Below are 43625 nucleotides of genomic sequence, written 5' to 3' on the forward strand. Positions count from 1 at the left end.
CGCCCCCCACTTCTGTGTCACGCGACGGGTCAGCGGCAGCCGTACGCAGCGTCGATGTAGGACTGCGGCGGGTAGCCGTAGGCCCAGACGCCGTTGGCATCGTCGGTGAAGCCCATGCTGATCGCCCACGCCGTCGCCCACTTCTCGATGCTGTCCTGCGTCGACGAGTCGTACATGTCCTCGCACTTCACGCTGATCGCGTGGCCGACCTCGTGCGCGATCAGGGCCTTGCTGCGTTCGGCCGGCCACTGCTCGGCGACGGAGTTCGACAGCTCTATCGACGCTCGGTCGGGATCGTCCCACCACCAGCGCGTGAGGCCGCCCATGCTTCCGTTGTACCCGGCGTTGTTGACGATCGGGTTCCAGTCGAACTCCAACAGCACGCCGGGAGCCAACGACCGCGCGAACGCCTCGATCTCGAGGCGTGCGCCCTGCAACGGGCCGGCCTTCTCGGCCAGCTCTGCCTGTTCCGTCGCCACGACCTGGGCAGCAGCATCCTGCATCGCCACCAGCACCTCGACCGCCGACCCATCGAGGATCGTCATGTCGGACGCTCGCGATGCCGCGTCTCGCAGGGCGATCACGGCGTCGTTCTTGGCCGAGAGATGCGCCGACTCGAATGCGGGCGCTACCGCGGACGCTGAACGGAGCAGAGCTACACCTGCGTCGGTCACTTCGGTTTCGGCGGTGGTCATCGGAGGAGTCGCGGCGTCGAGGTGGGCGGCCAGGTGATCGAGATCGCGTGCATCGGCGGCGAGTTGGTCGGATGCTGCGAGCAGTTCCCAGAGCACCGAAGGCTTGGACGCCGCCGGTGGCGGAGAAACGGCCAGCAGACGCTCGGCGGGGCCTGCGGCCTCATCGGCATTCATCGTCGCCGCGGCGAGAGCGTCCCTCGCATCGGGAGCGGTGAAAACGCCGGAATCCGCACTCTTCAGCAGCTCGGCGGCATCGACGGTGGAGCGGAGCGACTCCAGCTCCTGCTGGACCGTCGCCGCGCTGATCCGTGCTGCGGACGCCGCTGCATCGAATTCATCGCGCGCCCCGTCGTAGCCGACGTTGGCCACGACATGGAGCACGCCGACCGCTGCGGCCGCGACGAGAACCGTGACGGTAGTCACTGCGATACCTCGATGACTCCTGCGACGCTTCGGTGCTGCGTCGACGGCGCTCGAGAAGCGCGGTGGGACGGTGTGGCCTCCGGCGGCGGAGGTGGCCACGTCGACAGGTGCAGTCATGCGGTGGGAACCTCCGTGGGAAACCTGCGTACCCAGACTCTAGTCCCTGCGGATCAGCGGGGACGCAGTCTGCGTGTTCGGGGCGCGCTGCCCTACGACTGCTGAACCGACGGTGCTTTATATTGCCCGCACTGTCTGCGCGGGACTACTGTCCAATCAAAGTCGGTCGATGCCTGAGGAATATCCAATGAGGGTCTATCGAAACGCAGCAAGGACCTTTGCGCTGATTCGGTTGACCACGAGTATGGTCCTAGTCGGATGGTGGTTAATCCTTCGTGGAAGGGGATCAATCTGGCCGCCTGCTTCGCAGATGATGCGAACATGGATTACTGCACCCCGCAAGGCTATCCGAGCGGGTGGGGAAACCAGTTCGGCGCAGCCATGAACTATCTCGGATCATCCGTGGGATCGCACTCTGTACAAAGCCCCTTGGTGGATGGGGAACGGGTGTGTGCGACCAAGGATCGCTCGTTGCGAAATCCTCGCTGGGCACGGGAGGCGAGTTTCGGAAAACTATGTGTCACGAGATTGGACACTTTACCGGGCTGTATCATTACGATGCGCCGGGTGCAATTGCCGCCAGCTGTCTGGTCAGCGGATCGTCGACGGTTTCGATCTACTCGACTACTGAAAGAGGGTTGATCAATGGTCGGTATTAAGGCCAAGCACTTCGGTGTCGCCGCAACTATTGCCCTTAGCTTAGGAGCCGGAGTCGGCATCACAGGCTGTTCGATTGAGCGCAGTACCATAACGCCGCTTGAAACGCAGTCGGATAGTGGAGCCAGTACGGGTGAGAGTGCTCCGTCCGGCGTGATTCCCGGATTCGCGGGTGCGGATGCCGACCGGGTCGAGACCACCGACGAACTCGTCGCGGTGTCCGAGATCGGTTTCCTCGGCGTCGTCGAATCGTTCTCGCAAGGAGTGATGGCTGTCGACGGTCAGTCGTTCGACTTTCGGCCCGTCGTAGCGCGTGTCACGTCAGTAGACGTCTTCCATGGTGCAGTGCCAACGGGGGATGAGGGCACTGTGTACCTCGCGCTTCCCGGGACTGCGACACCGGACGACTACGCGCGAAGCATCCCGGTGGGAACCCGGCTCATCGCGTACGCGAACAGTCTGCCGATCGGCTCCGATCTCACACTGAAGAGCGGTGTGCCGGACGGCGCGCCCCTGTTCAACATCGTCCATCCAGCGGGCTTCGCGCTCGAGACAGAGCAGTCGGGCCGCACGATCGCGACGTTCCCACTCGACGGCGCGGCGGTCATCGAGATGTCGCTCGAGCAGCTGCTGCCGGGCAACGACGCGCCGCGGCTGGAGCAGACGTACGAGGAGCTGTACCCGACGCCGGCGCCGTGAGAAGAGGTTCCTGACTCCGGCAACGAAAAAGGCCCCCGCATCGCGGGGGCCTTTTCTGGAGTGGAGGGGCTGACGAGAATCGAACTCGCATCATCTGTTTGGAAGACAGAGGCTTTACCACTAAGCTACAGCCCCACTGCGGCGCTGCTCCGTGAGGAACTGTGCCGACTCATCGATCATAGCGGACTCTCGGACGTGCTCATGTCCGTTAGACTCGGTGGGGCTGAATCTGCGTGCGGATTCCCCGGGGCGTAGCTCAGTTTGGTAGAGCGCCCGCTTTGGGAGCGGGAGGTCGCAGGTTCAACTCCTGTCGCCCCGACACGGCTCGAACGGCCTGACAGCCGCGATTCAGCGCGGAAACCACAAGGAGAACACACCAGCATGGCGAACAGCACCGTCGAGAAGCTCACCCCGACCCGGGTCAAGCTCAGCATCACGGTCACCCCTGACGACCTCAAGCCCAGCATCGCGCACGCCTATGAGCACATCGCTCAGGACGTCCAGATCCCCGGCTTCCGCAAGGGCAAGGTCCCTGCCCCGATCATCGATCAGCGCATCGGACGCGGCGCGGTCATCGAGCACGCGGTCAACGAAGGCCTCGACAAGTTCTTCCGCGAGGCGTCGGCCGAGCACAAGCTGCGCATCGTCGGCCGGCCTGCCGCCGAGATCACGCAGTGGCCGAACGAGAAGGACTTCTCCGGCGACCTGCTCGTCGACATCGAGGTGGACGTCCGCCCCGAGATCGAGATCCCCGCATACGACGGAATCACTCTGACGGTCGACGCCGTCGAGGCCGACGACGCCGCACTCGACGAAGAGATCGAGAAGCTCCGCGCCCGCTTCGGCACGCTGGTCCCCGTCGACCGTCCGGCCGCCAAGGGCGACTTCGTCGAGCTCGACCTCGTCGCCACGATCGACGGCGCTGAGATCGACCGTGCCGAGGGCGTCTCGTACGAGGTCGGCTCAGGCGAGCTGCTCGAGGGCATCGACGATGCGATCGAGTCGCTCACCGCGGGCGAGGACACCACGTTCCGCTCCGCGCTCGTGGGCGGCGACCACGCCGGCTCCGAGGCCGAGGTCTCGGTGAGCGTCAAGGCCGTCAAGGAGCGCGAGCTTCCCGAGGCCGACGACGACTTCGCCCAGATCGCGAGCGAGTTCGACACGATCGCCGAGCTCCGTGAGAGTCTCGCCGAGCGGGTCGCTCAGCAGGGCGTCTTCACGCAGGGCTCCGCCGCGCGCGACAAGCTCGTCGAGACGCTGCTCGAGCAGATCGAGATCCCCGTCCCGCCGCAGCTCATCGAAGACGAGGTGCACAACCACCTCGAGGGGGAGAACCGCCTCGAGGACGACGTGCACCGCGCCGAGGTGACCGAGGCCAGCGAGAAGCAGTTCCGCACGCAGGTCCTCCTCGACACGATCGCCGAGCAGGCCGACGTGCAGGTCTCGCAGGAGGAGCTCTCGCAGTACCTCATCCAGTCCGCGTCGCAGTACGGCATGGCGCCCCAGGAGTTCGTCGAGGCGCTGCAGTCCTCGAACCAGCTCCCCGCGCTCGTCGGCGAGGTCGCGCGCAACAAGGCGCTCGCGATCGCGCTCGGCAAGGTCAAGGTCGTCGACACCAACGGCAAGACCGTGGACCTGTCGGACTTCGTCGTCACGGATGACGAGGCCGAGGCAGCCGACACCGCCGAGACCGCGGCGGACGAGAAGCCCGCCAAGAAGGCTCCGGCCAAGAAGGCAGCGGCCAAGAAGGCTGATGACGCCGACGCCGCCGAGAAGCCCGCTGCGAAGAAGCCTGCTGCGAAGAAGGCTCCGGCGAAGAAGGCCGATGACGCCGACGCCGCCGAGAAGCCGGCCGCGAAGAAGCCCGCTGCCAAGAAGGCTCCGGCCAAGAAGGCAGCCGACAAGGCCGAGTGATCGAACACGATCTGTGGAAAGGGGTGGATGCTGCGGCATCCGCCCCTTTCTCGTGAACTGGCAGAGCGAGGAACGAGGACATGACGAAGACCTGGGACGAGCGGATCGACGAAGTGTGGGCAGACGCATCGGGCGAGGAGGTCGGAGAATCCACGATCGCCCGCATCGACGCCCTCGCTGCCGAACGCGGAGCGGATGACGCGCGCGCCGAGTTCGAGCGAGCCGGGGCACGGGATTCTGCGGGGCTGCCCGCGGAAGCAGTCGCGCTCTACCGGCGAGCACTGTCGCTCGGCCTCGACGACGAGCATCGTCCGCAGTGCGTGATCCAACTCGCGAGTTCGCTTCGCAATCTCGGCGAGTACGACGAGGCGCTCGCCGTCATCCGCGCCGAGGAGGAGCTCTCGCACGACGGCCCCTACCGTGACGCGGTGGCGACCGTCCATGCGCTGATCCTCGCGAGCGCGGGCAGGCCCGGCCACGCACTGTCCGTCGCTCTGCTCGCACTCGTGCCGCATCTCCCTCGCTACCACCGTTCCATGACTGCGTACGCGCACGAGATCGCGGAGATCGACGACTGATATGCCGACGGCGAACACGGCCTGAGCGCTGCGTTGACGCCGGTAGATTCGAATCACTGAAACACGGAATCAGGAGCTGACATGGCTGCAGAACCCCTCCTCGCTACGAGCGTCTTCGACCGACTGTTGAAGGACCGCATCATCTGGCTGGGATCGGAGGTGCGCGACGACAATGCGAACGAGATCTGCGCGAAGATCCTCCTTCTCGCCGCAGAGGACTCCGAGAAGGACATCTACCTCTACATCAACTCGCCCGGCGGATCGATCACCGCGGGAATGGCGATCTACGACACGATGCAGTTCGTCCCGAACGACATCGTCACCGTGGGAATCGGCATGGCCGCGTCGATGGGTCAGCTGCTGCTGACCGCCGGCACGAAGGGCAAGCGGTACATCACGCCCAACGCGCGCGTGCTGCTCCACCAGCCTCACGGCGGCTTCGGCGGAACGTCGAGCGACATCCAGACGCAGGCGCAGCTCATCACGTCGATGAAGAATCGCCTCGCCGAGATCACCGCTGCGCAGACCGGCAAGTCTGTCGAGCAGATCAACGCCGACGGTGACCGCGACCGCTGGTTCACCGCTGACGAGGCCCTCGAGTACGGCTTCGTCGATCACATCCGCGACTCGGCCACCGACGTCATCGGTGGCGGCGGAACCGACCAGGACATCAAGTAACGGAAAGCGAAAGGACTCTCATGTACGCACCCACCTTCCGCTCTGCCGGCGATCTGCCCTCCAGCCGATACGTGCTTCCTCAGTTCGAGGAGCGCACGGCATACGGTTTCAAGCGCCAGGACCCCTACAACAAGCTGTTCGAAGATCGCGTGATCTTCCTCGGCGTCCAGGTCGACGACGCGTCGGCCGACGACGTGATGGCCCAGCTCCTCGTGCTCGAGAGCCAGGATTCCGAGCGCGACATCACGATGTACATCAACTCGCCCGGTGGTTCGTTCACCGCGATGACGGCGATCTACGACACGATGCAGTACGTCGCGCCGCAGATCCAGACGGTGGTGCTCGGACAGGCTGCGTCGGCCGCCTCGGTGCTGCTGGCCGGAGGTCACCCCGGCAAGCGTCTCGCTCTGCCCAACGCCCGCGTGCTCATGCACCAGCCGGCGATGGGCGAGGCGGGTCACGGTCAGGCATCCGACATCGAGATCCAGGCCGCGGAGATCCTCCGCATGCGCACCTGGCTCGAGGAGACGATGGCACGCCACACCGGCAAGTCCGTCGAGCAGGTCAACCGCGACATCGACCGCGACAAGATCCTGTCGGCCGCAGAGGCCCTGGAGTACGGCATCGTCGACCAGGTGCTCACCTCGCGCAAGCGCGCTTAAGCATCCCCCTCAGAGAGGACGTCGCCCTGCGGGGCGACGTCCTCTCTGCATTCCCGGCAGATGTGCGGATCGCTCGGCACCATTGCTCATATGAGCGCACGGGTGCGCGAAAGGCGGAATCGGCGTATCCTCGAGCATGAGGAGGATTCTGTGGACGATGAGCTGACGATGGTCCGCGTCGCCGAGTTGTACTACGACGAGGGGAAGACGCAGGACGAGATCGGCGCACTCCTGGGACTCTCGCGCTGGAAGGTGGGACGACTGCTGATCCAGGCGCGCGAGCGGGGCATCGTCCGTATCGAGATCATCCATCCGCGCGCTCGTCGACTCGGTCTCGAACGCCAACTCGTGGATCGGCACGGGCTCACCGCCGCGGTGGTCGTGCCTGCACCCGAGGGCGACGACGGCACCCTCGAGCGCGTCGCGCAGGCTGCCGCCGACCACCTCACCGCCATGCGCCCCGTGCCGCGGACTCTCGGTGTCAGCTGGGGTCGTACTCTGCGTGCGGTGGCGGAGGCCCTGCCCGACGGGTGGGCGACAGGCGTCACGGTCGTGCAGCTCAACGGGGGAGTGAGCCTGAATCGGCGGTCGGGCGGGGCTGCCGGACTCGCCGTGACGATCGCGCAGCGGGCCTCGGGTCAGGTGTCGCTCCTGCCGAGTCCCGCGATCCTCGAACGCGTCGAGACCAAACAGGCGATCGAGGCCGACCGCACCGTCGCGGCCGTGCTCGAAGAGGCCGCCGAGGCCCAGGCCTTCCTCTTCACCGCCGGACCGTGCGACGCGAGTTCCGCGCACGTCGAGAACGGCTACCTGTCGGCGTCCGATGTGGAGGAGCTCGCTCGCCGTGGCGCCGTCGGCGACGTCCTCGGACGCTACATCGACGCCGACGGCAACATCGTCGACCCGCAACTCGACGCGCGGACGGTCGGAGTGGATCTCGGACGCCTCCGAGCAGCGAGCCGAGCCGTCTTCGTGACAGCGGGCGAGGCGAAGCATGACATCGCGCGCACGGTCGTGACCAGCGGCCTGTGCAGCGTCCTGGTGACAGATGAGAACACAGCACGAGCATTGTTGGAGGAACGATGACGACCCAAGAACTCAGCCGCAGAACGGCGGTGGACGTTCTCGGCGGTGAGCCGGATGACGCCACGCTCCGCCGCTTCCTGCACGGACTCCCCGGCGTCGACGCCGTGGGACTCGAGCAGCGTGCCGCCGCACTCGGCACGCGCTCGATCAAGACGACTTCGAAGGCTTGGGCCCTCGACACGATCATCAGACTGATCGACCTCACGACGCTGGAAGGCTCGGACACACCCGGCAAGGTGCGGTCGCTCGTCGCCAAGGCGAAGAACCCGGATGCCGCGGACCCGTCGACCCCGAGGGTCGCCGCTGTCTGCGTCTACGGCGACATGGTCGGCGATGCGGTGGAAGCCCTCGGTGCGCTGCACGGAGACCCCGACGACGGTCTGATCTCGGTCGCGGCGGTCGCGACGGCGTTCCCGAGCGGTCGCTCATCGCTGGCGATCAAGCTCGCCGACACCGCCGAGGCGGTCGCAGCCGGAGCCGATGAGATCGACATGGTCATCGACCGCGGGGCGTTCCTCTCGGGGCGCTACGGACTCGTCTACGACCAGATCGCCCAGGTCAAGGAGGCGTGCCGTCGCTCGGACGGTTCGTACGCCTCGCTCAAGGTGATCCTCGAGACCGGCGAACTCAACACCTACGACAACATCAAGCGCGCCTCGTGGCTCGGCATCCTCGCGGGCGGAGACTTCATCAAGACGTCGACGGGGAAGGTCCAGCCCGCCGCCACGCTGCCGACGACACTGCTCATGCTCGAGACGGTGCGTGACTGGCACCGCGGCACGGGGGAGCGCATCGGCGTGAAGCCGGCGGGCGGAATCCGCTCATCGAAGGACGCCGTGAAGTACCTCGTCACCGTCGCGGAGACGGTGGGTGAGGAATGGCTTCAGCCGCACCTCTTCCGTTTCGGAGCCTCGAGCCTGCTGAACGATGTGCTCCTGCAGCGTCAGAAGCTCACCACCGGCCACTACTCCGGCCCCGACTACGTCACGATCGACTAGGAGTCCTGCATATGTCATTCCTGGATTACGCTCCGGCGCCGGAGTCGAAGGCCGTGCTGCACCTCAAGGACAGCTACGGGCTGTTCATCGACGGAGAGTTCGTCGACGGCACCGGATCGAGTTTCACGACGATCTCGCCCTCGGACGAATCCCACATCGCCGAGATCGCCTCGGCGAGCGATCAGGACGTCGACCGCGCGGTCGCCGCCGCGAGACGCGCGTATGAGAAGACCTGGTCGCGGATGAGCGGTCGCGACAGGGGCAAGTACCTGTTCCGCATCGCCCGCCTCGTGCAGGAGCGGGCACGCGAGCTCGCCGTCGCCGAGAGCCTCGACAACGGGAAGCCGATCAAGGAGAGTCGCGACGTCGACGTTCCGCTGGTCGCCTCCTGGTTCTTCTACTACGCGGGGTGGGCCGACAAGCTCGACTACGCGGGACTCGGCGCGAACCCGCGTGCGCTCGGCGTCGCCGGGCAGATCATCCCGTGGAACTTCCCGCTGCTCATGCTCGCCTGGAAGCTCGCTCCCGCTCTCGCCGCCGGGAACACGGTCGTGCTGAAGCCTGCGGAGACGACGCCGCTCACGGCGTTGATCTTCGCCGAGATCCTGCAGCAGGCCGACCTGCCTGCCGGTGTCGTGAACATCATCACGGGCGCCGGTTCCACGGGGGCCACCCTCGTGCGCCACCCCGACGTCGACAAGGTCGCCTTCACGGGTTCGACCGGCGTCGGACGCGATATCGCCCGTGCCGTCGCGGGGACCGACAAGAAGGTCACGCTCGAGCTCGGGGGCAAGGCCGCGAACATCGTGTTCGACGACGCGCCCATCGATCAGGCCGTCGAAGGCATCGTGAACGGGATCTTCTTCAACCAGGGTCACGTGTGCTGCGCCGGAAGCCGGCTGCTCGTGCAGGAGTCGATCCACGACGAGGTCGTCGATCGACTCAAGAACCGCCTGTCGACGCTGCGCCTCGGCGACCCGCTCGACAAGAACACCGACATCGGCGCGATCAACTCCGCCGCTCAGCTCGCCCGCATCCGCGAGCTCAGCGACATCGGCGAGGCCGAGGGCGCGGAGCGCTGGACCGCGGACTGCGCGATCCCCGACAAGGGCTTCTGGTTCGCTCCGACGATCTTCACCGGCGTCGAGGCATCGCACCGCATCGCCCGCGACGAGGTGTTCGGTCCCGTCCTGTCGGTGCTGACGTTCCGCACGCCGGCCGAGGCGATCGCCAAGGCGAACAACACGCCCTACGGCCTGTCGGCCGGCATCTGGTCCGACAAGGGATCGCGCATCCTCGCCGTCGCCGACCGACTTCGCGCAGGAGTGATCTGGGCGAACACGTTCAACCGTTTTGACCCGTCGAGTCCGTTCGGCGGCTACAAGGAATCCGGATACGGCCGCGAGGGCGGACGACAGGGTCTCACCGCCTACCTGAAGGGGGCTTCCGCATGAGCAAGCGACTGACCGTTCCGAAGACGTACAAGCTCGCCATCGGCGGCGCCTTCCCGCGCAGCGAGTCGGGACGCACGTACGAGGTGCTCTCCGCCAAGGGTGCGTTCCTGGCGAACGCCGCGCAGGCGTCGCGCAAAGATGCCCGGGATGCCGTGGTCGCGGCCCGCGCCGCGGTGAAGGGCTGGTCGGGAGCGACGGCCTACAACCGCGGCCAGGTCCTCTACCGCGTCGCGGAGGTGCTCGAAGGGCGTCGTGCGCAGTTCATCGACGAGATCGCCGCCCAGGAGGGCCTCTCGTCGTCCGCCGCGGCCGCTCAGGTCGACGAGGCGATCGATCTCTGGGTCTGGTACGCCGGGTGGTGCGACAAGTACGCGCAGGTCGCGGGCAACGCGAACCCGGTCTCTGGCCCGTACTTCAACATCTCGGTGCCGGAGCCGACCGGCGTCGTCGCGATCGTCGCCCCCCAGGACTCCGCGCTCCTGGGACTGGTGTCGGTCGTCGCTCCGGCCCTGGTGGCAGGCAACACGGTCGTCGTGATCGCGAGCCAGCGGTACCCGCTGTCGGCCATCAGCCTCGCCGAGGTGCTCGCCACGAGCGATGTGCCGGGGGGAGTGGTCAACGTGCTCACCGGGTCTCCGGCGGAGATGGCGCCATGGCTCGCGTCGCATCAGGACGTCAATGCACTCGATCTGGCCGGCGCAGGCGACCTCGAGTGGATCGACATGCAGATCGCCGCGGCCGAGACGCTCAAGCGCGTGCTGGCTCCGGGCGCCGTCACCGCATCTCCCGAGCGCATCGGCGCTTTCACCGAGGTCAAGACCGTCTGGCACACCAAGAGCATGATCTGACGCGCGTGACCCTCACGCGAGGCCCGTCTGCTGCGAGAACAGCGGACGGGCCTCGTCGCGTCCTGGCCGATACGGACTCGAGACCGACGACCCCGCGCCAATGCGTCCCGGTGTCGGATGCAGAGGTTAGGCTCAGTAGACGATCTCTGGATCCCCCCTAGGAGGACGCGCATGGCCCGTATCGGTGAAAGCGCTGACCTGTTCAAGTGCTCGTTCTGCGGAAAGAGCCAGAAGCAGGTGCAGCAGCTCATCGCTGGCCCCGGTGTATACATCTGCGACGAGTGCGTCGAGCTGTGCAACGAGATCATCGAGGAGCGCATGGCCGAGTCCTCGGCGGAGGGCGGCGCCGACTTCGAACTGCCCAAGCCGCGCGAGATCTTCTCCTTCCTCGAGGAGTACGTCGTCGGCCAGGAGCCCGCCAAGAAGGCGCTGTCCGTCGCGGTGTACAACCACTACAAGCGCATCCGCGCCCACGGCACGCTCCAGACCGCCGAGCAGAAGGCCGAGAGCGTCGAGATCGCCAAGAGCAACATCCTGCTCATCGGTCCGACGGGATGCGGCAAGACCTACCTGGCGCAGACTCTCGCGAAGCGTCTGAACGTGCCGTTCGCGGTCGCCGACGCGACCGCCCTCACCGAGGCCGGCTATGTGGGTGAAGATGTCGAGAACATCCTGCTCAAATTGATCCAGGCCGCCGACTACGACGTCAAGCGCGCGGAGCAGGGCATCATCTACATCGACGAGGTCGACAAGATCGCGCGCAAGGCCGAGAACCCGTCGATCACCCGAGACGTCTCGGGCGAGGGTGTGCAGCAGGCGCTCCTCAAGATCATCGAGGGCACCGTCGCCTCCGTGCCGCCGCAGGGCGGACGCAAGCACCCGCATCAGGAGTTCCTGCAGATCGACACCTCCAACGTGCTGTTCATCGTCGCGGGCGCCTTCGCGGGCCTCGAGGACATCGTCTCCGCGCGCGTGGGCAAGCACGGCATCGGCTTCGGCGCCCCGCTGCACGACAAGGGCAAGGACCTCGATCTGTTCAGCGAGGTTCTGCCGGAAGACCTGCACAAGTTCGGTCTCATCCCCGAGTTCATCGGGCGCCTCCCGGTGGTCACGAATGTCTCGCCCCTCGACCAGGATGCTCTCATCGACATCCTCACCGGTCCTCGCAATGCGCTCGTCAAGCAGTATCAGCGCATGTTCGAGCTCGATGGCGTGCAGCTCGAGTTCGAGGAAGACGCTCTGCGGTCCATCGCCGACCTCGCGGTCGAGCGCAAGACGGGTGCCCGCGGCCTCCGCGCGATCCTCGAAGACGTGCTCGGGCCGATCATGTTCGAGATCCCCTCGGCCGAAGACGTCGCGAAGGTCGTCGTCACCCGCGCGGCCGTCGACGAGGGCGCACCTCCCACGATCGTGATGGAGCGCAAGCGCAAGAGCGCCTGAGCTCCATCCCGATTCAGTTCTCGAGGCCGCGCCGCCTCAGCAGCGGAGCGATGTCGGCATCGCGGCCGCGGAAGTCGCGATACGCCTCGAGCGGATCCTTCGACCCTCCGACACCGAGGAGCCGTGAACGGAACCGCTCTCCGTTCGCGCGGCTGAGTCCGCCGTTCTCCCGGAACCACTCGACCGTGTCGGCGTCGAGGACCTCGCTCCAGACGTAGGAGTAGTAGCCGGCACTGTACCCGCCCGAGAAGACGTGCGCGAAATACGTCGACGAGTACCGCGTCGGCACCACAGGGTCATCGAGGCCGATGTCGGCGAGAGCTGCGGCTTCGAACGCGGCGACGTCGGCGATCTCGGCATCCTCTCCCAGCCGGTGCCAGGCCTGGTCCAGCCAGGACGCGGCGAGGTACTCGCTGGTGTCGTGTCCCTGGTTGAAGGTCTCGGTCGCGCGCAGCCGATCGACGATCGCGGGGTCGAGCGCATCACCGGTCTCATGGTGTCGCGCGTAGTTGTCGAGAACCTCCGGCCAGAGGATCCACATCTCGTTCACCTGGCTCGGGAACTCCACGAAGTCGCGGAAGACGTTCGTTCCGGCGAAGTGCGGGTAGGTGACGACGGCGAAGAGCCCGTGCAGAGCGTGTCCGAACTCGTGGAAGAGAGTCGTGACCTCGTCGAGCGTGAGCAGCGTGGGCTCGCCGTCTCCCGGTCTCGCGACGTTGAGGTTGTTCACCACGACGGGTGACGTTCCGCGTAGTCGTGACTGGCTGACGATCGGGTTCATCCACGCACCGCCGCGCTTCGAATCGCGCGTGTACAGGTCGAGCAGGTAGAGCCCCAGTGCCGTCCCGTCGGCGTTGTGCACCTCGAACACCCGCGCGCCGGGGTGGTAGGCGACGAGATCGGTGCGCTCGGTGAAGGTGATGCCGTACAGCGTGGTCGCGGCGAAGAACACGCCGTCATGCAGCACCCGCTCGGCCTCGAACCAGGGGCGCAGTGCGGCCGTGTCGATCGCGTATCGAGCCGTCCGCTCCTTCTCGGTGTAGAACGCCCAGTCGTGTGCTTCGACGGGGAAGGGCGTCGTCTCGGTCTCATCGACGATCTTCTGCAGAGCTTCGCGCTCCGCTCGGGCGTTGCGGGCCGACGGGGCAGCCAGCTCGCGGAGCATCCGCTCGACGGCCTCCGGGGTGCCCGCCGTCTCGTCCGCCGTCACATATGCGGCGTGCGAGTCGTAGCCGAGGAGCGCGGCGCGCTCGGCGCGGAGGCGCACGATCTCGGTGAGGACGGGGCGATTGTCGTTCGCGTTGTCGCGAGAGGCGCGAGATCGGGAGGCGGCCATGATGCGACGACGGGACTCGCGATCGCTCAGCTGCGCGAGGTACGGGTGACCGGTGAACAGGGGGAGAGAGATGACGAAGCGACCGTCGAGACCTCGATCGGTGGCAGCGCGTGCCGCAGCCGAGAGCTCGCCGCTGCTGAGGCCTGCGAGCTCGTCGGCCGAGTCGAACACGACGGCGAGGTCGTTGGTGTCGTTCAGGAGATTGCGCTCGAACGTGTTGCTCAGCGTCGACAGGCGCTGGTTCAGAGCGGTGAGCGTGCTCTTCGCCGCATCGTCGAGGCCTGCCCCCGCATGCGTCATCTCGCGATGGTGTCGCTGCACGAGGTAGCGCTGCTCGTCGTCGAGGTCGAGCTCGTCGAGACGATCGTGCACCTGCTGGACGCGCCAGTACAGCGCGCTGTCGAGAGTGACCGCGTCGTTGTGGGCTGCCATGAGCGGCGCGAGCTTCTCATCGACGGCCTGGATCTCGGGGGTCGCGTCGGCGGAACTCACGGTGTAGAAGGCGTGAGCCACCCGGTCGAGCAGTTCCCCCGAGCGCTCCAGGGCTTCGATCGTGTTCTCGAATGTGGGCATCGAGCGCACCATCGTGATCCTCGCGATCTCGCGCAGATGCTCGGCGAAGGCCGCCTCGAAGGCGGGGAGATAGTGCTCCGGCCTGATCGAGCCGTAGTCGGGGAGCCCGTACGGCAGGGGAGACGGCTGGAGCAGCGGGTTCGAGGCGTCGGTCATGGGTCGAGCCTAACCATCGAGGGCGCACGACGACCGAGACCCTCCGTGCAGAAGGCGACGGAGGGTCTCGGGTGGTGCGAGCGTCGGGCGAGGTCGATTCAGTCCTGGAAGGGACGGGTGAGCACGTCGCCGGTCGCGGTCTGCAGGACCTCCCACCCGGCGTCCAGTTCCGCGATCGCGCGGCCCTCGAGCCAGGTCAGCGTCCAATGCCCGCCGAGACCGCGCGCCTCCACCTCGGCGATGCCGGCGCGCAGGGATTCCGGGACGGACGCCGGGGGCTGCGCTCCGGCTGCCCATCGCGTGCCGAGCTGCATCACGCGCCCTCTGCTGGAGCGAGTTCGATCGCGGTGACCGCGAACTCCTCCGCCTCGGTGAACTCGAGCTCGGCGATCCGCCCGACGGCCTTCAGGTCTTCGGCGGCGGCGCGGAGCGCGTCGAGCTTGGCCGCAGGAGCGGAGATCGCGGCACGGGAGACCGGCGTCTTCTGCGAGGCCTTCGCCTCGGTCTTGGCGCGGCGGATGCCGATCAGCGCTTCGCTCGCGGCCGACAGCACCGCCGTGTCGCCGTCGATGCCGAGAGGCTCCGGCCATGCCGCAGTGTGCACCGAGCCTTCCTCGAACCAGGACCACACCTCTTCGGTCGCGAACGAGATGATCGGTGCGAGAAGACGCAGCAGGGTCGAGAGCGCCAGACGCAGAGCGAGCGCGGCGGATGCCTGGCCCACGTCGTTCTGGTTGTATGCGCGCTCCTTGACGAGTTCGAGGTAGTCGTCGCAGAAGGTCCAGAAGAACGCCTCGGTGACCTCGAGCGCCTTGGCCTGGTCGTAGTTCTCGAAGGCCGCCGTCGCCTCGGCGATGACGGCGTCGAGCCCGGTCAGCATCGAGGCGTCGAGCGCGTGCGTCACCTGTGCTCCCTCGGGCACCGGGAACGACAGCACGAACTTCGCCGCGTTCAGCACCTTGATCGAGAGTCGACGGCCGATCTTGACCTGCGTGGGGTTCTGCGGGTCGAAGGCGGCGTCCATGCCCAGACGGCTCGATGCGGCCCAGTAGCGCACGGCATCCGATCCGTGGGTCTCGAGGATGTCCGCGGGGGTCACGACGTTGCCCTTCGACTTCGACATCTTCTTGCGGTCGGGGTCGACGATGAAGCCCGAGATCGCGGCGTTGCGCCACGGAGCGCGTCCGTCTTCGAGGGTCGAGCGCAGCATGGTCGAGAAGAGCCAGGTGCGGATGATGTCCTGGCCCTGCGGACGCAGGTCGAACGGAGCCGTGAGCTGCCACAGCTCCTCGTCGCGCTGCCATCCGCCGGCGAGCTGCGGCGTCAGCGACGAGGTCGCCCAGGTGTCGAGGATGTCGGCCTCGGCCTCGAAGCCGCCGGCGACGCCGCGCTGCTCCTCGGTGTATCCCGCGGGCACATCGGTCGTCGGGTCGATCGGGAGAGACGCGTGGTCCGGCGCGATCACACGGTCGTAGTCGCGCTCGCCGTTCTCGTCGAGCCCGTACCAGAGGGGGATCGGCACACCGAAGAAGCGCTGGCGGGACACGAGCCAGTCGCCGGTGAGTCCGCCGACCCAGTTCTCGTAGCGCACGCGCATGAAGTCCGGGTGCCAGGCCACCTGCGTGCCCCGCTCGAGCAGTTCATCGCGCAGCTTCTCGTCGCGCGCGCCGTTGCGGATGTACCACTGACGCGTCGAGACGATCTCGAGAGGGCGGTCGCCCTTCTCGAAGAACTTCACCGCGTGGGTGAACGGCTTGCCGACCGCGGTCATGTCTCCGGTCTCCTGCAGCTTCTCGACGATCGCCTTGCGCGCCGAGAACACGGTCTTGCCGGCCAGTTCGGCCGCGTACCAGTCGACGGCCTCGGGCTCGGTGACGATCGACGGGGCCGTCGGGAGGAAGCGTCCGTCGAGACCGATCGTCGTCATGTTGGGGAGGTGGTCGCCCGCGGCCGTGCGCAGCTCGCGCCACCAGATGATGTCGGTCACATCGCCGAAGGTGCAGACCATGGCGGCGCCCGTGCCCTTGTCGGGCTGAGCGAGGTGGTGGCCGTGGATCTCGATCTCGGCGCCGAAGAACGGGGTGCGCACCTTCGTGCCGATCAGGTGCTTGTGCGGGCCCTCGGGGTGCGTCACGATCGCGATGCACGCGGGCAGCAGCTCGGGGCGGGTGGTCTCGATCGTGATCGAGCCGGATCCGTCGGCGAAGGGGAAATCGATCGTGTGGTACGCCGCCTGCTGGTCGCGGTCCTCGAGCTCGGCCTGCGCGATCGCGGACCGGAAGTCGATGTCCCACAGGGTCGGTGCGAGCGACTGGTAGGCCTCGCCCCGTTCGAGGTTGCGCAGGAACGCGAGCTGGCTCTGACGGATCGTGTCGTCGGAGATCGTGCGGTAGGTCTGCGACCAGTCGACCGAGAGGCCGAGCTGGCGGAACAGGGCCTCGAACTGCTTCTCGTCCTCGATCGTCAGGCGCTCGCACAGCTCGATGAAGTTCCGGCGACTGATCGGCACCTGGTCGGCGGCGCGGCTCGACTTGTTGTCGCCGCCTTCGAACGGCGGGGTGAAGTCGGGCTGGTAGGGAAGAGAGGGGTCGCAGCGCACACCGTAGTAGTTCTGGACGCGGCGTTCGGTGGGCAGGCCGTTGTCGTCCCACCCCATCGGATAGAACACGTTCTTGCCGCGCATGCGCTCGAAGCGCGCCTTGACGTCGGTGTGGGTGTACGAGAACACGTGGCCGATGTGCAGGCTCCCGGATGCCGTGGGCGGGGGAGTGTCGATCGAGTAGACGCCGTCACGTCCGGACTCGGCGGCGCGGATGCGGTCGAACAGGTACGTTCCCCGCTCGGACCAGGCCTCACCCCACTTCGCTTCGAGACCTTCGAGTACGGGCTTGTCGGGAATGGCGGACATGGAGGTCTCCTCGAGCGATGTATGCGGCACTGTGTGAGCGTGCCTGAGTGTGGGTTGTGCCACCCAGTCTAGTCGGCCCGGCCGTCTCGACGATCGCGGTGGTCTGGCTCGTCTCGGCGGGGAGCCGAGTCGGGGAGGCCGCGGGCGAGCGGCTCCGAGGCTCGTCCCTCGCGGCGCCCCGGCCCGCGGGAGGTTCTACACTTGGATGGAGTCCAAGAACTGGCGTGCCCGCGCCCCCTCTCCGTCCCCTCCGAGGATCATCATGACTGTGCCCCTTCGTCGCCGCGCCCTGTCGATCGGCGCTGTCGCAGCCGCCTCCGCGCTGCTGCTCAGCTCTTGCGCTGCACCCTCCTCAGAGTCCGAGGGCGGCGAGCTCGTGTGGTCGATCGAGGGCGCGAACCTCTCTGCCGGGCACATGGATCCGCAGGTGAGCCAGCTGGATGTCTCGGGCATGGTGCAGCGAGCTGTGCTCGACTCGCTCGTCTTCCAGGAGGACGACGGCTCGTTCACCCCGTGGCTGGCGAAGGAGTGGAGCGTCTCGCCGGACAGCACCGAGTACACCTTCGTTCTCCGCGACGACGTCACGTTCACCGACGGCGAGGCCTTCGATGCCGAAGCGGTCAAGGTCAACTTCGATCGCATCGTCGATCCCGAAACCGAGTCCGCGCAGGCGGCGGCCATGCTCGGCGCCGACTTCTACGAGGGCACCGAGGTCGTCGACGACTACACGGTGAAGGTGAGCTTCACACAGCCGTACGCGCCGTTCCTGCAGGCGGCGAGCACTCCGCAGCTCGGCTTCTATTCGCCCGCAGTGCTGGCGGAGTCCGCCGACCAGCTCAAGGCCGGAGGCCCCGACGTCACTGTCGGCACCGGTCCGTTCGTACTCAGCGAGTACACACCCGACCAGGAGCTGGTGTACACGCGCAACGACGACTACGCGTGGGGCCCGCACAGCGACGACGCTCCGGAGGTCGCGACGCTGCGCGTCGAGATCCAGCCGGAGGCCTCCGTGCGCACCGGTGTGGTGCAGAGCGGCGAGGCCGACCTCGCGAGCAACATCCCGCCGAACCTCGCGGGTGACCTCGGCGACGGCATCACGGTCGACTCGATCGAGTACCCGGGTCTGCCGTACTCGCTCTACCTCAACGAGAAGTACGGCGTCTTCGCCGATGAGAAGGTGCGCCAGGCGTTCGCGCGCGGCATCGACATCGACGCCGCGGTGGAGGAGATCTTCTTCGACCAGTTCCCCCGCGCGTGGAGCGTGCTCGGATCGACGACTCCCGGCTACGACGCGTCTCTCGAGGGCACGTGGGCCTTCGACCAGGACGCGGCGAACGCATTGCTCGATGAGGCCGGCTGGACGCAGCGCGACAGCGACGGCATCCGCATGAAAGACGGACAGCGTCTCTCGGCGCGCTGGATCGCCTGGACCCCTGTGCCCGATGATCGCGCGGCTCTCGCGAACGCCATCCAGTCCGACCTCACGGGCATCGGCTTCGAGGTCGTCCGTGAGGTGCTGGAACCCGGAGCGTACAACGAGCAGTACGGCCCGAAGACCTTCGACCTCACCGACTGGGGCTTCTCCGGCGTCGATCCGGACTTCCTCCGTGCGCATCTGCACACCGAGGGATTCCAGAACGCCTCGCAGGTCACGGATCCCGAGATCGACGCGCTGCTCGATCAGGCCGTCGCCTCGAGCGACCAGGCTCAGCGCGATGACATCTACACGCAGCTGCAGGAGTGGAACGCCGAGTACACCGCGATCGTCCCGCTCTACAGCCCCTCGGCGATCACGGCTGTGGGTGAGCGCGTCAGCGGTCTCGACTACGACCTGTACGGTCGCCCGCTCTTCTACGACGTGAGCGTCGACTGAGGCGGCGGTCGCCGAGCGCTTCGGAAGGTCGCGCTGCGGTATCGTTCGTGAGCGAGCGCCGTCCGCACAGGGGCGCCCGGGAACTGTCGGGAGGGCGCGAACGGTGAAGGTGGCGCTCATGCGCACGGCGGGTCTCGCGGCATCCGTCGTGATCGTGCTCTGGGGCGCGGCGACTTTGGTCTTCGTGGCGTTCCGCGTCATCCCCGGTGACCCGGTGTCGGTCATGCTCGGACCTCAGGCGCAGGTCAGCGATGCCGTGAAAGACGGCATCCGCGCCGAGCTAGGCCTCGATCGCCCCCCGTTCGAGCAGTATCTGGGCTTCATCGGACAGCTCGCCCGGGGCGACCTCGGCGAGTCCTACCAGTTGCGGATGCCCGTGACGGAGGTCATCGGTCGCCAACTCGGCGCGACGCTGCAGCTCTCGGCGCTGGCGCTGACGATAGCCGTGCTGCTCGCGCTGTCCGTCGCCCTGCTGGTGCGCGGTCAGGCGGGACGAGCCGTCGCCGCGGGCGTCGAGCTGATCATCCTGTCGTCGCCGGTGTTCTGGATCGGTCTGGTCCTGCTGAGCGTGTTCGCGTTCGGTCTCGGATGGTTCCCCGTGTCCGGTGCGAGGAACCCGGCGACCATCGTGCTGCCCGCGGTCACCCTCGCTCTGCCGGTGGCGGCGCTGCTCAGCCAGGTGCTGCGCGACGGACTCGTGCAGGCCGAGCGGATGCCGTTCGCGGAGACCGTCCGAGCCCGAGGTGCGGGTCCGTCGTGGTTCACGCTGCGCCACGGCCTGCGTCACGGAGCAGCGAACGCGGTCACTCTGGCGGCGTACCTGACGGGATCGGTGCTCGGGGGAGCGGTGCTCGTCGAGACCGTGTTCGCGCGGGCGGGCCTCGGACGCGTGACCCTGGCGGCGATCACCAACCGCGATCTCCCGGTCATCACCGGGATCATCCTGCTCAGCGCCGTCGTCTTCGTGACCGTGAACCTCGTGATCGAGCTTCTGCATCCGGTCATCGACCCTCGGCTGCGCAGCGAGCGCGGGGGCGTGCGATGAAGCGTGCGCAGATCGCGCTGCTCTGGTGCGCGGCGGCCGTCCTGGTGGTGTTCGCGTTCGCGGCGGCGTTCCCCGGCGTCCTCGCCACCCATGACCCGCTCCAGACGGATGTGCGCGCATCGCTGCTCCCGCCCAGTGCCGAGCACCTGTTCGGCACCGACCAGAGCGGCCGTGACGTCTACTCGCGGGTGGTCCACGGCGCCGGGCGCTCCATCGGGATCGGTGTGCTCGCCACCGGCATCGCGCTGGCCGTGGGACTTCTCATCGGTGCACTCGGCGGGCTCGCCCCGCGCGGAGTGGATGCCGCCCTCATGCGCGTGAACGATGTGCTCATGGCCTTCCCCGAGTTCCTGGTGGCCCTCGTGGTCGTCGCGATCCTCGGGCCGGGACCCGTGAACATCGCGATCGCGGTGACCCTCGCGGCGGTTCCGGTGTACATCCGTCTCGCGAGAGTGCAGACGCGCACGTTGCGACGTGCCGAGCACGTCGAGGCCGCCCGCATTCTCGGGGTGCCTCCGGCCACGGCCTTCGTCCGGCATGTGGTACCCGGTGTGATCGGCTCGCTGAGCGTGCTCGCGACCATCGGCATCGGGTCGAGCATCCTGGCCGCTGCGGGCCTCAGCTTCCTCGGGCTGGGCCCGTCGGAACCGACTCCCGAGTGGGGGCTCATGCTCGCGGGAGGCCGCAACGTGCTGGGCCAGGCATGGTGGATCGCTGTCTTCCCGGGGGTCGCGATCACGGTCACGGTGATCGCCGCCACCGTCGTCGGGCGCACGCTGCGGGCCAGGGCGGAGGGACGGACATCATGACAGGCGCGCTCGAACTCGACGGACTGCGCATCGACTTCGGCGGCACCCCGGTCGTCGACGGCGTGTCGTTGTCGGTGGCGCGCGGTGAGTGCGTCGCGATCGTCGGAGAATCCGGTGCGGGAAAGTCGCTCACGGCCAGAGCGCTGCTGGGGCTCACACCCGTGGGGGCGCGTGTTCGTGCCGACCGCCTGCTCATCGACGGCACCGACGTCGCGAGATTCGGCGAGCGTCGCTGGCGCGCGCTGCGCGGCTCCGGCATCGCGCTCGTGTCGCAGGACGCGCTCGTCTCGCTGGACCCGCTGCGTCGCATCGGCTCCGAGGTCGCCGAGCCCCTGCTCCTGCACGGAGTCGTGTCGGGCAGAGCGGCAGTGCGCGAGCGCGTGCACGATCTGCTGCGGCGGGTCTGGATGCCGGACGCCGCCCGCCGCGCGCGGCACTACCCCCACCAGCTCTCGGGGGGACTGCGACAGCGCGCGCTCATCGCCTCGGCGATCGCGGCGGAACCCGCTGTCCTCGTCGCGGATGAGCCGACCACGGCGCTGGATGCGACCGTGCAGGCTCGAATACTCGGGCTTCTCCGTGACATCGCCGACGCCGGCACGGCCGTCGTGTTCATCAGTCACGACTTCGCCGCCGTGCGTCGCATCGCCGACCGTGTGCTGGTCATGCGCCACGGTGCGGCGGTCGAGTCGGGGCCGGTCGACGAGGTGCTCGGATCTCCCCGGCACGAGTACACGCGTCAGCTGATCGCGGCGACCATCCATGAGCCGAGGACTGCTCCGCACGAGCCGTCGTCGCCGGTGCTCGTCGCCACGGGGTTGACCAAGAGCTTCGGCGGGTTCGTCGCGGTGCGCGAGGCGTCCTTCGTCGTCGGACGCGGGCGCACGCTCGGCATCGTGGGCGAGTCGGGATCGGGCAAGACCACACTGGCGCGGATGATCGTGGGTGTCGAGCGCCCGGACGAGGGCGACCTGCGCTGGACGGCAGCGCAACGGGTGCAGCTCGTGCACCAGAACCCCCTCGGCGCCTTCGATCCGCGGTGGACGATCGGGCGCTCGCTGAGAGAGGCGCTCGCCGCCGGCGGAGTGCCTCGCGGACGCAGAGCGGCCAGGGTCGACGACCTGCTCGCCGAAGTGGATCTCGACCCCGAGCTTGCGACGCGCCGTCCGGGTGCGCTGTCGGGAGGCCAGCGTCAGCGAGCTGCGATAGCGCGGGCACTGGCGGCCGACCCCCAGGTGCTGGTGCTCGATGAGCCCGTGTCCGCGCTCGATCCCTCGGTGCGCGAACGCGTGCTGCGGCTGCTGCTCAGGCTGCAGCGCGACCGCAGCCTGACGATGGTCTTCGTGTCGCACGACCTCGACGTGGTGGGTGCAGTCGCCGACGAGGTCGTCGTGATGCAGGACGGCGCGATCGTCGAGCAGGGGGCGGTCTCCGAGGTGTTCGCCTCGCCGCAGCATCCGTTCACGCGGGAGCTGCTCGAAGCGAGTCGGCCCGTCAGTCCTTGACCTGGATTCCCAGACCCGCCGCGAACAGGGGAGCGAGCTGCTGCACCTGGAATCCGCTGAGCGTCGTTCCTCGCAGACTGTTGGCGTCGAGATAGCTGCGTGCGTCGAGACCGCGCAGGTCGACGTCCTTCGCCCGGATGCCGCGGGGATCGACCTCATCCGACGTGCTCTCCGAGAATCGCACCCGCGTGAGCTCGGCCTGCGGCATGTCGAGAGTGCGGATGCCGCAGTCGGAGACCTCGACGTCGACGGCGCGAGCGCCTCCCAGGTTCAGGTAGTCGATCCGGACCCCGTGGATCGCGAGTTCATCGATGCGAGCACCGCTCAGATCGAGTGTTCCGAGCCGTCCCCCCGCGATCCTGAGACGTCGGATGCTCGCATCGCGGAGCCGGATCGACGCGATGCGGGCGTCGACGATCTCGACGTCGATCAACGTCGCTCCCGAGAGGTCTACCGAATCGGCGTCCGCGGAGATGCGGCACTGCTCGAGAGAGGCGTGGGCGAGGTCCACCTTCTCCGAGAGGCTCAGCTGCGCGGCGAGCAGATCGACCCCGCGAGCCGGGGCCTCGCCATGGAACACCGCGGGAAGATCGGGCGGTGAGACACGAGGCGGAGCGGGGGATGCGGAGGGACGGGCCATGCTCGGAGGCTATCGTTCTCGCCGCTCGGAGCGGAATTCCAGAATGCACGCTCCGATTCGGTCGATATCGCCCGATCGACGCCCTGACGCCCGGGTAGTGTTGCTGACCAATCTGGGGATGTGAGGGAGCGGCAGCGGGGACGTGCTGCTCCGGTCGTCCGTGCACACCGCCGCTTGTCGGATGCACGAGACGAGAAGACGGCGAGCGCATCGAGCGTGCGCGGAGACGAAGGCTCACACCCCTCGACCGGCTGGGGGACATCATGAGGCGCGAGACCTGGGTGCGGATTCTTCCGCACGAGATCCGCATCGCCGCGAAGCGGTCGTTCGCGACGCGGCGCGTGCCGCTCGACGCGATGCGCACTCTCGTCGGCGGTGCGATCCGCCCTCGATCCGGTGACGTCGTCGTCGCGCGGGTCGAGAGACTGGGGCATCATCGCCATATCGAGCAGCCGCACGGTCGGCGGAGTCTCCTGCATGTCGACGACCTCGTCATCGTGGCGTACGCCGACCGGTACGCGACCGATCAGTTCGAGTCCTACGTGCCACGGCATCTCGGCCCCGTCAACCTCGTCGCCAGCGGTGGCATCGCGTCGGCGGCGGTCTCGCGCAGCCGGTCGGTGAGGACTGCGACGGACATCGTGCCGATCGGGCTGATCGGAGACGAGGCAGGCCGTCCGCTCAACGTCGCGGACTTCAGGCTGCCCACGCTCACGCCTCCCGCAGAGCGTCCACGAACGATCGGCGTGCTCGGCACCTCGATGAACGCCGGGAAGACCACCACGATCCACCACATGGCGCACGGTCTGTCGAAGGTCGGCATGCGTCCGGGTGTCACCAAGGCGACCGGCACGGGATCAGGCAACGACTACTGGGTCATGCTCGACGCCGGCGCGCACATGATGCTCGATTTCACGGACGCGGGGCTCGCGTCGTCGTTCCGCCAGCCCACCTCGGTGCTCGAGGAGGTGATGACGCAACTGGTGGCCAATCTGTCGCTCGGAGGCAGCCGGGTGAACTTCGTCGAGATCGCCGACGGGGTGTTCCAACGGGACAATCGGAGCCTGCTGGAGTCCGCGGTCGTGCACGATCTCATCGACTGCGTCGTCCTGGCGGCCTCCGATGCGATGGGAGCGGCCCAGGGGCTTCGGTCGTTGACCGATCACGGGTTCGAGGTCGTCGCGGTGTCGGGCACGCTGACGAAGTCGCCGCTCGCGGTCCACGAGGCCGAAGACGAGCTGGGGCTGCCGATCTGGGGGCTCACGGAACTCGGAGCGCCGGAGATCATCGCACCGGTGCTCGGCATCGACTCCGCGCTGTTGGCGCCGCCGGCTCCGCCGCAGCCGGCGGCGTGGCCCATCGACCTCGCGGGACTCGAGAACGCGTCTGCGACGGCACACGGCATCCCGTCGCCCGACCCGAGCGGACGCCGCGGCGGATTCGTCGATTCTCGCGAACTGATCGAGCATGTGCGGGCGTCGTCCATGGTGCTGTCGTGACGCTCGAGATCGATGACCTCGACGTCGCCCGCGACGATCCCCCCGCAGCGGACCTGCGCCGACTCTTCCGGGTGCGGCGTCGGGACTTCCTCGTCGTCGGTCTGCTCGGCGTCGTGCAGGCGGCGCTGCTCGTCGACTTCATCCTGATCGCGCGACTGGTGATCGACCAGCTGGTGCCGCAGGGTGTGGGCGATGCCGCCGAGGCGGCGTACCAGCAGGCGCTGTGGTTCTGCATGCTGCTGGGTGCGTCGGCCGTGCTGGTGGGCATCGCTCGATCATGGGAATTCACGTGGGCGGAGCGTGCGGGGTACAAGGTGGTGAGGGCGCTGCGGCTGGAGATGTACGCGCACCTCCAGCGCATGCGTCCCGAGCATCTGCGGCATCGAGCGCGGGGCGGGCTGCTGCTGCGCCTCACCGGCGATCTCTCGATGCTGCGCATGTGGCTGAGCCGAGGTCTTCTGGAGGGGCTCTCGGCCGCGATCGTCCTCGTGGTCGCTCTGGGAGTCCTCACCGCTCTCGATGTCTGGCTCGCGCTCGCGGTGGTCAGTGTGCTCGCGTCGGGGGCGGCTGTGTCGCTGTGTCTCGGTCGACCGATGCGCGACGCGACGCGCTCGATGCGTCGCCGCAGATCGTCGCTCATGAGCAACATCGACGAGCAGATCACCGCGATCCGTGTCAGCCAGGTCTCCGGACGCGTGCGAGGAGAGTTCCGGCGGCTGTCGCGACAGAACGACGCCCTCAACGTCTCGCTCTTGCGGGTCGCCGGGCTCCGTGGAGCGCTGCGCGGGATCTCGGCGGCCACCTCGCTGGTGAGCGTGGTGGGCGTTCTCGCGGTCGGTCTCGTGCAGGTGCACCGCGGAGCGTCGAGCGTGGGAGCCGTCGTCGTCGCCGCCCTGCTGACTCGCTATCTCGCGCGACCCGTACGGACACTGGGCCTCGCTCACGACTACTGGCACCGCGGTCTCGTCTCGCGCCAGAAGGTGGTGGATTTCCTCCGCAGCTCGAGCCGCGGCGTCGAGGACGAGCAGCTGACACCGCTGGAGGTCAGGGGCGGACGCATCGAGTTCATCGGCGTGACGGTGCCCGGAGCGCTCGACGGTTTCACGGCCGTGGCGGATCGCGGAGAGTTCGTCGCGATCACGGGCCCGTCCGGGAGTGGCAAGACCGCCGTCCTCGACGTGCTCACGAGGATGGTCGAACCGGCCTCGGGCACCGTCGCTGTCGATGGCCAGGTGCTCTCGGAGACCTCGCCGTCGTCTGTCGGCGCGATGATGGGGGTCGCCGGCCCCGATCTGCCCCTGCTGCGCGGCACCGTGCTGCGCAACCTGACGTACGCGGACCGCAGGGTGGGCCCGGGAGAGGTGCAGCGCGTGGTCAGGTCGCTCGGGCTCGACGACGTGCTCAGGCGCCATGACGACCGAGGTGTCATGGGATGGATCATGGAGGGCGGCGCGAACCTGACGATCGGGGACCGTCAGCTCCTCGCACTCGCCAGGGCGATGATGGGCACCCCGCGGATCCTCTTGCTCGACGAGCCGCTGGCCGGGATGGATGCCGAGGCGCGGTCGCGTGCCCGAGAAGCCATCCTGCGTCATCGCGGCACAGTGCTCATGATCACGCAGGACCCCGATGCGCTCTCGCTGGCCGACTCGGTCTGGGTGATGTCGGAGGACGGCACGGCGGAGACGCTCACCGGCGAGGAGTATCGCGCCCACCTGTGGCGGAACCGGAACTCGAGGAGCAGGCGATGGACGGCAGCCGGATGATGACAGCGACCGACAGGGGGCGTCGGCGACGCCCAGGACGCAATGTGCGGCGGGACCGGCGACTGATCGCCGCGAGCCTCTGTGTCGCGCTCGGTTCGGCGGCGCTGCTCGGCGGCCAGCTGGCGTTCGCCGGACCCGCTCCGGCGCCGGTCGTCGAGGCCGCGGCACCGACGCTGACCGACGGCGTGCTCGATCTGGGATTCGCAGGCGACACGATGTTCGGCGACGGAGCGGCCGAAAAGCTCGCGGTGTCGGGGGCACAGCCGCTCCTCGCCGACGTCGCGCCGCTGCTCGAGGGCTTCGACTACACGATCGTGAACGCGGAGGTGCCCTTCACGACGATCCAGACGCCGGCGAATCCAGGGGCGAAGTACGTGTATGCCAGCGACCCGGTCCATCTGGCCGCACTCCGTGACGTCGGCGTGGACGCCCTGAGTCTCGGCAACAACCATGCGATGGACCGCGGGGCCGAGGGCCTCGCCGACACGATCCTCCACGCCCGACGGGGTGGACTCGCCACCTTCGGAGCAGGAGCGTCGCGCGCAACCGCCGCCATGCCGCTGCTCGTGCGCTCGGAGCAGCTGGATGTGGCGGTCGTGTCATTCGGCGAGGACTTCGGAGCCCTCCACCGCAGCACCGACACGTCGCCGGGAATGCTGCCTCTCCGCCTCGACCGCATCGAGCAGGCCGTGCGGACGTCGCGCGACAACGGCGCAGACAAGGTGGTCGCATTCGTGCACTGGGGCAACAACTACGAAGACGTCAATTCACAGCAGCGGTACTGGGCGAGCGTGTTCGCCGACGCGGGCTACGACGCGGTGATCGGCAGCGGATCGCACACCCTCCAGTCGGTCGAGCTGCTCGACGGCATGCCGGTCGTGTACGGGATCGGGAACTTCGTGTTCGGGGCTCCGGGGCGCTTCGAGAGCTACGGCAAGCCGGGGCTCGGAGCCGTGGTGGGGCTGCGCTGGAACCAGAGCGACGTGGGCGCCGTCTCGCTGCGCGTCATCCGCACGGACAACAAGGTCGTCGACTATGTCGCACGCCCCGCGCTTCCGGACGAGCTCGCGACGGCCAAGGCCATCGTCGGGGACGCCGTGACGTGGCACGCCGACGTCGCGACGCTGCGCTTCTGATGCGCCGCGGATGGGGGATCCTGATCGCGATGGCGCTGATACTGACGGGAGCGCTCGCCGCGTGCACGCCGATCGCACCCGAATCCGGGCTGCTGGGCACCGGCAGGTTCGAGCTGCGCATCGACGGACGCGAGCCGATCCCGGTGTACTACGTCACGGGCGCGCATGCGACGTCGCAGGCGACGATCATCGTGGTGATGCACGGCGTCGAACGCAATGCCGCGGAGTACCGCGACTCGTGGAGCGACCTCGTGCGGGACCGCGACATCGTGGTCGTCGCGCCGCAGTTCGGCGATGACGATTTCCCCGACGCGGAGAACTACAACCTGGGCGGGCTCACCGACGCAGACGGCGACGACCAGGACGCCTCGCGCGTGCTCGACGGCGCGTACGGCTACATCGAGCCGCTGTTCGAGCATGTACGCGGTCGGATCGGTGGCGATCAGACCGGGTTCTCGATGTTCGGCCACTCCGCGGGCGCCCAGTTCGTGCACCGCTACATCGAGTTCGTGCCGCACGCGCCCGTCGACGTCGCGGTCGCGGCCAATGCGGGGTGGTACACGATGCCCGACGAGTCGGCACGGTTCCCGTACGGACTCGACGGCGACGACGCCCCGGCCTTCGACGCCGCGGCCGCGTTCGGGCGCCACCTCGTCGTCCTTCTGGGCACCGACGACGTCGGCACGAAGAACCTCCGCCGCGACGACGACGCCGGCGCTCAGGGGCACACGAGACTCGACAGGGGCAGAGAGTTCTTCGAGCGGGCGGTGCGCGCAGCGGAGAGGCAGAACCTGCCGTTCCGCTGGGAGATGCACGAGGTGCCCGGGGTCGACCACGACCAGGTCGCGATGGCGGCCGCAGCGGTGCCGTTCCTGACGGCAAGCGGGGATCCCGCCGGCGGATGAGAGACCGCGGTGCGTCGGTGGGCGCGTACAATGGTGTCCACGAGCACGGATCCGGCCATCACCGGGGAGCTCTCGGAAGAACGGACCTCCCTCACGGGTGGACTCAGTAGAACCGAGCGGGGCAGGCCCGTCACAGCCGCAGTGAGAGTGGCTCCGCCGTGAGGCGCGGCACGCGAGGTGGTACCGCGGTCCCGGGATGACATTCCCGCCGGATCGTCCTCGCAGCAGCATCCGCCACGACTCCTGCGAGACGACATGACCTACCCGCGTTCCTCCTTCGGCCCCGCCGCCGACCAGGCTGCCTCCGTCGCACCGAGCCCTCGGTTCCCCCAGATCGAGCGCGAGGTGCTCGACTTCTGGGAGGCCGACCAGACCTTCCGCGCCTCGATCGAGCAGCGCGAGGGAAGCGACGAGTGGGTCTTCTACGACGGCCCGCCGTTCGCCAACGGCCTGCCGCACTACGGGCATCTGCTGACCGGCTACGCCAAGGACGTGTTCCCGCGCTTCCAGACCATGATCGGCAAGAAGGTCGATCGCGTCTTCGGCTGGGACACGCACGGTCTGCCCGCCGAGCTCGAGGCCATGAAGCAGCTCGGCATCACCGAGAAGAGCCAGATCGAGGAGATGGGCATCGACGTCTTCAACGCGAAGGCGAGGGAGTCCGTGCTCAAGTACACCCACGAGTGGCAGGACTACGTCACGCGTCAGGCCCGCTGGGTCGACTTCGAGCGCGGGTACAAGACACTCGACCTGGGGTACATGGAGAGCGTGCTGTGGGCCTTCAAGACCCTGTACGACAAAGGCCTCGCCTACGAGGGCTACCGCGTGCTGCCGTACTGCTGGCGCGACGAGACCCCGCTGTCCGCGCACGAACTGCGCATGGACGACGACGTGTACCAGAACCGTCAGGATCCGTCCGTCACCGTCACGTTCCCCCTGACCGGTGCGAAGGCCGAGGCCCTCGGGCTCACAGCGGTGCGGGCGCTCGCCTGGACGACCACACCCTGGACCCTGCCCACCAACCTCGCGCTCGCCGTGGGACCCGACATCGACTACGTCGTGCTCCCTGCCGGACCCGGCGGCGCCGCCGACGTGCACCAGATCGCCGGGACGACGGACGCCGCGGTGGAGGCGTCCGCACACCGCTACCTCCTCGCGCGCGAGCTGCTCGGCGGCTACGTGAAGGACCTCGGCTACGAGAGCCTCGATGACGCGCTCGCCGCGGTCGACCAGGTCGTGCGCGGCGCGGACCTCGCCGACGTGACGTACGACCGGCTCTTCGACTACTACGCGGATGCCGAGACCTACGGCACCGAGAACGCCTGGCGCATCCTCGTCGACGACTACGTCACGGTCAGCGACGGCACGGGCATCGTCCACCAGGCTCCGGCCTACGGCGAGGACGACCAGCGCGTGGCGGGCGCCGCCGGCATCCCCACGATCCTGTCGCTCGACGACGGCGGGCGCTTCCTGCCGAGCGCGACCGACGTCGCCGGACAGCTCTGGATGGACGCGAACACTCCGCTCATCCGCCTCCTGCGCGGGCAGGGGCGTCTGCTGCGCGAGCAGAGCTACGTGCACTCCTACCCGCACTGCTGGCGCTGCCGGAATCCCCTGATCTACAAGGCCGTGTCGAGCTGGTTCATCCGCGTCACCGACATCAAGGACGATCTGCTCGCGAACAACGAGCAGATCACCTGGGTCCCCGAGAACGTCAAGCACGGCCAGTTCGGCAAGTGGCTCGAGGGTGCGCGCGATTGGTCGATCAGCCGCAACCGCTACTGGGGTTCGCCCATCCCGGTCTGGAAGAGCGACGACCCGGAGTACCCGCGTGTCGACACTTACGGATCGCTGGAGGAGCTCGAGAGGGACTTCGGCGCGCTGCCGCGCAACCCCGAGGGCGAGATCGACCTGCATCGTCCCTACATCGACGAACTCACGCGTCCGAACCCCGACGACCCCACCGGCAAGAGCACGATGCGTCGCATCGAGGACGTCTTCGACGTGTGGTTCGACTCGGGATCGATGCCGTACGCGCAGGTGCACTATCCCTTCGAGAACCAGGAGTGGTTCGACACCCACGCGCCCGCCGACTTCATCGTCGAGTACATCGGTCAGACGCGCGGCTGGTTCTACGTCATGCACGTGCTGTCGACCGCGCTGTTCGATCGACCGGCGTTCACGGGCGTGAGCTGCCACGGGATCGTCCTGGGCAACGACGGCTACAAGATGTCGAAGTCGCTGCGCAACTACCCGGATGTGTCCGAGGTGCTCGACCGCGACGGCTCGGACGCGATGCGCTGGTTCCTCATGTCGAGCTCCGTGCTGCGCGGCGGCAACCTCGCGGTGACCGAAGAGGGCATCCGTGCGGGGGTGCGCGAGTTCCTGCTTCCGCTGTGGAGTTCGTGGTACTTCTTCGCCACGTACGCGAACGCCGCGAGCCCTGAGGTGCAGCGGTCGTTGAGCGGGCGGAGCGAGTCGAACCGCAGCACCGACTCGACCGATGTGCTCGACCGCTACATCCTCGCCCGTCTCGGCGATCTGGTGAGGGAGGTCCGCGCGGACCTCGAGGGTCTCGATTCCACCATGGCGTCCGCGCGTCTGCGCGACTTCGCCGAGGTGCTCACCAACTGGTACATCCGCCGCTCCCGCGACCGTTTCTGGGAGGGCACGAACACCGAGGCGTTCGACACGCTGTACACGGTGCTCGAGACGCTGACGCGCGTCGCCGCTCCGCTCGTGCCGCTCATCAGCGAGCGCGTGTGGCAGGGGCTCACGGGCGGGCGCAGCGTGCACCTGCAGGACTGGCCGGACGCCGACGCGTTCCCCGCGGCGGATGACATCCGCGATGCGATGGATGCCGTGCGAGAGCTGTCGAGCGTCGGCAACGCACTGCGCAAGAAGGAGAAGCTCCGCGTGCGGCTGCCTCTCGCCCGGCTCACCGTGGTGTCGCCCGTGGCTGCGACTCTCGGTCAGTTCGAGGAGATCCTCCGCGACGAGCTCAACGTCAAGTCGGTCGAGCTCGTGCAGCAGTCGGACGAGACCGCGGCGGAGTACGGCATCAGCCACCGGCTGAGCGTCAACGCCCGCGCCGCGGGGCCCCGTCTCGGCAAGAACGTGCAGACCGTGATCAAGGCCGCCAAGGCGGGGGACTGGTCGCAGGACGACGGCATCGTGACGGCCGGCGGCGTGGCCCTCGAGCCCAGCGAGTACGACCTCGTGCTCGAGACCGCAGGACGCCCCGACGGCGAGGCTCTCGCCATCGTCCCGTCCGGGGGATTCGTGCTGCTCGACACGCAGACGACTCCCGAGCTCGAGGCGGAGGGGCTCGCCCGCGATGCGATCCGGGTCGTGCAGGAGGCGCGCAAGAACGCAGGACTCGACGTGAGCGACCGCATCGTGCTCGCGCTGAACGCGGCTCCGGAGGACGCCGCCGCTCTGACCGCGCATGCCGAGCTGATCGCACGTGAGACCCTCGCGATCGCCTTCGCCGCGCAGCCCACCGAAGGGCTCGAGGACGTGGTCGACGATGTCACGAGCCCCGGCGACGGCGTCTTCCGCTCCGGTGCTCGCGCACTGGGCTCGTCGAAGTCCCCGATCCTCGTCACGATCGACGCCACGGCCACGGTGAAGGAGGGAGCGTCCGCATGAGCGCACGCGACAGGGCGGATGCCGTCTACCAGACCCTGCTGAGTCGGGCAGGGGAGCGGTGGGTTCAGCCGCGGAAGGAGCGGACAGCGCGCATCCTCGCCTTCCTCGACGATCCCCAGCGCACCTATCGCGTGGTGCACATCACGGGGACCAACGGCAAGACGTCGACGGCACGCATGATCGAGAGCCTGCTGCGAGCCCACGGGCTGCGTACAGGGCTCTTCACCAGCCCCCACCTCGAGCGGTTCACCGAGCGGATCATGATCGACGGCGAGCCGATCGAGGACGCCGCGGTCGCGGATGCCTGGGCCGAGATCGAACCGTTCGTCGAGATCGTCGACGCCGAGCTCCAGGCCGGCGGCGAGGAGCCGCTCACGTTCTTCGAGCTGCTCACGGTGCTCGCCTTCGTGGCGGTGGCCGATGCACCGGTGGACGTGCTGGTGCTCGAGGTCGGCATGGGCGGCGAGTGGGACTCGACGAACACCGCCGACGGCGACGTCGCGGTGTTCACGCCGATCGACATCGACCATGCGGATCGTCTCGGGAGCACCATCTCGGCGATCGCGAAGGTCAAGGCGGGCATCATCAAGGAAGGTGCAGCTGTCGTCTCGGCTCAGCAGCCCGACGAGGCCGCGGACGTGCTCCGCAGAGTCGCCGCGGAGAGGAACGCCACGATCTCCTTCGAGGGCGATGAGTTCGGCCTGACGGAGCAGAAGCTCGCCGTCGGCGGCCAGCTCATCTCGATCCGCGGACTCGCGGGGGAGTACGTCGAGGAGTACCTGCCGCAGTACGGCGCCCACCAGGGCCACAACGCCGCGCTGGCGGTGGCGGCGGTGGAATCCCTCATCGGAGGCGGACAGCAGTCGATCGCCGCCGACATCATCTCCGAGGGCCTGCAGGGTGCGACCTCGCCCGGTCGGCTCCAGCTGCTCGGCATCTCGCCGACGGTGATCGTCGACGCCGCGCACAACCCGCACGGCGCAGCCGCTCTCGCGCAGGCTATGGACGACAGCTTCGACTTCGACGAGTGGGGGATCGTCCTCGGAGTGCTCGCCGACAAGGACGCCGCGGGGATCGTGGCGAAGCTGGCGCCGGCGGCCGCCCACGTGTTCGCGACGGCGCCGGACTCCGACCGTGCGAGCGACGCCGACTCCCTCGCCGACCTCGTCGAGGCTGCGGGGCAGCGTGCGACCGTGCACGCGACGCTCGCCGACGCGGCCGACGCCGCACGCGAATGGGCGGCATCGTCGGATCGCCGTGCCGTCGTCATCGCGGGATCCGTCGTGCTGGCCGGAGAGGCCATCGCCCTCTCGGAGGAAGAGGACTGGAAGTCCGGGTGGCGCGCATGAGCGCAGCATCCGCCCGGGACGATGCTCCTCGCCGAGCGCGCGCGCCCCGTGCTCCGCGCACACTCGTGCAGAAGCTCGCCCCGATCGTGCTCGGATTCGAGTCGATCGTGGTGTTCCTCGCCGGACTCACCGTGTTCGGGCTGAAGGCCCTGCCCTCGGGCGTCCCGCAGTGGTGGGGGATAGCCGGAGGCGCGATAGTGGGGCTCGCCTGCATCGTCGTCGCTGGGATGATCACCCGGCCGTGGGCCATCACGGCAGGGTGGGTGCTCCAGGCGATCATCGCGGTGTCCGCCATCCTCGTGCCGGCGATTCTGCTCGTCGTCGTGATTTTCGGTGGCATGTGGGCGTATGCGACGATCATGGGGGCTCGATTGGACGCTCGGCGTCCTGCCGGGCCCGCGACCGAGACTCAGACAGAGAGTGAATGACATGGCCACCGAAGAAACCCTCGTCCTCGTCAAGCCCGATGGTGTCGCCCGCGGCCTCACCGGAGCGATTCTGGCGCGCATCGAGTCGAAGGGCTATGCGCTCGTCGACATCCGCCTCGTGGAGCCCGACCGCGATGTGCTCGCCGCGCACTACGCCGAGCATGAAGGCAAGCCCTTCTACGAGCCCCTCATCGAGTTCATGCTCTCGGGTCCCTCCGTCGCCATCCGGCTCGCAGGCAACCGCGTCATCGAGGGCTTCCGTTCGCTCGCCGGCACCACCGACCCGACGACCGCGGCTCCCGGGACCATCCGTGGCGACTTCGGTCGCGACTGGGGCCTCAAGGTGCAGCAGAACCTCGTGCACGGCTCCGACAGCGTCGAGTCCGCCGAGCGTGAGCTCGCGATCTGGTTCAGCTGACCCGTCGCGTCCGCGCACCACGACGAAGCCCGCCCCACGATCTCGTGGAGCGGGCTTCGTCGCTGACAGGAGGCGCGATCAGAAGACCATGCGCACGACCTCGCCGAGCAGGTCGAGCCCGCGCAGCTGCGCGAGCAGGATCACGAGGGCGTACGCGAGGATCGTCGCGAGCGGCACCCACGCCATCAGCGCTGAGCCTGCCCGCATGACCCGGGGGTTGCGCGAGAAGGTGCCGTTGCGTGCGAGGTGCACCATCGTCGAGAAGAAAGTCGGGATGGTCACCGACCAGGTGAGCATGCACCAGGGGCACAGGACCCCGAGGTTCGTCGCGTACAGGCTCTGCCAGATGAGCCAGCACACGAAGCCGAACGCGAACGTGACGCCTGCGCCGAACAGCCCCCAGAACCAGCGGGGGAACCGCGCGCCGGCGAGGATCGCGACGCCGACGACCAAGGGCGCCGTCCACAGGGTGAGGCCGATCAGCGGGTTCGGGAATCCGAAGATCTCGCCCTGCCACGAGCCGAGATTCTTGCCGCACTGGATCATGACGCTGACGTTGCAGCTCAGGTCGGCGTCGGGGTTCTCGAGCTGGATGAACTTGTCGATCGTGAGCTGGAAGGCGGCGAACCAGCCGACGACGCTCGCGATGATCAGCCATACGGCATAGAAGACGGGGCGGGTGCGCTGCTCGCTCATGTGTGGATTATCCCAGCGATCACTATGGATCGGGCGAGAGGGCCACCGGGCAAAACGACGCGGACGTGCACAGGATGCCGCGAACCGGCCCAGTTGGTGCGATAATGACCTGTGATGCACCGCTCGATTCCGTCGAGGCCGACATCGACGCAGACTTCGGGGCCGTATGCCCCACGCGATCAGAGCCATGAGCCAGTCGCACACCGAGTGAGTTCGCAGCATCCGCGGATGCCGCATGAGAATTCGCGGAGCACCAGATGCGCCGCGCGAGGAGTACGCCAGAGATGGCCGATGAGAACAATGACCACGACGCCCCTACCCTCGACTTCCCTGCGGACGCTGACGCGCCCGCAGCGATGACGACCGAGGGTCCGCAGGAACCGGACGTGACCGAGGAGGTCCCCGCCGAGGCGGAGGCCCTCGCGGACGCTCCCTCGGACGCCCCGTCCGCCGAGGAGGCGCCTGCAGCCGAGGCTGCTGCGTCGGATGAGGCCCCCTCTGAAGGTGCTCCGTCCGAGCGGACTCCTTCCGAGGACGCTCCGTCCGAGCAGCCCGCCGCCGAGGAGCAGCCCGCCGCCGAGGAGCAGCCCGCCGCCGACCAGCAGCCTGCTGCCACCGAGGAGACGAAGAACGACGCCGGCAAGGCCGGAGACGTGAAGGCCGACGCGCCGTCGGCTCCCGCACCGCTCACCGCGGTGTCTCTCGGACTCCTGCCCGAGGTCTTCGTGTCGCAGGTGTCGACCCAGCTTCACTTCTATGCGCCCGAGATCGTGCCGCTCCCGGCGCGCCCCGGTCGCGAGCGGGTGTTCGACCGCATCGCCGAGCGCGAGGCCGACGACTCCGCATCCGGCCGTCGTGGGCGCCGTCGCCGCGGAGGCTCCGACGACGGCGATCAGCGCGAGCCGCGTGACGAACCTCGTCAGCCCCGTCAGCGCGTCGTCGAGTACATCACCGAGCCGAAGGCGATCAAGGGATCGACTCGACTCGAGGCGAAGAAGCAGCGGCGTCGCGACGGTCGTGACGCCGGTCGTCGTCGCCCCGTGGTGACCGAGGCCGAGTTCCTGGCCCGTCGTGAGTCGGTCGACCGCAAGATGGTCGTGCGCTCGAAGAACGGTCGCACGCAGATCGGCGTCCTCGAAGACGGCGTGCTCGTCGAGCACTACGTCGCCCGCAATCAGGACGCATCCCTGATCGGCAACGTCTACCTCGGCCGCGTGCAGAACGTGCTGCCGAGCATGGAGGCCGCTTTCGTCGACATCGGCCGCGGCCGCAACGCCGTGCTGTACTCGGGCGAGGTCGACTGGGACGGCGTCGAGACCGGCAACCAGCCCCGCCGCATCGAACTGGCGCTCAAGGCCGGCGATCGCGTGCTCGTGCAGGTGACGAAGGACCCTGTCGGTCACAAGGGTGCGCGTCTGACCAGCCAGATCTCGCTCCCGGGCCGCTACCTCGTGTATGTGCCCGGCGGGTCGATGAACGGCATCAGCCGCAAGCTTCCCGACAACGAGCGCACGCGACTGAAGCGCATCCTCAAGGAGGTCCTCCCGGAGTCCTCCGGCGTGATCGTCCGCACGGCCGCCGAGGGCGCGACGGAAGATCAGCTCACGCGCGACGTGCAGCGTCTGACCACCCAGTGGGAGCACATCCGCACGCAGGTCGAATCCCAGCAGGCGCCGGCGCTCCTGCACGCGGAACCCGATCTGCTCGTCAAGATCGTGCGCGACGTCTTCAACGAGGACTTCACGAAGATGCTGATCCAGGGCGAGGAGTCGCAGCGCACCATCCGCGCCTACCTCGAGAGCGTCGCGCCCGATCTGCTCGAGCGCGTGGAATCGTATGAGGACGAGGCGGATCCGTTCGACGCGTTCCGCATCACCGAGCAGATCGAGAAGGCTCTCGACCGCAAGGTCTGGCTGCCCTCGGGCGGTTCGCTGGTCATCGACCGCACCGAGGCGATGACGGTGGTCGACGTCAATACCGGCAAGTTCGTCGGCTCGGGGGGAAACCTCGAAGAGACCGTCACCAAGAACAACCTCGAGGCTGCCGAGGAGATCGTCCGCCAGCTGCGGCTGCGCGACATCGGCGGCATCATCGTCGTCGACTTCATCGACATGGTGCTCGAGTCGAATCGCGACCTCGTGCTGCGCCGGCTGATCGAGTGCCTCAGCCGTGACCGCACCAAGCACCAGGTCGCCGAGGTGACGTCGCTCGGCCTCGTGCAGATGACCCGCAAGAAGCTGGGTCTCGGCCTGCTCGAGACCTTCAGCGAGGCGTGCGACGTCTGCGCCGGTCGAGGTGTCATCGTGCACCACGACCCGGTCGTGAAGCACCGTGCGAGCAGCAACGGCAACGGCAACGGCAACTCCTCGAACCGGCGCCAGCGCGGCGGCAACGGGCAGAACCAGAACCAGAGCCAGGCTCCCGCGGCCGTGGCGACCCACAGCATCCCCGAGGGAGCGAAGTCGGCCCTCGCCCAGATCGCGGCGTCGACTCGCGTGCCCAGTGCGGACGACCAGCCTTCCGGCGCTGCAGAGCCCGAGCAGCCCGCTGAGGCTCCGGTCGCCCCGGAGCGCTCGAAGAAGCCCCGCAAGAAGCGCGGCGGCGACCGCAACGCCCCCAAGTCTCCTGCGGAGGCTCTGCTCGACTCGGTGCTCGATGCGCTTCCCGAGCCGAAGGCTCCCGGTCAGGGTCGCGGACGCCGACGGGTCTCGACGGCTGCCCTCACGGGGACGCCGGTCTCGGTGAACTCCGAGCCGTCAGCGCCGGTCGCGGGCGGGGACGCGCAGTCCTGAGGCGATCAACCGCCGCACCAGCTCCTTGCCGTCGACGTGCTGCGCGCCGGCGGCGATGAGCCGGGGGACGAGCTCCTCCGGAACGTCGTAGTGGTCGAGGTCGAAGGCGCGAGCAGGCACGTCGTGCGACCGAGCGAAGGCGTGCAGTTCGTCGAGGGTGGTGTCGCTCACGAGATGCGCCCACAGCCGCCCGTGCGCGGGCCAGAGGGGATCATCCACGAGAACGGTCATCCCGTCAGCCTATTGCCGGACACACCACACGGCGCGTTTTGCCACAGTGTCCTGCATCCGGTAAAGTAGTCCCTTGGTGCGCATGCCCCGTCGTCCTGCACGGTCGGAGCGCAGAGTCTTGCAGACGCACCCGTCGCCCGCGACGCATGCAAGCAACAGTCTTCCCGTGAGATTCTCGGAGCCGCGAGCTCCCCAACGAAACAGGTATGAAGTGGTTTACGCAGTAGTGCGCGCCGGTGGGCGGCAGGAGAAGGTCGAGGTCGGCACGATCGTTCAGCTCGACCGTGTCAAGGCTGCCCAGGGCGAGAAGATCGAGCTGGCCGCTGTGCTGCTCGTCGACGGCGCCACGGTGACCACCGACGCTGACTCGCTCGCGAAGGTCAAGGTCACGGCTGAGGTCATCGGCAACCTCCGCGGCCCGAAGATCATCATCCAGAAGTACAAGAACAAGACCGGCTACAAGAAGCGTCAGGGCCACCGCCAGGAGCTCACGCGCGTCAAGATCACCGGCATCAAGTAAGACCGAGGAGACCAGGACATGGCACACAAAAAGGGCGCAAGCTCCACCCGTAACGGTCGTGATTCCAACGCTCAGCGACTTGGCGTCAAGCGCTTCGGAGGACAGCAGGTTCTCGCCGGCGAGATCATCGTCCGCCAGCGTGGCACGCACTTCCACCCCGGCGTGAACGTCGGCCGCGGCGGAGACGACACGCTGTTCGCTCTGGCCGCCGGTGCGGTCCAGTTCGGCGCGAAGGGCGGCCGCAAGGTCGTCAACATCGTCGCCGCTGCTGAGTGATCACAGCACGACAGTAGACATCCGATTCGGGGCGGGCTTCGGCCCGCCCCGAATTGTCGTATCAGGCCGGATCGTCGCCTCAGGCGCGATCCTCAATCGAGGAGAGAGACATGGTCAGTTTCGTCGACACCGTGACGCTGCACCTGCGCGCAGGCAAGGGCGGCAACGGCTGTGTCTCAGTGCACCGCGAGAAGTTCAAGCCGCTCGGCGGACCCGACGGCGGAAACGGCGGTGACGGCGGCGACGTGGTGCTCGTCGCCGACACGCAGACCGGCACGCTTCTCTCGTACCACCACTCGCCCCACCGCAGCTCCGGCAACGGGGGCCCCGGCATGGGCGATCACCGCGCCGGGTTCATGGGCGAGGACCTCGAACTCCCCGTCCCCGTCGGCACCGTGGTGAAGAGCCCCGACGGCGAGGTGCTCGTCGACATGATCGAGCCCGGCCAGCGGTTCGTCGTCGCCAAGGGCGGCCACGGCGGGCTCGGCAACGCCGCACTCGCCACGCCCAAGCGCAAGGCGCCCGGCTTCGCCCTCCTCGGGACCCCCGGGTATGAGGGAGACGTCGTCCTCGAGCTCAAGACCGTCGCGGACGTGGCGCTCGTGGGCTACCCCTCGGCGGGCAAGTCGAGCCTGATCGGCGCGATCTCGGCCGCACGGCCCAAGATCGCCGACTACCCGTTCACCACCCTGCACCCCAACCTCGGCGTCGTGCAGCAGGGCGACTTCCGCTTCACGGTCGCAGACGTCCCCGGACTGATCGAGGGTGCCAGCGAGGGGCGTGGCCTCGGGCTGGAGTTCCTCCGCCACGTCGAGCGCTGCACGGCACTGCTGCACGTGCTCGACTGCGCGACCCTCGAACCCGGACGCGACCCGATCTCCGATCTCGATGTGATCCTGGGCGAGCTCGCCGCGTATGAGGTGCCCGAGGGGCAGACTCCGCTGCTCGAGCGCCCGCAGCTGGTGGCGCTCAACAAGATCGACGTTCCCGAAGCGCGTGATCTGGCCGATCTCGTGCGGCCCGACCTCGAGGCGCGGGGCTTCCGCGTGTTCGAGATCTCCACGATCTCGCACGAAGGCCTGCGCCCCCTGACCTTCGCGCTCGGCGAGATCGTCGATGCGCACCGGGCGGAGCTCGCCGCGGCGGAGCCCGTCCGCGAGCGCGTCGTCATCCGCCCCCGTGGCTCCAAGAAGGAGTTCACGATCCGTGTCGAGGGCGGCACGTACGGGAACGTCTACCGGATCCTCGGAGAGAAGCCGGTGCGCTGGGTGCAGCAGACCGATTTCCAGAACGAGGAGGCTGTCGGCTACCTCGCGGATCGTCTGGAGAAGCTCGGCGTCGAAGACGAGCTGTTCCGGCTCGGCGCCGTGCAGGGCTCGACGGTCGTGATCGGCGAGGCCGACAGCATCGTCTTCGACTGGGAGCCGACCATGACGTCGGCCGCCGAGCTGATGACAGCACCTCGAGGGACCGACCCGCGTCTGGCGCCCAACGCGCGCCGGACCACGTCCGAGCGTCGTGAGCAGTACTACGAGCGCATGGATGCCAAGGCCGAAGCCCGCGCGGAGGCAGAGACGCGCCGTCTCGCCACGCGCGACGAGGGTGAGGCGTGACGGCTCGTACGCGCGCGGATCTCGCGACCGCGTCGCGCATCGTCGTGAAGGTCGGCTCGTCGTCGATCAGCGGAGAGGCGTCCTGGCGCATCCCCGTCATCGTGGAGGCCTTGGCTGCCGCCCATGCGCGCGGCGTCGAGGTGATCCTCGTGTCGTCGGGGGCGATCGCCAGCGGCATCCCCTTCCTGCGACTCGATGCCCGCCCCACCGATCTCGCGACGCAGCAGGCTGCGGCGGCCGTAGGGCAGAACATCCTCGTCTACCGGTATCAGGAGGCGCTGCGTCCGTTCGACATCGTCGCGGGTCAGGTGCTCCTCACGACCGGTGATCTCGAGAATCCCACGTCGCGCAGCAACGCCCGACGTGCCATGGAGCGTCTGCTCGGACTGCACGTGCTGCCGATCGTGAACGAGAACGACACCGTCGCGACGCAGGAGATCCGCTTCGGCGACAACGATCGGCTCGGCGCGCTCGTGGCCCAGCTGGTGCAGGCCGACGCTCTCGTGCTGCTGAGCGACATCGAATCGCTGTACACCCGCCCGCCCTCCGACCCGTCTGCCGAGCCGATCGACGTCGTCGCCCCCGACGCCGATCTCTCCGGACTCGAGTTCGGATCGACCGTGGTCAACAGTGTGGGCACCGGGGGAGCGGCCACCAAGGTCTCTGCCGCGCGCCTCGCCGCGGCATCGGGCATCGGGGTGCTGGTCACCAGTGCCGATCTGGTCGGCAGGGCCCTGGACGGCGCCGAAATAGGGACCTGGTTCGAGCCTGCGCTCTCCTAGACTGATCGGATGACCGACCAGACCCCGCAGGCGCGCCTCGAGCGCGCGAAGCAGGCCTCTCGCGCCACCGCCGCGCTCACCAGCGACGACAAGGCGCGCGTACTCGAGGCCATCGCGGTGGCGCTCGAGCAGAGTGCGGCGGCCATCATCGAGGCCAACGGTCGCGATGTCGCGCGTGGTCGCGAAGAGGGCATCGGCGAGTCGCTGATCGATCGGCTGCGCCTCGATGAGAAGCGGGTGTCGGCGCTGGCGTCGGCGGTCCGCCAGGTCGCGTCGTTGGCCGATCCGGTGGGCGAGGTCGTCGGCGGCCATCGGATGCCGAACGGCGTGGCGCTGGAGCAGATCCGAGTGCCCTTCGGCGTGGTCGGCGCCATCTACGAAGCGCGGCCGAACGTCACGGTCGATATCGCAGCCCTCGCCCTGCGCTCCGGCAACGCCGTCGTCCTGCGGGGCGGCAGCGCCGCCAAGGAGTCGAACACCGTGCTCGTCGACGTCATGCGCCGCGCCCTCGACGGTGCGGGCGTCACGGCGGAGGCCATTCAGACGGTGGACGACTTCGGTCGTGCGGGAGCGAAGGCCCTGATGAACGGGAGGGGCTTCATCGACGTCCTCGTTCCGCGGGGCAGCGCCGGACTGATCGAGACCGTGGTCACCGAGTCGACGGTGCCGGTGATCGAGACCGGCGCGGGGAACGTGCACATCGTCCTCGACGAGACGGCACCGGACGACTGGGCGCAGGACATCGTCGTGAACGCCAAGGTGCAGCGACCCAGCGTCTGCAACGCCGTCGAGACGGTGCTGGTGCTGCGCCAGGCCGCACCGCGGCTCGTGCCGCTCGTGGCGAGCGCGCTGCAGAGCGAGGGAGTCGCGATCCACGGCGACGACATCGTCGCGGGACTCGTCTCGAACGTCATCCCGGCGACCGAGGAGGACTGGTCGACGGAGTATCTCAGCCTCGACATCGCCATCAAGGTGGTCGACACGCTCGATGACGCTCTCGATCACATCCGCCGATACAGCACGGGTCACACCGAATCGATCATCACGACGGATACGCGCAACGCCGAACGCTTCCTCGCCGAGGTGGACTCGGCCGTGGTGATGGTGAACACCTCCACCCGTTTCACCGACGGCGCCGAGTTCGGTTTCGGTGCGGAGGTCGGCATCTCCACCCAGAAGCTGCACGCGCGAGGACCCATGGGGCTCTCCGAGCTGACCAGCACGAAGTGGCTGGCGCGTGGGTCAGGGCAGACGCGCGGCTGAGGGCTAGACTAGGTGGCGCTGCGGCGTCACGTGCGCCCGGCACGTCAGCCACGAAACGGAGTCAGGATGAACCTCGTCGCACAGATCGCGATGGTCGCTGCCGAGACAGAGCACCACGGCAACGTCCAGGCCGAGACGCTGATCTTCGGGGTGATCGCCATCATCCTGTTCGCGTTCCTCGGTCTTGTCACGCTGTCGTACAAGAACGTCGCCAACCGCCACTCCGCGAAGGCCGAAGCATGGGCCGCGCAGCACGGCAAGGACGGCCACGAGGCAGGACACGGCCACTAGGCCCCTATGAATGACACGATCTCGCGTCCGGCGCGCATCGGTGTGATGGGCGGCACGTTCGACCCCATCCACCACGGCCACCTGGTAGCGGCGAGCGAGGTCGCTCATTCCTTCGGCCTCGACGAGGTCATCTTCGTCCCCACCGGGAGACCGTGGCAGAAGGACGAAGTCACACCGAGTGAGCATCGGTACCTGATGACGGTCATCGCGACGGCGTCCAACCCGCAGTTCACCGTCAGCAGGGTCGACGTGGACCGTGAGGGGCCGACGTACACGATCGACACCCTGCGAGACCTCAAGAAGGCGCGGCCGGACGCCGAGCTCTTCTTCATCACCGGAGCGGATGCCGTAGCGCAAATTCTCAGTTGGAGAGACCATGATGAGTTGTGGCAGTTGGCCCACTTCGTCGCGGTCTCACGCCCAGGGCACGTCCTGAGCACCGACGGCCTCCCGAGCGACAACGTCAGCCAGCTGGAGGTTCCGGCCCTGTCGATCTCGTCGACGGCCTGCCGTGCTCGGGTCCGTGAAGAGGAGCCGGTCTGGTACCTCGTTCCCGACGGGGTCGTTCAATACATCGCGAAGCATCATCTGTATCGGAGCAAGGCATGAGTACATCGGATCGGCATGAGCAGGGTCCGCTGACGCGAAAGCAGCTGCGTGAGATCCGACTGACGGGTTCCACGCCGGTCATCACTCCCGAGGAGGCGGCGGCCGCCGCATCCGCACCCCCCGCAGCACCGCCCGCGACGCCGGAACCGCAGTCGGCTGCGAAGCCCGACGTCGCAGTCCCTCGTGCGGAGGTCGCTGCCGAGGCCGGCGGAGTGGGCTCCTCCACCGGACTCACCCGTCGTCAGGTGCGGGAGCTCGAGCGCGCGCGGTCGGGCTCGGTCGCACCCGCCACCGATGACGCACCCG

At 68.1% G+C, this 43625-nt stretch carries 37 protein-coding genes, 2 tRNA genes and 1 pseudogene; 32 read left to right on the forward strand and 8 right to left on the reverse strand.

The features are described 5' to 3' along the window. Positions 1-29: 29 nt before the first annotated feature. On the reverse strand, positions 30-1118 hold the full coding sequence (locus RWO82_RS06425) for a hypothetical protein (protein WP_314424887.1): 1089 nt from the start codon (positions 1116-1118) through the stop codon (positions 30-32). A gap of 762 nt (positions 1119-1880) precedes the next feature. Between RWO82_RS06425 and RWO82_RS06430 the strand changes: the two genes are divergently transcribed. Then, complete coding sequence (locus tag RWO82_RS06430) at positions 1881-2591, forward strand: hypothetical protein (protein WP_314424889.1); 711 nt, start codon at positions 1881-1883, stop codon at positions 2589-2591. Between the two features lie 61 nt (positions 2592-2652). Here the strand turns inward: RWO82_RS06430 and RWO82_RS06435 are convergent. Beyond that, a tRNA-Gly gene (locus RWO82_RS06435) sits at positions 2653-2726 on the reverse strand. A gap of 110 nt (positions 2727-2836) precedes the next feature. On the opposite strand from RWO82_RS06435, the gene RWO82_RS06440 reads away from it, so the two are divergent. The 10 genes from RWO82_RS06440 to clpX all read left to right on the forward strand — a co-directional run bounded on the left by RWO82_RS06440 (position 2837) and on the right by clpX (position 12249). Next, positions 2837-2910, forward strand: a tRNA-Pro gene (locus tag RWO82_RS06440). Positions 2911-2972: 62 nt separating this feature from the next. Further along, entirely contained in the window at positions 2973-4505 is a 1533-nt protein-coding gene (tig, locus tag RWO82_RS06445; protein WP_314424891.1) for a trigger factor, read from the forward strand. 80 nt (positions 4506-4585) lie between these two features. Continuing rightward, complete coding sequence (locus RWO82_RS06450) at positions 4586-5083, forward strand: tetratricopeptide repeat protein (RefSeq protein ID WP_314424893.1); 498 nt, start codon at positions 4586-4588, stop codon at positions 5081-5083. A gap of 81 nt (positions 5084-5164) precedes the next feature. Then, the gene (locus tag RWO82_RS06455) at positions 5165-5761 is read left to right on the forward strand and encodes an ATP-dependent Clp protease proteolytic subunit (RefSeq protein WP_314424895.1); all 597 of its coding nucleotides are present in this window, start codon (positions 5165-5167) and stop codon (positions 5759-5761) included. 20 nt (positions 5762-5781) lie between these two features. After that, positions 5782-6423, forward strand: a complete 642-nt coding sequence (locus tag RWO82_RS06460; RefSeq protein WP_314424897.1) for an ATP-dependent Clp protease proteolytic subunit — start codon at positions 5782-5784, stop codon at positions 6421-6423. Between the two features lie 150 nt (positions 6424-6573). After that, positions 6574-7509: a sugar-binding domain-containing protein gene (locus tag RWO82_RS06465; RefSeq protein ID WP_314424899.1), complete on the forward strand. Its 936-nt coding sequence runs from the start codon at positions 6574-6576 to the stop codon at positions 7507-7509. Next, the gene (deoC, locus tag RWO82_RS06470) at positions 7506-8507 is read left to right on the forward strand and encodes a deoxyribose-phosphate aldolase (RefSeq protein WP_314424901.1); all 1002 of its coding nucleotides are present in this window, start codon (positions 7506-7508) and stop codon (positions 8505-8507) included. The genes RWO82_RS06465 and deoC overlap by 4 nt, the downstream gene beginning before the upstream one ends. Before the next feature lie 11 nt (positions 8508-8518). Next, positions 8519-9961, forward strand: a complete 1443-nt coding sequence (locus RWO82_RS06475) for an aldehyde dehydrogenase family protein (RefSeq protein WP_314424903.1) — start codon at positions 8519-8521, stop codon at positions 9959-9961. Next, positions 9958-10809, forward strand: coding sequence for an aldehyde dehydrogenase family protein (locus RWO82_RS06480; RefSeq protein WP_314424905.1), 852 nt, complete (start codon positions 9958-9960; stop codon positions 10807-10809). The genes RWO82_RS06475 and RWO82_RS06480 overlap by 4 nt, the downstream gene beginning before the upstream one ends. A 171-nt stretch (positions 10810-10980) precedes the next feature. Further along, positions 10981-12249 (forward strand): ATP-dependent Clp protease ATP-binding subunit ClpX, encoded by a 1269-nt coding sequence (gene clpX / locus RWO82_RS06485; RefSeq protein WP_314424907.1) that lies wholly within the window; start codon positions 10981-10983, stop codon positions 12247-12249. Positions 12250-12262: 13 nt separating this feature from the next. Here the strand turns inward: clpX and RWO82_RS06490 are convergent, their stop codons facing one another. The 3 genes from RWO82_RS06490 to valS all read right to left on the reverse strand — a co-directional run bounded on the left by RWO82_RS06490 (position 12263) and on the right by valS (position 17222). After that, positions 12263-14314 carry a M3 family metallopeptidase gene (locus RWO82_RS06490; RefSeq protein WP_314424909.1) on the reverse strand — a complete coding sequence of 684 codons (2052 nt, stop codon included), beginning with the start codon at positions 14312-14314 and terminating at the stop codon, positions 12263-12265. A 98-nt stretch (positions 14315-14412) separates the two neighbouring features. Next, the gene (locus tag RWO82_RS06495) at positions 14413-14628 is read right to left on the reverse strand and encodes a hypothetical protein (protein ID WP_314424955.1); all 216 of its coding nucleotides are present in this window, start codon (positions 14626-14628) and stop codon (positions 14413-14415) included. After that, the gene (valS, locus tag RWO82_RS06500) at positions 14628-17222 is read right to left on the reverse strand and encodes a valine--tRNA ligase (protein ID WP_314424911.1); all 2595 of its coding nucleotides are present in this window, start codon (positions 17220-17222) and stop codon (positions 14628-14630) included. The genes RWO82_RS06495 and valS overlap by 1 nt, the downstream gene beginning before the upstream one ends. Positions 17223-17484: 262 nt before the next feature. Here valS and RWO82_RS06505 point away from each other — a divergent pair, with 262 nt between their 5' ends. The 4 genes from RWO82_RS06505 (at position 17485) to RWO82_RS06520 (ending at position 22454) form a co-directional block, all read left to right on the forward strand. Next, entirely contained in the window at positions 17485-19095 is a 1611-nt protein-coding gene (locus RWO82_RS06505) for an ABC transporter substrate-binding protein (RefSeq protein ID WP_314424913.1), read from the forward strand. A gap of 118 nt (positions 19096-19213) precedes the next feature. Continuing rightward, positions 19214-20140, forward strand: a complete 927-nt coding sequence (locus RWO82_RS06510; RefSeq protein WP_314424915.1) for an ABC transporter permease — start codon at positions 19214-19216, stop codon at positions 20138-20140. Continuing rightward, on the forward strand, positions 20137-20949 hold the full coding sequence (locus RWO82_RS06515) for an ABC transporter permease (RefSeq protein WP_314424917.1): 813 nt from the start codon (positions 20137-20139) through the stop codon (positions 20947-20949). Before RWO82_RS06510 ends, RWO82_RS06515 begins: the two co-directional genes overlap by 4 nt. Next, the gene (locus RWO82_RS06520) at positions 20946-22454 is read left to right on the forward strand and encodes an ABC transporter ATP-binding protein (protein WP_314424919.1); all 1509 of its coding nucleotides are present in this window, start codon (positions 20946-20948) and stop codon (positions 22452-22454) included. The genes RWO82_RS06515 and RWO82_RS06520 overlap by 4 nt, the downstream gene beginning before the upstream one ends. Here the strand turns inward: RWO82_RS06520 and RWO82_RS06525 are convergent. Beyond that, a complete protein-coding gene (locus RWO82_RS06525) occupies positions 22444-23094 on the reverse strand; it encodes a pentapeptide repeat-containing protein (protein WP_314424921.1) in 651 nt (216 codons plus the stop codon). The genes RWO82_RS06520 and RWO82_RS06525 overlap by 11 nt on opposite strands. A gap of 263 nt (positions 23095-23357) precedes the next feature. On the opposite strand from RWO82_RS06525, the gene RWO82_RS06530 reads away from it, so the two are divergent. The 8 genes from RWO82_RS06530 to ndk all read left to right on the forward strand — a co-directional run bounded on the left by RWO82_RS06530 (position 23358) and on the right by ndk (position 34246). Then, on the forward strand, positions 23358-24593 hold the full coding sequence (locus RWO82_RS06530) for a DUF1611 domain-containing protein (RefSeq protein ID WP_314424923.1): 1236 nt from the start codon (positions 23358-23360) through the stop codon (positions 24591-24593). Next, positions 24590-26359 carry an ABC transporter ATP-binding protein gene (locus RWO82_RS06535; protein ID WP_314424925.1) on the forward strand — a complete coding sequence of 590 codons (1770 nt, stop codon included), beginning with the start codon at positions 24590-24592 and terminating at the stop codon, positions 26357-26359. Before RWO82_RS06530 ends, RWO82_RS06535 begins: the two co-directional genes overlap by 4 nt. After that, positions 26341-27495 carry a CapA family protein gene (locus RWO82_RS06540; protein WP_314424927.1) on the forward strand — a complete coding sequence of 385 codons (1155 nt, stop codon included), beginning with the start codon at positions 26341-26343 and terminating at the stop codon, positions 27493-27495. Before RWO82_RS06535 ends, RWO82_RS06540 begins: the two co-directional genes overlap by 19 nt. Continuing rightward, positions 27495-28400, forward strand: coding sequence for a hypothetical protein (locus tag RWO82_RS06545; protein WP_314424929.1), 906 nt, complete (start codon positions 27495-27497; stop codon positions 28398-28400). Before RWO82_RS06540 ends, RWO82_RS06545 begins: the two co-directional genes overlap by 1 nt. Before the next feature lie 255 nt (positions 28401-28655). Further along, entirely contained in the window at positions 28656-32051 is a 3396-nt protein-coding gene (gene ileS, locus RWO82_RS06550; RefSeq protein WP_314424931.1) for an isoleucine--tRNA ligase, read from the forward strand. Continuing rightward, positions 32048-33400: a folylpolyglutamate synthase/dihydrofolate synthase family protein gene (locus tag RWO82_RS06555; RefSeq protein WP_314424933.1), complete on the forward strand. Its 1353-nt coding sequence runs from the start codon at positions 32048-32050 to the stop codon at positions 33398-33400. Before ileS ends, RWO82_RS06555 begins: the two co-directional genes overlap by 4 nt. Further along, on the forward strand, positions 33397-33828 hold the full coding sequence (locus RWO82_RS06560; protein ID WP_314424935.1) for a DUF4233 domain-containing protein: 432 nt from the start codon (positions 33397-33399) through the stop codon (positions 33826-33828). Before RWO82_RS06555 ends, RWO82_RS06560 begins: the two co-directional genes overlap by 4 nt. A 1-nt stretch (position 33829) precedes the next feature. Further along, positions 33830-34246, forward strand: coding sequence for a nucleoside-diphosphate kinase (ndk, locus tag RWO82_RS06565; RefSeq protein ID WP_314424937.1), 417 nt, complete (start codon positions 33830-33832; stop codon positions 34244-34246). 78 nt (positions 34247-34324) lie between these two features. Here ndk and RWO82_RS06570 read toward each other — a convergent pair whose 3' ends face one another. Then, a complete protein-coding gene (locus tag RWO82_RS06570; protein WP_314424939.1) occupies positions 34325-34942 on the reverse strand; it encodes a vitamin K epoxide reductase family protein in 618 nt (205 codons plus the stop codon). Positions 34943-35226: 284 nt separating this feature from the next. On the opposite strand from RWO82_RS06570, the gene RWO82_RS06575 reads away from it, so the two are divergent. Further along, entirely contained in the window at positions 35227-37734 is a 2508-nt protein-coding gene (locus RWO82_RS06575; protein ID WP_314424940.1) for an Rne/Rng family ribonuclease, read from the forward strand. On the opposite strand, the gene RWO82_RS06580 is transcribed toward RWO82_RS06575, so the two are convergent. Further along, positions 37699-37965: a DUF4031 domain-containing protein gene (locus RWO82_RS06580; protein WP_314424942.1), complete on the reverse strand. Its 267-nt coding sequence runs from the start codon at positions 37963-37965 to the stop codon at positions 37699-37701. The two genes, RWO82_RS06575 and RWO82_RS06580, sit on opposite strands and share 36 nt — an antisense overlap. Before the next feature lie 211 nt (positions 37966-38176). Between RWO82_RS06580 and rplU the strand changes: the two genes are divergently transcribed. The 8 genes and pseudogenes from rplU to RWO82_RS06620 form a co-directional block, all read left to right on the forward strand. Further along, positions 38177-38485 carry a 50S ribosomal protein L21 gene (gene rplU, locus RWO82_RS06585; RefSeq protein ID WP_028501602.1) on the forward strand — a complete coding sequence of 103 codons (309 nt, stop codon included), beginning with the start codon at positions 38177-38179 and terminating at the stop codon, positions 38483-38485. 18 nt (positions 38486-38503) lie between these two features. Then, positions 38504-38761, forward strand: a complete 258-nt coding sequence (rpmA, locus tag RWO82_RS06590) for a 50S ribosomal protein L27 (protein ID WP_028501603.1) — start codon at positions 38504-38506, stop codon at positions 38759-38761. 110 nt (positions 38762-38871) lie between these two features. After that, on the forward strand, positions 38872-40374 hold the full coding sequence (gene obgE / locus RWO82_RS06595; RefSeq protein ID WP_314424947.1) for a GTPase ObgE: 1503 nt from the start codon (positions 38872-38874) through the stop codon (positions 40372-40374). Continuing rightward, complete coding sequence (gene proB / locus RWO82_RS06600) at positions 40371-41156, forward strand: glutamate 5-kinase (protein ID WP_314424949.1); 786 nt, start codon at positions 40371-40373, stop codon at positions 41154-41156. Before obgE ends, proB begins: the two co-directional genes overlap by 4 nt. A gap of 9 nt (positions 41157-41165) precedes the next feature. Then, positions 41166-42419 (forward strand): glutamate-5-semialdehyde dehydrogenase, encoded by a 1254-nt coding sequence (locus RWO82_RS06605; protein ID WP_314424951.1) that lies wholly within the window; start codon positions 41166-41168, stop codon positions 42417-42419. A gap of 66 nt (positions 42420-42485) precedes the next feature. After that, entirely contained in the window at positions 42486-42710 is a 225-nt protein-coding gene (locus RWO82_RS06610) for a hypothetical protein (protein ID WP_201470046.1), read from the forward strand. 6 nt (positions 42711-42716) lie between these two features. Beyond that, on the forward strand, positions 42717-43319 hold the full coding sequence (nadD, locus tag RWO82_RS06615) for a nicotinate-nucleotide adenylyltransferase (RefSeq protein WP_314424954.1): 603 nt from the start codon (positions 42717-42719) through the stop codon (positions 43317-43319). Continuing rightward, positions 43316-43625, forward strand: a pseudogene (locus tag RWO82_RS06620) (hypothetical protein); the annotation flags it as partial. The gene nadD and the pseudogene RWO82_RS06620, both read left to right, overlap by 4 nt.

Origin of the sequence: uncultured Microbacterium sp., assembly GCF_963521645.1 — a bacterium.
Lineage (GTDB): Bacteria > Actinomycetota > Actinomycetes > Actinomycetales > Microbacteriaceae > Microbacterium.

Bases quoted from the DNA above. Each gene is read 5' to 3' on its own strand.
- RWO82_RS06570 (WP_314424939.1), bottom strand. From the start codon at position 34,942: ATGAGCGAGCAGCGCACCCGCCCCGTCTTCTATGCCGTATGGCTGATC.
- RWO82_RS06520 (WP_314424919.1), top strand. From the start codon at position 20,946: ATGACAGGCGCGCTCGAACTCGACGGACTGCGCATCGACTTCGGCGGC.
- RWO82_RS06605 (WP_314424951.1), top strand. From the start codon at position 41,166: ATGACCGACCAGACCCCGCAGGCGCGCCTCGAGCGCGCGAAGCAGGCC.
- RWO82_RS06455 (WP_314424895.1), top strand. From the start codon at position 5,165: ATGGCTGCAGAACCCCTCCTCGCTACGAGCGTCTTCGACCGACTGTTG.
- RWO82_RS06555 (WP_314424933.1), top strand. From the start codon at position 32,048: ATGAGCGCACGCGACAGGGCGGATGCCGTCTACCAGACCCTGCTGAGT.
- RWO82_RS06450 (WP_314424893.1), top strand. From the start codon at position 4,586: ATGACGAAGACCTGGGACGAGCGGATCGACGAAGTGTGGGCAGACGCA.
- obgE (WP_314424947.1), top strand. From the start codon at position 38,872: ATGGTCAGTTTCGTCGACACCGTGACGCTGCACCTGCGCGCAGGCAAG.
- RWO82_RS06580 (WP_314424942.1), bottom strand. From the start codon at position 37,965: ATGACCGTTCTCGTGGATGATCCCCTCTGGCCCGCGCACGGGCGGCTG.
- RWO82_RS06430 (WP_314424889.1), top strand. From the start codon at position 1,881: ATGGTCGGTATTAAGGCCAAGCACTTCGGTGTCGCCGCAACTATTGCC.
- RWO82_RS06460 (WP_314424897.1), top strand. From the start codon at position 5,782: ATGTACGCACCCACCTTCCGCTCTGCCGGCGATCTGCCCTCCAGCCGA.
- rpmA (WP_028501603.1), top strand. From the start codon at position 38,504: ATGGCACACAAAAAGGGCGCAAGCTCCACCCGTAACGGTCGTGATTCC.
- RWO82_RS06560 (WP_314424935.1), top strand. From the start codon at position 33,397: ATGAGCGCAGCATCCGCCCGGGACGATGCTCCTCGCCGAGCGCGCGCG.
- RWO82_RS06490 (WP_314424909.1), bottom strand. From the start codon at position 14,314: ATGACCGACGCCTCGAACCCGCTGCTCCAGCCGTCTCCCCTGCCGTAC.
- RWO82_RS06575 (WP_314424940.1), top strand. From the start codon at position 35,227: ATGGCCGATGAGAACAATGACCACGACGCCCCTACCCTCGACTTCCCT.
- ileS (WP_314424931.1), top strand. From the start codon at position 28,656: ATGACCTACCCGCGTTCCTCCTTCGGCCCCGCCGCCGACCAGGCTGCC.
- RWO82_RS06505 (WP_314424913.1), top strand. From the start codon at position 17,485: ATGACTGTGCCCCTTCGTCGCCGCGCCCTGTCGATCGGCGCTGTCGCA.
- RWO82_RS06525 (WP_314424921.1), bottom strand. From the start codon at position 23,094: ATGGCCCGTCCCTCCGCATCCCCCGCTCCGCCTCGTGTCTCACCGCCC.
- nadD (WP_314424954.1), top strand. From the start codon at position 42,717: ATGAATGACACGATCTCGCGTCCGGCGCGCATCGGTGTGATGGGCGGC.
- RWO82_RS06495 (WP_314424955.1), bottom strand. From the start codon at position 14,628: ATGCAGCTCGGCACGCGATGGGCAGCCGGAGCGCAGCCCCCGGCGTCC.
- RWO82_RS06610 (WP_201470046.1), top strand. From the start codon at position 42,486: ATGAACCTCGTCGCACAGATCGCGATGGTCGCTGCCGAGACAGAGCAC.
- RWO82_RS06545 (WP_314424929.1), top strand. From the start codon at position 27,495: ATGCGCCGCGGATGGGGGATCCTGATCGCGATGGCGCTGATACTGACG.
- deoC (WP_314424901.1), top strand. From the start codon at position 7,506: ATGACGACCCAAGAACTCAGCCGCAGAACGGCGGTGGACGTTCTCGGC.
- RWO82_RS06510 (WP_314424915.1), top strand. From the start codon at position 19,214: ATGCGCACGGCGGGTCTCGCGGCATCCGTCGTGATCGTGCTCTGGGGC.
- ndk (WP_314424937.1), top strand. From the start codon at position 33,830: ATGGCCACCGAAGAAACCCTCGTCCTCGTCAAGCCCGATGGTGTCGCC.
- RWO82_RS06540 (WP_314424927.1), top strand. From the start codon at position 26,341: ATGGACGGCAGCCGGATGATGACAGCGACCGACAGGGGGCGTCGGCGA.
- clpX (WP_314424907.1), top strand. From the start codon at position 10,981: ATGGCCCGTATCGGTGAAAGCGCTGACCTGTTCAAGTGCTCGTTCTGC.
- RWO82_RS06480 (WP_314424905.1), top strand. From the start codon at position 9,958: ATGAGCAAGCGACTGACCGTTCCGAAGACGTACAAGCTCGCCATCGGC.
- RWO82_RS06515 (WP_314424917.1), top strand. From the start codon at position 20,137: ATGAAGCGTGCGCAGATCGCGCTGCTCTGGTGCGCGGCGGCCGTCCTG.
- valS (WP_314424911.1), bottom strand. From the start codon at position 17,222: ATGTCCGCCATTCCCGACAAGCCCGTACTCGAAGGTCTCGAAGCGAAG.
- RWO82_RS06530 (WP_314424923.1), top strand. From the start codon at position 23,358: ATGAGGCGCGAGACCTGGGTGCGGATTCTTCCGCACGAGATCCGCATC.
- tig (WP_314424891.1), top strand. From the start codon at position 2,973: ATGGCGAACAGCACCGTCGAGAAGCTCACCCCGACCCGGGTCAAGCTC.
- RWO82_RS06475 (WP_314424903.1), top strand. From the start codon at position 8,519: ATGTCATTCCTGGATTACGCTCCGGCGCCGGAGTCGAAGGCCGTGCTG.